This is a genomic window from Micromonospora sp. DT44 (assembly GCF_049841635.1).
Taxonomy (GTDB): Bacteria; Actinomycetota; Actinomycetes; order Mycobacteriales; family Micromonosporaceae; genus Micromonospora.
In genome coordinates this window covers 123378-174799 of the sequence record NZ_JBNCKS010000002.1, presented here as the reverse complement: position 1 = coordinate 174799, position 51422 = coordinate 123378, and the positions used below count along the sequence as shown (strand labels likewise).

The 51422-nt window shown below is 69.3% G+C and carries 55 protein-coding genes, 1 pseudogene and 1 riboswitch; of the genes and pseudogenes, 53 read left to right on the top strand and 3 right to left on the bottom strand.

What is annotated here, in order from left to right; genetic code table 11:
- Positions 1 to 101 precede the first annotated feature (101 nt).
- The 45 genes from ACLQ25_RS02150 (at position 102) to truA (ending at position 36385) form a co-directional block, all read left to right on the top strand.
- A complete protein-coding gene (locus tag ACLQ25_RS02150; RefSeq protein WP_425728528.1) occupies positions 102 to 941 on the top strand; it encodes an ABC transporter ATP-binding protein in 840 nt (279 codons plus the stop codon).
- On the top strand, positions 938 to 1627 hold the full coding sequence (locus ACLQ25_RS02145; protein ID WP_425728526.1) for a hypothetical protein: 690 nt from the start codon (positions 938 to 940) through the stop codon (positions 1625 to 1627). The genes ACLQ25_RS02150 and ACLQ25_RS02145 overlap by 4 nt, the downstream gene beginning before the upstream one ends.
- 338 nt (positions 1628 to 1965) lie before the next feature.
- Positions 1966 to 2514, top strand: a complete 549-nt coding sequence (rplJ, locus tag ACLQ25_RS02140; RefSeq protein ID WP_355050769.1) for a 50S ribosomal protein L10 — start codon at positions 1966 to 1968, stop codon at positions 2512 to 2514.
- A gap of 53 nt (positions 2515 to 2567) precedes the next feature.
- A complete protein-coding gene (gene rplL / locus ACLQ25_RS02135) occupies positions 2568 to 2954 on the top strand; it encodes a 50S ribosomal protein L7/L12 (RefSeq protein ID WP_425728524.1) in 387 nt (128 codons plus the stop codon).
- 570 nt (positions 2955 to 3524) lie between these two features.
- Positions 3525 to 6956 (top strand): DNA-directed RNA polymerase subunit beta, encoded by a 3432-nt coding sequence (locus ACLQ25_RS02130; RefSeq protein ID WP_425728522.1) that lies wholly within the window; start codon positions 3525 to 3527, stop codon positions 6954 to 6956.
- Between the two features lie 78 nt (positions 6957 to 7034).
- Positions 7035 to 10922, top strand: coding sequence for a DNA-directed RNA polymerase subunit beta' (locus tag ACLQ25_RS02125; protein WP_425728520.1), 3888 nt, complete (start codon positions 7035 to 7037; stop codon positions 10920 to 10922).
- Between the two features lie 93 nt (positions 10923 to 11015).
- Positions 11016 to 11384, top strand: coding sequence for a hypothetical protein (locus tag ACLQ25_RS02120; RefSeq protein WP_425728518.1), 369 nt, complete (start codon positions 11016 to 11018; stop codon positions 11382 to 11384).
- A gap of 728 nt (positions 11385 to 12112) precedes the next feature.
- Entirely contained in the window at positions 12113 to 12493 is a 381-nt protein-coding gene (locus ACLQ25_RS02115) for a hypothetical protein (RefSeq protein WP_357126604.1), read from the top strand.
- Positions 12494 to 12991: 498 nt separating this feature from the next.
- Positions 12992 to 13366, top strand: a complete 375-nt coding sequence (gene rpsL, locus ACLQ25_RS02110) for a 30S ribosomal protein S12 (protein WP_007465318.1) — start codon at positions 12992 to 12994, stop codon at positions 13364 to 13366.
- 1 nt (position 13367) lies between these two features.
- Positions 13368 to 13838: a 30S ribosomal protein S7 gene (gene rpsG / locus ACLQ25_RS02105; protein WP_007465317.1), complete on the top strand. Its 471-nt coding sequence runs from the start codon at positions 13368 to 13370 to the stop codon at positions 13836 to 13838.
- 77 nt (positions 13839 to 13915) lie between these two features.
- Positions 13916 to 16012 (top strand): elongation factor G, encoded by a 2097-nt coding sequence (fusA, locus tag ACLQ25_RS02100; RefSeq protein ID WP_425728516.1) that lies wholly within the window; start codon positions 13916 to 13918, stop codon positions 16010 to 16012.
- 213 nt (positions 16013 to 16225) lie between these two features.
- Complete coding sequence (gene tuf, locus ACLQ25_RS02095) at positions 16226 to 17419, top strand: elongation factor Tu (RefSeq protein WP_357763936.1); 1194 nt, start codon at positions 16226 to 16228, stop codon at positions 17417 to 17419.
- 350 nt (positions 17420 to 17769) lie between these two features.
- Positions 17770 to 18078 (top strand): 30S ribosomal protein S10, encoded by a 309-nt coding sequence (gene rpsJ, locus ACLQ25_RS02090; protein ID WP_007073037.1) that lies wholly within the window; start codon positions 17770 to 17772, stop codon positions 18076 to 18078.
- A gap of 11 nt (positions 18079 to 18089) precedes the next feature.
- Positions 18090 to 18755: a 50S ribosomal protein L3 gene (gene rplC, locus ACLQ25_RS02085; protein ID WP_425728513.1), complete on the top strand. Its 666-nt coding sequence runs from the start codon at positions 18090 to 18092 to the stop codon at positions 18753 to 18755.
- A complete protein-coding gene (gene rplD / locus ACLQ25_RS02080; RefSeq protein WP_110563096.1) occupies positions 18752 to 19402 on the top strand; it encodes a 50S ribosomal protein L4 in 651 nt (216 codons plus the stop codon). Before rplC ends, rplD begins: the two co-directional genes overlap by 4 nt.
- Positions 19399 to 19701 carry a 50S ribosomal protein L23 gene (gene rplW / locus ACLQ25_RS02075; RefSeq protein WP_088998352.1) on the top strand — a complete coding sequence of 101 codons (303 nt, stop codon included), beginning with the start codon at positions 19399 to 19401 and terminating at the stop codon, positions 19699 to 19701. The genes rplD and rplW overlap by 4 nt, the downstream gene beginning before the upstream one ends.
- A 12-nt stretch (positions 19702 to 19713) precedes the next feature.
- Positions 19714 to 20553 carry a 50S ribosomal protein L2 gene (rplB, locus tag ACLQ25_RS02070; protein ID WP_425728511.1) on the top strand — a complete coding sequence of 280 codons (840 nt, stop codon included), beginning with the start codon at positions 19714 to 19716 and terminating at the stop codon, positions 20551 to 20553.
- A gap of 12 nt (positions 20554 to 20565) precedes the next feature.
- Positions 20566 to 20847 (top strand): 30S ribosomal protein S19, encoded by a 282-nt coding sequence (rpsS, locus tag ACLQ25_RS02065; protein ID WP_007465299.1) that lies wholly within the window; start codon positions 20566 to 20568, stop codon positions 20845 to 20847.
- 42 nt (positions 20848 to 20889) lie between these two features.
- Positions 20890 to 21348: a 50S ribosomal protein L22 gene (gene rplV / locus ACLQ25_RS02060; RefSeq protein ID WP_089018943.1), complete on the top strand. Its 459-nt coding sequence runs from the start codon at positions 20890 to 20892 to the stop codon at positions 21346 to 21348.
- Positions 21348 to 22217, top strand: coding sequence for a 30S ribosomal protein S3 (gene rpsC / locus ACLQ25_RS02055; protein ID WP_091402401.1), 870 nt, complete (start codon positions 21348 to 21350; stop codon positions 22215 to 22217). The genes rplV and rpsC overlap by 1 nt, the downstream gene beginning before the upstream one ends.
- Positions 22218 to 22220: 3 nt before the next feature.
- Entirely contained in the window at positions 22221 to 22646 is a 426-nt protein-coding gene (rplP, locus tag ACLQ25_RS02050; protein WP_425728508.1) for a 50S ribosomal protein L16, read from the top strand.
- Complete coding sequence (gene rpmC / locus ACLQ25_RS02045; protein ID WP_007465283.1) at positions 22646 to 22882, top strand: 50S ribosomal protein L29; 237 nt, start codon at positions 22646 to 22648, stop codon at positions 22880 to 22882. The genes rplP and rpmC overlap by 1 nt, the downstream gene beginning before the upstream one ends.
- Positions 22879 to 23157, top strand: a complete 279-nt coding sequence (gene rpsQ / locus ACLQ25_RS02040) for a 30S ribosomal protein S17 (RefSeq protein WP_357008045.1) — start codon at positions 22879 to 22881, stop codon at positions 23155 to 23157. The genes rpmC and rpsQ overlap by 4 nt, the downstream gene beginning before the upstream one ends.
- Positions 23158 to 23251: 94 nt before the next feature.
- Positions 23252 to 23620 carry a 50S ribosomal protein L14 gene (gene rplN, locus ACLQ25_RS02035; RefSeq protein ID WP_023358185.1) on the top strand — a complete coding sequence of 123 codons (369 nt, stop codon included), beginning with the start codon at positions 23252 to 23254 and terminating at the stop codon, positions 23618 to 23620.
- Positions 23617 to 23937 carry a 50S ribosomal protein L24 gene (gene rplX / locus ACLQ25_RS02030; protein WP_007465276.1) on the top strand — a complete coding sequence of 107 codons (321 nt, stop codon included), beginning with the start codon at positions 23617 to 23619 and terminating at the stop codon, positions 23935 to 23937. Before rplN ends, rplX begins: the two co-directional genes overlap by 4 nt.
- Entirely contained in the window at positions 23937 to 24503 is a 567-nt protein-coding gene (rplE, locus tag ACLQ25_RS02025) for a 50S ribosomal protein L5 (RefSeq protein WP_110563094.1), read from the top strand. The genes rplX and rplE overlap by 1 nt, the downstream gene beginning before the upstream one ends.
- A 1-nt stretch (position 24504) precedes the next feature.
- Positions 24505 to 24690: a type Z 30S ribosomal protein S14 gene (locus tag ACLQ25_RS02020; RefSeq protein WP_007465272.1), complete on the top strand. Its 186-nt coding sequence runs from the start codon at positions 24505 to 24507 to the stop codon at positions 24688 to 24690.
- 116 nt (positions 24691 to 24806) lie between these two features.
- Entirely contained in the window at positions 24807 to 25214 is a 408-nt protein-coding gene (gene rpsH, locus ACLQ25_RS02015; protein WP_007465270.1) for a 30S ribosomal protein S8, read from the top strand.
- A gap of 16 nt (positions 25215 to 25230) precedes the next feature.
- Positions 25231 to 25773, top strand: a complete 543-nt coding sequence (gene rplF, locus ACLQ25_RS02010) for a 50S ribosomal protein L6 (protein ID WP_425728506.1) — start codon at positions 25231 to 25233, stop codon at positions 25771 to 25773.
- Complete coding sequence (rplR, locus tag ACLQ25_RS02005) at positions 25770 to 26159, top strand: 50S ribosomal protein L18 (RefSeq protein ID WP_110563093.1); 390 nt, start codon at positions 25770 to 25772, stop codon at positions 26157 to 26159. The genes rplF and rplR overlap by 4 nt, the downstream gene beginning before the upstream one ends.
- Positions 26160 to 26192: 33 nt before the next feature.
- On the top strand, positions 26193 to 26807 hold the full coding sequence (gene rpsE, locus ACLQ25_RS02000) for a 30S ribosomal protein S5 (RefSeq protein ID WP_007465263.1): 615 nt from the start codon (positions 26193 to 26195) through the stop codon (positions 26805 to 26807).
- Positions 26807 to 26989 carry a 50S ribosomal protein L30 gene (rpmD, locus tag ACLQ25_RS01995; RefSeq protein ID WP_007465262.1) on the top strand — a complete coding sequence of 61 codons (183 nt, stop codon included), beginning with the start codon at positions 26807 to 26809 and terminating at the stop codon, positions 26987 to 26989. The genes rpsE and rpmD overlap by 1 nt, the downstream gene beginning before the upstream one ends.
- Positions 26989 to 27432, top strand: a complete 444-nt coding sequence (gene rplO, locus ACLQ25_RS01990) for a 50S ribosomal protein L15 (protein ID WP_357126507.1) — start codon at positions 26989 to 26991, stop codon at positions 27430 to 27432. Before rpmD ends, rplO begins: the two co-directional genes overlap by 1 nt.
- Before the next feature lie 232 nt (positions 27433 to 27664).
- Complete coding sequence (gene secY, locus ACLQ25_RS01985; protein ID WP_396804632.1) at positions 27665 to 28993, top strand: preprotein translocase subunit SecY; 1329 nt, start codon at positions 27665 to 27667, stop codon at positions 28991 to 28993.
- Positions 28994 to 29647, top strand: a complete 654-nt coding sequence (locus ACLQ25_RS01980; protein WP_088950228.1) for an adenylate kinase — start codon at positions 28994 to 28996, stop codon at positions 29645 to 29647.
- A gap of 88 nt (positions 29648 to 29735) precedes the next feature.
- On the top strand, positions 29736 to 30587 hold the full coding sequence (gene map, locus ACLQ25_RS01975; protein WP_425728503.1) for a type I methionyl aminopeptidase: 852 nt from the start codon (positions 29736 to 29738) through the stop codon (positions 30585 to 30587).
- A 157-nt stretch (positions 30588 to 30744) separates the two neighbouring features.
- Positions 30745 to 31311, top strand: coding sequence for a DUF1707 SHOCT-like domain-containing protein (locus tag ACLQ25_RS01970; protein ID WP_425728501.1), 567 nt, complete (start codon positions 30745 to 30747; stop codon positions 31309 to 31311).
- Positions 31312 to 31627: 316 nt separating this feature from the next.
- Entirely contained in the window at positions 31628 to 31849 is a 222-nt protein-coding gene (gene infA, locus ACLQ25_RS01965) for a translation initiation factor IF-1 (RefSeq protein WP_007073013.1), read from the top strand.
- A gap of 91 nt (positions 31850 to 31940) precedes the next feature.
- Complete coding sequence (gene rpmJ, locus ACLQ25_RS01960) at positions 31941 to 32054, top strand: 50S ribosomal protein L36 (RefSeq protein WP_012184307.1); 114 nt, start codon at positions 31941 to 31943, stop codon at positions 32052 to 32054.
- A gap of 266 nt (positions 32055 to 32320) precedes the next feature.
- Positions 32321 to 32701 (top strand): 30S ribosomal protein S13, encoded by a 381-nt coding sequence (rpsM, locus tag ACLQ25_RS01955; protein WP_007465236.1) that lies wholly within the window; start codon positions 32321 to 32323, stop codon positions 32699 to 32701.
- Between the two features lie 17 nt (positions 32702 to 32718).
- Complete coding sequence (rpsK, locus tag ACLQ25_RS01950) at positions 32719 to 33126, top strand: 30S ribosomal protein S11 (protein ID WP_030329919.1); 408 nt, start codon at positions 32719 to 32721, stop codon at positions 33124 to 33126.
- Between the two features lie 13 nt (positions 33127 to 33139).
- Positions 33140 to 33766, top strand: coding sequence for a 30S ribosomal protein S4 (rpsD, locus tag ACLQ25_RS01945; RefSeq protein WP_007465229.1), 627 nt, complete (start codon positions 33140 to 33142; stop codon positions 33764 to 33766).
- Between the two features lie 99 nt (positions 33767 to 33865).
- The gene (locus ACLQ25_RS01940; RefSeq protein WP_007465227.1) at positions 33866 to 34888 is read left to right on the top strand and encodes a DNA-directed RNA polymerase subunit alpha; all 1023 of its coding nucleotides are present in this window, start codon (positions 33866 to 33868) and stop codon (positions 34886 to 34888) included.
- Between the two features lie 34 nt (positions 34889 to 34922).
- Positions 34923 to 35483: a 50S ribosomal protein L17 gene (gene rplQ / locus ACLQ25_RS01935; RefSeq protein WP_425728498.1), complete on the top strand. Its 561-nt coding sequence runs from the start codon at positions 34923 to 34925 to the stop codon at positions 35481 to 35483.
- Positions 35484 to 35554: 71 nt separating this feature from the next.
- Positions 35555 to 36385, top strand: coding sequence for a tRNA pseudouridine(38-40) synthase TruA (gene truA, locus ACLQ25_RS01930; protein ID WP_425728496.1), 831 nt, complete (start codon positions 35555 to 35557; stop codon positions 36383 to 36385).
- Between the two features lie 73 nt (positions 36386 to 36458).
- Here the strand turns inward: truA and ACLQ25_RS01925 are convergent, their stop codons facing one another.
- Positions 36459 to 37499, bottom strand: a complete 1041-nt coding sequence (locus ACLQ25_RS01925) for a hypothetical protein (RefSeq protein WP_425728494.1) — start codon at positions 37497 to 37499, stop codon at positions 36459 to 36461.
- Positions 37500 to 37602: 103 nt separating this feature from the next.
- On the opposite strand from ACLQ25_RS01925, the gene ACLQ25_RS01920 reads away from it, so the two are divergent.
- Genes ACLQ25_RS01920 through ACLQ25_RS01910 form a run of 3 tightly spaced genes read left to right on the top strand, consistent with a single transcriptional unit; the run spans position 37603 to position 40929 of the window.
- Complete coding sequence (locus tag ACLQ25_RS01920; protein ID WP_425728492.1) at positions 37603 to 38208, top strand: class I SAM-dependent methyltransferase; 606 nt, start codon at positions 37603 to 37605, stop codon at positions 38206 to 38208.
- A gap of 41 nt (positions 38209 to 38249) precedes the next feature.
- The gene (locus ACLQ25_RS01915; protein WP_425728490.1) at positions 38250 to 39929 is read left to right on the top strand and encodes an ABC-F family ATP-binding cassette domain-containing protein; all 1680 of its coding nucleotides are present in this window, start codon (positions 38250 to 38252) and stop codon (positions 39927 to 39929) included.
- 37 nt (positions 39930 to 39966) lie between these two features.
- Positions 39967 to 40929: an aldo/keto reductase gene (locus tag ACLQ25_RS01910; RefSeq protein ID WP_425728488.1), complete on the top strand. Its 963-nt coding sequence runs from the start codon at positions 39967 to 39969 to the stop codon at positions 40927 to 40929.
- Between the two features lie 191 nt (positions 40930 to 41120).
- On the opposite strand, the gene ACLQ25_RS01905 is transcribed toward ACLQ25_RS01910, so the two are convergent.
- Positions 41121 to 41672, bottom strand: a complete 552-nt coding sequence (locus ACLQ25_RS01905) for a hypothetical protein (protein ID WP_425728486.1) — start codon at positions 41670 to 41672, stop codon at positions 41121 to 41123.
- A gap of 69 nt (positions 41673 to 41741) precedes the next feature.
- Positions 41742 to 47585, bottom strand: coding sequence for a ThuA domain-containing protein (locus tag ACLQ25_RS01900; RefSeq protein WP_425728484.1), 5844 nt, complete (start codon positions 47583 to 47585; stop codon positions 41742 to 41744).
- Positions 47586 to 47876: 291 nt separating this feature from the next.
- Positions 47877 to 47986, top strand: a riboswitch (TPP riboswitch).
- Between ACLQ25_RS01900 and thiE the strand changes: the two genes are divergently transcribed.
- The 5 genes and pseudogenes from thiE to ACLQ25_RS01875 all read left to right on the top strand — a co-directional run.
- Positions 47981 to 48604, top strand: a complete 624-nt coding sequence (gene thiE / locus ACLQ25_RS01895; protein WP_425728482.1) for a thiamine phosphate synthase — start codon at positions 47981 to 47983, stop codon at positions 48602 to 48604. Its footprint overlaps the riboswitch before it by 6 nt.
- A complete protein-coding gene (gene thiO / locus ACLQ25_RS01890) occupies positions 48601 to 49707 on the top strand; it encodes a glycine oxidase ThiO (protein WP_425728480.1) in 1107 nt (368 codons plus the stop codon). The genes thiE and thiO overlap by 4 nt, the downstream gene beginning before the upstream one ends.
- The gene (gene thiS, locus ACLQ25_RS01885) at positions 49707 to 49907 is read left to right on the top strand and encodes a sulfur carrier protein ThiS (protein WP_425728478.1); all 201 of its coding nucleotides are present in this window, start codon (positions 49707 to 49709) and stop codon (positions 49905 to 49907) included. The genes thiO and thiS overlap by 1 nt, the downstream gene beginning before the upstream one ends.
- Positions 49904 to 50683 (top strand): thiazole synthase, encoded by a 780-nt coding sequence (locus ACLQ25_RS01880; protein WP_425728476.1) that lies wholly within the window; start codon positions 49904 to 49906, stop codon positions 50681 to 50683. Before thiS ends, ACLQ25_RS01880 begins: the two co-directional genes overlap by 4 nt.
- Positions 50680 to 51273: pseudogene (locus tag ACLQ25_RS01875) on the top strand (thiamine phosphate synthase); the annotation flags it as partial. The gene ACLQ25_RS01880 and the pseudogene ACLQ25_RS01875, both read left to right, overlap by 4 nt.
- Positions 51274 to 51422 lie beyond the last annotated feature (149 nt).

The window sequence follows — 51422 nt, the reverse complement described above, 5'->3', positions numbered from 1 at the left end:
GCGCCCTCGCCCCACGCGTGCCCCTCCCGTCCCCCCGGCCGGGGCCCCCCCCCTCCGGTGCGCGCGCCCCGGCGCGTTCCAGGTGTGGCAAGCTCGACCGCATGCGGCTGGAGAACGTCTGGTTGCGGTACCACCGGCGGAGTCCGTGGGTGCTGCGGAGCGTGGACGCGCAGATCGGCCCGGGCGAGGTGGTGGTCGTCCAGGGCCGCAACGGGGTGGGCAAGTCCACCCTGCTCCAGGTGGCCGCCGGGGTGTTGCGGCCGGGCCGGGGTCGGGTCGTCGACCGGCCGGCCCGGGTGGGTTGGGTGCCGGAGCGCTTCCCGGCCGACCAGCCCTTCACCGTGTCCCGCTATCTGACCGGCATGGCCCGCGCGGTCGGGCTGGGACGCTCGGCCGCCGACGAGGCGGTGACGACCTGGACGCGGCGGCTCGGGCTGGACGCGTTCCGCTCGGTGCGCCTCGCGGAGCTGTCCAAGGGCACCGCGCAGAAGGTGGGCCTCGCCCAGGCGATGCTGCGGGCGCCGGGCCTGCTGGTGCTCGACGAGCCGTGGGAGGGCCTGGACGCCGCGACCCGCGAGCTGGTCCCCGAGCTGATCGACGAGGTGCTGGCCGACGGTGGCACGGTCCTGGTCAGTGACCATCGGGGGGAGACGGTCCGGTTGCCGGCCGCGCGCCGCTGGTCGGTGGCCGCGGGCGTGCTGACCGAGGAGACCGCGCCCGCCGACGAGGAGGCCATCGCGGTGGTCGAGGTCGCGGTGCCGGCCGCGCGGGTCGCCGGCACCGTCGCCCGCCTGCGCGCCGAGGGCCATCAAATTCTTCGAGTACGCGCCGACGCCTCCACCACCCCACCCCAGGCGCATCCGCCCACCCCGTCGGCCACGTCGGCGCGGCTCGGGGCGGCCGACGCGATGGTCGAGCCCAGCACGGGGGACGGCCGATGAACGCGCTGGTGCGGATGCGGCTGGCGGGTTTCCTGCGTACCGGACGGGCGTTGGCGCCCCTGCTCGCCGGCCTCGTCGTCCTCGGCACGCTCTACGGCGGCGGCCGCTCGCAGCCGGCGGAGGCGTACGGCGTCTCGGCCGTGGTGCTCTTTCCGGTGCTCGCCTGGCAGACCAAGATCCTGCTGGACATCGAGCCGGACGTGCAGCGTCGGCTGGCCCAGGTGATCGTCGGGGTGGCCCGGGAGCGTCTCGCCGGGCTCCTGGCGGCCGGTGCGGCGGCGCTGGTCGCGGTGGCCGTCGCGCTTCTCTTTCCGTGGCTGGTGGGTGGGGTCACCGGCCCGGTCGAGCCGGGGGACCGGTCGGTGCCGGTCGGCATCGCGCTGGGGCTGTGGGCGCACCTGCTGGCCGTACCCGCTGCGGTTGCCCTCGGCGCGCTGGCCAGCCGGGCGTCGGTGGGCGGTGCCGCGTACGGCGTCGCGGTGCTGGCCCTCGGCGGTGTCGGCGCGGTGGCGCTCGGCCTGCGTGGTTCGGTGGCGCCCTGGCTGGTACCGCCGATCATGGCTACCGCCCGGACGACCGCGGGTGACGCCGCCGCGCTGACTCTGCTCGGGCTCACGGCCTGGGCCCTGGCATGGAGTGTGGCGGTCACCGCCGGCTACCTGTGGCGGCGGCGGGCCCAGGGCTGAGTCTGCCCGGCGGCGTGACCCGGCTCACCGGGGGCGATTTGGCGCTGGTCCCGCGGGCGCGTACTCTTCAAACGTCATCCGTGTTGTCATGGATGAGGAACCACCCAGAGACCGCTGGTCACCGTGCTTCGGCACGGTCGAAGGTCCCGCGACGACGGGCGACCCGCGTAGGGCGGCAAGCGTAACTCGGCAGTGAGCATGGTCCGCCGACCGTGACTTCCCGCCGGCCCTCGCCCCGTGCGCCCTGCGCCGGGGTTTTTCGTTGTCGTGCTGCCTTCGTCCCCGCTCCGGCTTCGGCCGTGCCGGGGACCAGCCTCGAGCAACGAGAGAGGAGGGACATGGCGGACAAGCCGATCCGAGCCGACAAGGCCACGGCCGTCGCTGAGCTGACCGAGAGCTTCCGCAGCGCGGGCGCTACCGTGCTGACCGAGTACCGCGGTCTGACGGTTTCCCAGCTCACCCAGCTGCGGCGATCGCTCGGTGCCGAGACCAGCTACACGGTCGCGAAGAACACGCTGGCGAAGCGTGCCGCGACGGACGCGGGCATCACCGGCCTCGACGAGCTGTTCACCGGTCCTACCGCGCTGACTTTCGTTTCGGGCGACGTCGTCGAGGCGGCGAAGGGGCTTCGCGACTTCGCGAAGGCCAACCCGAAGCTCGTCATCAAGGGCGGTGTCTTCGAGGGCAAGGCCATTTCCGCGGCCGAGGTCACGAAGCTCGCCGACCTGGAGTCCCGTGAGGTGCTGCTGGCCAAGCTGGCCGGCGCGATGAAGGGCAACCTGAGCAAGGCCGCGGCCCTGTTCCAGGCTCCGCTCTCCAAGGCCGCCCGCGCGGCGGCCGCCCTGGCGGACAAGAAGCGCGAGCAGGAGGGCGCCGAGGCGGCCTGAGGGCCGCGCGGCGCACCCACGTTCTTAGACAACCTTTAGAAAGGACGCCAGACATGGCGAAGCTCAGCACCGACGAGCTGCTCGACGCGTTCAAGGAGATGACGCTGATCGAGCTCTCCGAGTTCGTGAAGCAGTTCGAGACGACCTTCGAGGTCACCGCTGCCGCGCCGGTCGCGGTCGCGCAGGGCGGTGGCGGCGGCGCCGCCGCTGCCGAGGCCGAGCCGGAGCAGGACGAGTTCGACGTCGTCCTGGAGGCCGACGGTGGCAAGAAGATCCAGGTCATCAAGGTCGTGCGTGAGCTGACCGGCCTGGGCCTCAAGGAGGCCAAGGACGCGGTCGAGTCCGCGCCGAAGGCCATCCTGGAGAAGGTCAACAAGGAGACCGCCGAGAAGGCGAAGGCCAAGCTCGAGGGTGAGGGCGCCAAGGTCACCCTCAAGTGACCTGAGCTCCACCTGCGCGTACCCGGCTCGGTGAGCTGGGACACGATCGCGTCGCGGCGGGCGGTGATCCGACACGGATCACCGCCCGCCGTGTTTCGTGGACCGGGCGACAACCGTTCTGAGCTGGGCGCCGATGGTCGGCGGCGGACCATCCGCACGAACGACCGGATCCTCCTCAGGTGGGAAAGAACCGACGACCCGGATACCGGCCCTTGACGCGGCCCCGGCCTGACAGGCACGCTGACACCAGCAAGACACCGCGCTTGCGACGGCCACGATGTGGGTAATGACAGCGACGGCACCATTGGTCGCGGTCACCCGAGCGGCCCAGTGGGGAGTTGCGTTCTGAGCGGCCCGGCAGACCCCGGTGAACGGGGGCCGAGGAGCGTTCCGCAAACGACCTGCGGGGTGGGCTGGACAGCGGTTAGCCTCTCGGCTACACTGCTAGTTTGCGCTGCCTTCCGACTTGACCCCTGCTCGGAAATGTCCGTTTACGGATAATTCTGGTGGGGTCATTGGAGTGCACGCGTACCAGCCGTTCTGCAGCACCGGTCCTCGGAAGGACGCATCTTGGCAGCTTCCCGCCCTGCGAAGACCAGTCGTACGTCGAGCGCATTCGCTCCCCGCCGAGTTTCATTCGGCAGGATCACCGAACACCTCGAGGTCCCCAACCTCCTTGCCATCCAGAACGAGTCCTTCGACTGGCTCGTCGGCAACGAGGCTTGGCAGGGCCGGTCGGCGGACGACCCGCACGCACGCTCGGGTCTCGCGGAGATCCTTGAAGAGATCAGTCCCATTGAGGACTTCTCCGGCACCATGTCACTCTCCTTCTCGGCGCCGCGCTTCGACGAGGTCAAGGCCTCGATCGAGGAGTGCAAGGAGAAGGACCTGACCTACTGCGCTCCGCTCTTCGTGACCGCGGAGTTCACCAACAACACCACTGGCGAGATCAAGAGCCAGACGGTGTTCATGGGTGACTTCCCGATGATGACGCCCAAGGGCACCTTCGTCATCAACGGCACCGAGCGCGTCGTGGTCAGCCAGCTCGTCCGGTCTCCGGGCGTGTACTTCGACAAGCAGCCGGACAAGACCTCCGACCGCGACCTCTCCAGCGTCAAGGTCATCCCGAGTCGGGGTGCCTGGCTGGAGTTCGACATCGACAAGCGCGACACGGTCGGCGTACGTATCGACCGTAAGCGCCGGCAGGCCGTCACGGTCCTGCTCAAGGCCATCGGATGGTCGGCCGAGCGGATCCGTGAGAAGTTCGGCTGGTCCGAGCTGATGATGACCACGCTCGAGAAGGACCACATCGCCGGCGCCGACGAGGCCCTGCTAGACATCTACCGCAAGCTGCGCCCTGGCGAGCCGCCGACGCGCGAGAACGCCCAGACCCTGCTCGACAACCTCTTCTTCAACCCGAAGAGGTACGACGTGGCCAAGGTCGGGCGCTACAAGTTCAACAAGAAGCTCGAAGTGAACGTGCCGATCACCACCGGCACGCTGACCGAGGACGACATCGTCGCCACCGTGGAGTACCTCTGCCGGCTGCACGCCGGTGAGGACGGCTACGAGGCCGACGACATCGACCACTTCGGCAACCGGCGCCTGCGCACCGTGGGTGAGCTGATCCAGAACCAGGTTCGGGTCGGTCTCTCCCGCATGGAGCGGGTCGTCCGCGAGCGGATGACCACGCAGGACGTCGAGGCGATCACGCCGCAGACCCTGATCAACATCCGCCCGGTGGTGGCGGCGATCAAGGAGTTCTTCGGTACGTCGCAGCTGTCCCAGTTCATGGACCAGACCAACCCGCTGGCGGGCCTGACCCACCGGCGTCGGCTGAGCGCGCTCGGCCCGGGTGGTCTGTCCCGGGAGCGGGCCGGCTTCGAGGTCCGCGACGTGCACCCGTCCCACTACGGCCGGATGTGCCCGATCGAGACGCCGGAAGGCCCGAACATCGGCCTGATCGGCGCCCTGTCCACCTTCGCCCGGGTCAACCCGTTCGGCTTCATCGAGACGCCGTACCGGAAGGTCGTCGAGGGTCGGGTCACCGACCAGATCGACTACCTGACCGCGGACGAGGAGGACCGGTTCGTCAAGGCCCAGGCCAACGCGCGCCTGAAGGCGGACGGCACGTTCGCCGAGGAGCGGGTGCTCTGCCGTCGTAAGGGCGGCGAGACCGAGGACGTCGTCCCCGGTGCCGTCGACTACATGGACGTCTCGCCCCGGCAGATGACCTCGGTCGCGACCGCCATGATCCCGTTCCTCGAGCACGACGACGCCAACCGGGCACTGATGGGCGCGAACATGCAGCGCCAGGCGGTGCCGCTGGTCAAGGCCGAGGCGCCGCTCGTGGGTACGGGCATGGAGTACCGGGCCGCGGTCGACGCTGGCGACGTGGTTGTCGCCGAGGTCGGCGGTGTGATCGAGGACCTCTGCGCCGACTACGTCACCATCCACCAGGATGACGGCCACCGCCGGACGTACCTGCTGCACAAGTTCCGCCGCTCCAACGCCGGCTCCTGCGTCAACCAGAAGCCGGTCGTCTTCGAGGGCGACCGCGTCGAGGCCGGTCAGGTCATCGCCGACGGTCCCTGCACCGACGAGGGCGAGATGGCACTCGGACGCAACCTGCTGGTGGCGTTCATGTGCTGGGAGGGCCACAACTACGAGGACGCGATCATCCTGTCGCAGCGCCTCGTGCAGCAGGACGTGCTCACCTCGATCCACATCGAGGAGCACGAGGTCGACGCTCGGGACACCAAGCTCGGCCCGGAGGAGATCACCCGCGACATCCCGAACGTCAGCGAGGAAATGCTCGCCGACCTCGACGAGCGCGGCATCATCCGGATCGGCGCCGAGGTCGTCCCCGGCGACATCCTGGTCGGCAAGGTCACGCCCAAGGGTGAGACCGAGCTGACCCCGGAGGAGCGGCTGCTCCGCGCGATCTTCGGTGAGAAGGCGCGTGAGGTTCGGGACACCTCGCTGAAGGTGCCGCACGGCGAGACCGGCACGGTCATCGGTGTGCGCACGTTCTCCCGCGAGGACGGCGACGAGTTGCCGCCGGGCGTCAACGAGCTGGTCCGGGTCTACGTCGCCCAGAAGCGCAAGATCCAGGACGGTGACAAGCTCGCCGGCCGGCACGGCAACAAGGGCGTCATCTCGAAGATCCTCCCGGTCGAGGACATGCCGTTCCTCGAGGACGGCACCCCGGTCGACATCGTGCTCAACCCGCTCGGTGTGCCGAGCCGGATGAACATCGGCCAGGTTCTGGAGACCCACCTCGGGTGGGTGGCCAAGACCGGGTGGAAGGTCGAGGGCGACGACGCCGAGTGGAAGCGCCAGTTGCGCTCCATCGACGCGCACGAGTCCGAGGGTGACACCAACGTGGCCACCCCGGTCTTCGACGGTGCTCGCGAGGAGGAGATCTCCGGTCTGCTCGAGTCGACCCTGCCCAACCGGGACGGCAAGCAGCTGATCGGGCGCACCGGTAAGGCGCAGCTGTTCGACGGTCGTTCCGGTGAGCCTCTGCCGGACCCGATCGCGGTCGGCTACGTCTACATCCTGAAGCTCAACCACCTGGTCGACGACAAGATCCACGCTCGGTCGACCGGTCCGTACTCGATGATCACGCAGCAGCCGCTGGGTGGTAAGGCGCAGTTCGGTGGTCAGCGCTTCGGTGAGATGGAGTGCTGGGCGATGCAGGCGTACGGCGCCGCGTACGCCCTGCAGGAGCTACTCACGATCAAGTCCGACGACGTGCTCGGCCGCGTGAAGGTCTACGAGGCCATCGTCAAGGGCGAGAACATCCCGGAGCCGGGCATCCCGGAGTCGTTCAAGGTGCTGCTCAAGGAGCTGCAGTCGCTGTGCCTCAACGTTGAGGTGCTGTCCAGCGACGGTGTGGCCCTGGAGATGCGCGAGACCGACGACGAGGTGTTCCGGGCCGCGGAGGAGCTGGGCATCGACCTGTCCCGGCGCGAGCCGAGCTCGGTCGAAGAGGTGTAAGTGGTGCGGGTCGGGGGCCTTCGGGCTCCCGACCCCCGCCCGTGATCTAGCTGTAAAGACGACGACATAGGGGACATAGTGCTCGACGTCAACTTCTTCGACGAGCTGCGCATTGGTCTCGCCACCGCCGACGACATCCGTCAGTGGTCGCACGGCGAGGTCAAGAAGCCTGAGACCATCAACTACCGCACCCTGAAGCCGGAGAAGGACGGGCTCTTCTGCGAGAAGATCTTCGGTCCGCAACGGGACTGGGAGTGCTACTGCGGTAAGTACAAGCGCGTCCGGTTCAAGGGCATCATCTGCGAGCGCTGCGGCGTCGAGGTGACCCGCTCCAAGGTTCGTCGTGAGCGGATGGGGCACATCGAGCTCGCCGCTCCGGTGACCCACATCTGGTACTTCAAGGGCGTTCCGAGCCGGCTGGGCTACCTGCTGGACCTCGCCCCCAAGGACCTCGAAAAGATCATCTACTTCGCCTCGTACGTCGTGACGAGCGTGGACGCGGAGTCGCGTCACCGTGACCTCTCGACGATCGAGAACGAGATCCTGGCCGAGAAGCGGCAGTCCGAGAACAGCCGCGACTCGGAGATCGAGAAGCGGGCCGCCAAGCTCGAGGCCGACCTGGCCGAGCTGGAGGCCGAGGGTGCCAAGGCGGACGTCCGGCGCAAGGTCAAGGAGGGCGGAGAGCGCGAGATGCGCCAGATCCGCGACCGGGCCCAGCGCGAGATCGACCGCCTGGACGAGGTGCTGGACACCTTCCGCAAGCTGGAGCCGAAGCAGCTGGTCACCGACGAGCTGCTCTACCGCGAGCTGCGCGACCGGTTCGGTGAGTACTTCACCGGCTCGATGGGCGCGGAGGCCATCAAGGCGCTGGTCCAGAACATGGACCTCGACGCCGAGGCCGAGAGCCTGCGCGAGACCATCCGGTCCGGCAAGGGCCAGCGGAAGATCCGGGCGCTCAAGCGGCTCAAGGTCGTCGCGGCGTTCCTGAACACCCGCAACTCGCCGCTCGGCATGGTGCTGGACTGCGTCCCGGTCATCCCGCCGGACCTGCGCCCGATGGTGCAGCTCGACGGTGGTCGGTTCGCGACCTCGGACCTCAACGACCTGTACCGCCGCGTGATCAACCGGAACAACCGCCTCAAGCGGCTGATCGACCTCGGCGCGCCCGAGATCATCGTCAACAACGAGAAGCGGATGCTCCAGGAGGCCGTCGACGCGCTGTTCGACAACGGCCGTCGTGGCCGGCCGGTCACCGGTCCGGGTAACCGCCCGCTCAAGTCGCTGTCCGACATGCTCAAGGGCAAGCAGGGCCGGTTCCGCCAGAACCTGCTGGGCAAGCGCGTCGACTACTCCGGCCGTTCGGTCATCGTGGTCGGCCCGAAGCTCAAGCTGCACCAGTGCGGCCTGCCCAAGCAGATGGCCCTGGAGCTGTTCAAGCCGTTCGTCATGAAGCGGCTGGTCGACCTCAACCACGCACAGAACATCAAGTCCGCCAAGCGGATGGTCGAGCGTCAGCGCCCGGTCGTGTGGGACGTGCTGGAAGAGGTCATCGGCGAGCACCCGGTGTTGCTCAACCGGGCGCCGACCCTGCACCGTCTGGGCATCCAGGCGTTCGAGCCGCAGCTGGTAGAGGGCAAGGCCATCCAGATCCACCCGCTGGTCTGCACCGCGTTCAACGCCGACTTCGACGGTGACCAGATGGCGGTGCACGTGCCGCTGTCCGCCGAGGCTCAGGCCGAGGCGCGGATCCTGATGCTGTCGTCGAACAACATCCTCAAGCCGGCCGACGGCAAGCCGGTCACCATGCCCACGCAGGACATGGTCATCGGTCTGTACTACCTCACCCACCTCACCCCCGGTGAGAAGGGCGAGGGCCGAGTGTTCAGCTCGGACGCCGAGGCGCAGATGGCCTTCGACAACGGTGAGCTGGGCCTGCAGGCTCCGGTGAAGATCCGCCTGCGGAACGTGATCGGTGTCGACAACGGCGCCGGCGCCGAGGCGTGGACCGCCCCGGAGGGCTGGGTCGAGGGTGACCCGCTGACCGTGGAGACCACCCTGGGCCGGGTGCTGTTCAACGAGACGCTGCCGCAGGGCTACCGCTTCGTGAACTACGAGATCCGCAAGGGTCAGCTCTCCGCGATCGTCAACGACCTCGCCGAGCGCTTCCCCAAGGTGGCGCTGGCCGCCACCCTGGACGGGCTCAAGGAGGCCGGTTTCCACTGGGCCACCTGGTCCGGCGTGACGATCGGCATGGAGGACGTCATCGCTCCGCCGCGCAAGGCGGAGATCCTGGCGAAGTACGAGAAGGAAGCCGACCGGATCGACAAGCAGTACCAGCGTGGTCTGATGACCGCCGAGGAGCGTCGCGGCGAACTCATCGAGATCTGGACCAAGGCGACCAACGAGGTCGCCAAGGAGATGGACACCGCGCTGCCGCAGGAGAACCCCCTGTGGGTGATGATCAACTCGGGTGCCCGCGGTAACCTGCTCCAGCTCCGGCAGATCGCGGCGATCCGTGGTCTGGTGGCCAACCCCAAGGGCGAGATCATCCCGCGGCCGATCAAGGCCAGCTACCGGGAGGGTCTGTCCGTGCTGGAGTACTTCATCTCCACGCACGGTGCCCGTAAGGGCCTCGCGGACACCGCCCTGCGGACCGCCGACTCGGGTTACCTGACCCGTCGTCTGGTGGACGTCTCCCAGGACGTCATCATCCGCGAGGAGGACTGCGGCACCGACCGGGCGATCCCGATGCAGATCGGCGAGAAGCTCGACGGCAAGCTCGTGGTCCACACCCACGCCGAGACCAGCGTGCACGCCCGGACCCTGGCCGACGACATCAAGGGGCCGGACGGCACCGTGGTGGCCGAGCGCGGCCAGGACATCAACTCCATCGGGGTCGACAAGATCGTCGCCGCTGGTGTGGAGACGGTCCGGGTGCGCAGCGTGCTCACCTGCGAGTCGAAGCTGGGCGTCTGCGCGGCCTGCTACGGCCGATCGCTGCCGACCGGCAAGTCGGTCGACATCGGTGAGGCCGTCGGCATCATCGCCGCCCAGTCCATCGGTGAGCCGGGTACGCAGCTGACGATGCGTACCTTCCACACCGGTGGTGTCGCGGGTGAGGACATCACCCAGGGTCTGCCGCGTGTGCAGGAAATCTTCGAGGCCCGGGTCCCGAAGGGTAAGGCGCCCATCGCCGACACCCCCGGTCGGATCCGCATCGAGGACGGCGAGCGCTCGCGCAAGATCATCGTGGTGCCGGACGACGGCAGCGAAGAGATCGTCTACGACAAGATCTCGAAGCGCGTCAAGCTCCGGACCCACGACGGCGGCCACGTCGCGGTCGGCGAGAAGCTGACCGAGGGCACCATCGACCCGCACGAGCTTCTGCGGATCATGGGTCCGCGCGCGGTCCAGGTCCACCTGACCAGTGAGGTCCAGGAGGTCTACCGCTCGCAGGGTGTGCTCATCCACGACAAGCACATCGAGATCATCATCCGCCAGATGCTCAAGCGGGTGACGGTCATCGACTCCGGCTCGACCGAGTTCCTGCCGGGCGTGCTCGTCGACCGGGCGCTGTTCGAGTCGGAGAACCGCCGACTCGTGTCGGAGGGTGGCGAGCCCGCCGCCGGCCGTCCGGTGCTGATGGGTATCACCAAGGCCTCGCTGGCCACCGACTCCTGGCTCTCCGCAGCCTCCTTCCAGGAGACCACGCGGGTGCTGACCGACGCTGCGATCAACTCGCGCAGCGACTCGCTGGTCGGCCTCAAGGAGAACGTGATCATCGGTAAGCTCATCCCGGCCGGTACGGGCATCAGCAAGTACCGCAATGTCCGGGTCGAGCCGACCGAGGAGGCCAAGGCCAAGGTCTACTCGATGACCGGTTACCCGGAGACCGACTACGGTTTCGGGCCGGCCAGTGGGCAGGCTGTGCCGCTGGACGACTTCGACTTCGGGTCGTACCGCTAAGCACCAGACAACGACGAGACCCCCGGCATCCGCCGGGGGTCTCGTCGTTCCCGGACCGCCCTGCCAGCGGACCGGGTTGGGCATGATGGAGGCATGACGACCGCATCCGGGCAGGTGTCCGTCGCCTCTTCAGGCCTGCGCCACCCGCTCGACCCGGATCCGGCCCGTGCCACCAAGGCGCGGGCGGTCTTCGCGCTGGGTTTGCTCGGCATGCTGACCGGGCTGTTCATCGGCGGGGTGGTGCCCGCGACGGTGGCGCTCCAACTGGCCCGGCAGGCCCGCCGGGAGGCGTACGCCTCGGGGGGTTTCCTGACCGGAAGCGTCTGGCTGCGGCGGGGGGAGCTGATGGCCTGGACCGGCCTGGCGCTGGTCGCGGTCAGCGTGGTCGTCGTCGTGGTGATCGGCGTGGTCCGGCTGGCGGGTACGCCGTTCGGCCACGACTACCCCTCGAACATGGACTGAGGCATGCGGCGACCGCGCCCGGCGCGGACGGCGCCGCCTCCGGCGGTAGCCTGGCCGGTGTCCGCCGCGCGCGCTGGCGGCCCTGTCGACAGGAGGACTTCGTGACGGAACCGGCGCGGCCCCCGGCGGACGAACCGGCCGGGCATCCTGACGTGCCGGCTCCGGGCGCGACTTCTCCCACGCCGGCTCCGGATGCGACTCCCGGCTCGCCGGCTCCGGATGCGACTCCCGGCTCGCCGGCTCCCGGCGTGGCCTCCTCCGCGCCGGCTCCGGACGCGGATCCCTCGGCGTGGAGTGAGTGGGCGCAACCGGAAGCGGGCGGACAGCCGGCCCCAACGACCGGCGCCCCTGCTGCGGGTACGCCCTCGTCGTCGGGCTGGGGTCCGCCGCCCTCGCCCGCCTGGGGTCCGCCCACGTCCGAGTGGGGCGGGGTCTTCCCGCCCGGTTACCAGCAGCCCCACCCTGCCTCCGGTACGCCGGTGCCGTACGGCTGGGCCCAACCGCCGTCGAGACCTGCCGCTCCGCACGGGTGGGGCCAGCCGCCGGCCGGACCGGGCGCGCCGGCCGGTTGGGGCCCTCCACCGTCGGGACCGCCCGGCTGGTGGCAGCCCTCGTCCGGGCCGGGCGCCTGGGGGCAGCCGGCGCCGGGGCAGTTCCCCGCCTGGGGTACGACTGCCGCGCGGCCGGTGCCGCCGCCCACCGATGACCAGCGGAGGCCGCCGAAGCGGGTGGAGGCGGTGCCCGGCACCCCGTTCGGGGTGGTGCACCTGGACGTGCCGCCGGTGACCGCCGGGCTGGCGACCGGGTCGCTGGTGGCCGGCATCGCGTCGATCCTGGTCTCGCTGCTGGTGATCTGTGTCGGTGTGGCCTTCGGGGCCCGTGGGGGAGTGTGGGTCTCGGGCGCTTTCACGGTGCTGGGGGTGCTGGCGGGGTTGGCGGCGGTCGTCACCGGCCTACTGGGCCAGCGGCAGATCCGCCGGGCGGCCGCGCCGTCGGCGGTGCGGTTCACGGGTCGAGGGCTTGCGGTGGCCGGCGTCAGTTGCGGCGCGGCGGGTGCTCTGCTGAGCCTGTTGGGTTTGGGGCTGGGGTTGCTGATCAGTCTGACGTGACGGGGGCGCCGGGACGGATTCGTGGGCCAGGTGGTGCCTGGGGGCCTGCCGGGGGCGACGGGTGCTTCGGCAGGGAAGCCGGTACACTTGTATTCGTAGGTGCCCATCGCGGGGGCCGAGGCGGGACGCGATCCGGCCGGCGAGTGTGAGACGTTCGCCGACCCATTCCGTTTTGACCTGGGCGGCTGTGGTAGGTACTCTTTCCCCTTGCGCCCGGGCGTGCCCGGGCGACTCGTGCGTGCGCTGGTTCCGGAGTCCGGACGGCGGCACGACAAGCCAAAGATCCGGAGCGGGGCGATCCGCGGGCCGGGGACAGAAACCCGGTACGCCCGCGAAAGCGTCCGCACCGGGACCGTGAGTTGGGCGACACGCCCGACCGCGGGTGCCGGGGCTTCCGCAAGGTGGCCCTGGTCGGAATGTAGGAGAGCCGGTCATCAGGCTGGCTAACGAGCAGACGGCGCGGCCGCGGACAGCGGCCGAAGGGAGCGGAGAAACCCGGTGCCCACCATTCAGCAGCTGGTCCGAAAGGGCCGTCAGGCCAAGACGACCAAGACCAAGACTCCTGCGCTCAAGGGGTCTCCCCAGCGGCGCGGCGTGTGCACCCGCGTGTACACCACCACCCCCAAGAAGCCGAACTCGGCGCTGCGCAAGGTCGCTCGTGTCAAGCTCAGCAGCCAGATCGAGGTAACCGCGTACATCCCGGGTGTCGGCCACAACCTGCAGGAGCACTCGATCGTGCTCGTGCGTGGCGGTCGTGTGAAGGACCTCCCCGGCGTGCGTTACAAGATCGTCCGCGGCTCGCTGGACACCCAGGGTGTCCGCAACCGCAAGCAGGCGCGCAGCCGTTACGGCGCGAAGAAGGAGAAGAGCTGACATGCCGCGTAAAGGACCCGCTCCGCGGCGGCCACTGGTCGCTGACCCGGTGTACAACTCGCCGCTGGTCACCCAGCTGGTGAACAAGATCCTCCTTCGCGGCAAGCGTCAGCTCGCCGAGTCGATCGTGTACGCGGCCCTCGAGGGCTGCCGCGAAAAGTCCGGCACCGACCCGGTCGTCACCCTCAAGCGGGCGATGGACAACGTCAAGCCGACCCTCGAGGTGCGCAGCCGTCGTGTCGGTGGCGCCACCTACCAGGTGCCGGTCGAGGTGCGCCCCACCCGGGCGACCACCCTTGGCCTGCGCTGGCTGGTGACCTACTCCCGCGCCCGTCGCGAGAAGACCATGGTCGAGCGGCTGATGAACGAGCTGCTGGACGCGAGCAACGGCCTCGGTGCCGCCGTCAAGCGGCGCGAGGACACGCACAAGATGGCCGAGTCGAACAAGGCCTTCGCGCACTACCGCTGGTAACACCTGAGGTTCCGGCGCCCACTCGGGCGCCGGAACCGCCACCAGTTGAGTCGAGACGACGATAAGTAGGGATTGAAGTGGCCGCCGCAGACGCGCTCGCCAACGTACGCAACATCGGCATCATGGCGCACATCGATGCCGGTAAGACCACGACCACCGAGCGGATCCTGTTCTACACCGGCATCACGTACAAGATCGGTGAGGTCCACGAGGGCGCCGCCGTCATGGACTGGATGGAGCAGGAGCAGGAGCGTGGTATCACCATCACCTCCGCTGCCACCAAGTGTGAGTGGAAGGGCCACACGATCCAGATCATCGACACGCCTGGCCACGTCGACTTCACGGTCGAGGTCGAGCGGTCGCTGCGGGTCCTGGATGGTGCGGTCGCGGTCTACGACGGTGTCGCCGGCGTCGAGCCGCAGACGGAGAACGTCTGGCGGCAGGCCGACAAGTACAACGTCCCGCGGATGTGCTTCGTCAACAAGCTCGACCGGACCGGTGCCGACTTCTTCCGCTGCGTGCAGATGATGATCGACCGGCTCAACGCCACCCCGCTGGTGCTCCAGATCCCGATCGGGCTCGAGGGCGACCACATCGGTGTCGTCGACCTGATCGGCATGCGCGCTCTCACCTGGCGCGGGGAGACCCAGAAGGGTGAGGACTACGCGATCGAGGAGATCCCGGCCGAGCTGGCCGACTCCGCGGCCGAGTGGCGCGAGAAGCTGATGGAGACCCTCGCCGACGTCGACGACGCGGTGATGGAGAAGTATCTGGAAGGCGAGGAGATCTCCGTCGAGGAGATCAAGGCTGCCATCCGGCGTGCCACCATCGCCGGCAAGGCCAACCCGGTGCTGTGCGGCTCGGCGTTCAAGAACAAGGGCGTCCAGCCCATGCTCGACGCCGTGGTCGACTTCCTGCCGTCGCCGCTGGACGTCCCGGCGATCGAGGGCACGGCCACCGACGGCGAGACCCCGCTGCTGCGCAAGCCGTCGAACTCCGAGCCCTTCTCCGGCCTGGCGTTCAAGATCCAGACGGACAAGCACCTGGGCAAGCTCACCTACGTGCGGGTCTACTCCGGCACGCTCGATTCCGGTTCCCAGGTGGTCAACTCCACCAAGGACCGCAAGGAGCGCATCGGCAAGATCTACCAGATGCACGCCAACAAGCGGGAAGAGCGTCCGTCGGCGCAGGCCGGCGACATCATCGCCGTGCAGGGTCTCAAGCAGACCACCACCGGCGACACTCTCTCCGACCCGGCGAACCCGGTCATCCTGGAGTCGATGACCTTCCCGGAGCCGGTCATCTCGGTGGCGATCGAGCCGAAGACCAAGTCCGACCAGGAGAAGCTGGGCACGGCCATCCAGCGCCTGGCCGAGGAGGACCCGACCTTCCGCGTCCAGCTGGACGAGGAGACCGGTCAGACGGTCATCTCCGGCATGGGTGAGCTGCACCTGGACATCCTGGTCGACCGGATGCGCCGCGAGTTCAACGTCGAGGCCAACGTCGGCAAGCCGCAGGTGGCGTACCGCGAGACCATCCGCCGCAAGGTGGACAAGGTCGAGTACACCCACAAGAAGCAGACCGGTGGTTCCGGCCAGTACGCCCGCGTCATCGTGAGCGTCGAGCCGCTGCCGCTGGACAACGACTCGCCGACCTACGAGTTCGCCAACGCTGTCAGCGGCGGTCGCATCCCGCGGGAGTTCATCCCGTCGGTCGACGCCGGTGCGCAGGACGCCCTGCAGTACGGCATCCTCGCGGGCTTCCCGCTCGTCGGTGTGAAGCTGACGCTGCTGGACGGTCAGTACCATGAGGTCGACTCGTCGGAAATGGCATTCAAGATCGCCGGCTCGATGGTGATGAAGGACGCGGCCCGCAAGGCCGATCCCGCGTTGCTCGAGCCGATGATGGCCGTTGAGGTCACCACTCCTGAGGAGAACATGGGTGACGTCATCGGTGACCTCAACTCCCGCCGCGGCATCATCCAGGCGATGGAGGAGCGCAGCGGCGCCCGCATCGTGAGGGCTCTGGTGCCGTTGTCGGAGATGTTCGGCTACGTCGGCGACCTGCGGTCGAAGACCCAGGGCCGGGCTAGCTACAGCATGCAGTTCGACTCCTACGCGGAGGTTCCGCAGAGCGTCGCGAAGGAGATCATCGCGAAGGCAACGGGCGAGTAACTGCCCCGAGCAGGTGACTCGTGGTCGGTCGCGGGTGACTCAACCCGCCCGCGGCCACCACGATCGGATCGCGTGAGACCGGGCCTGTAGGCTTCATCGCCGCAGAACCCACAAAGGCTCTCCGGCCGTCAGGCCGGAAAGGCTGTCGACAGAGTCCTAAGCGCCGACCGGCGCGCCGGGCGTACGAACCAAGAAGTCCACAGGAGGACACCAGTGGCGAAGGCTAAGTTCGAGCGGACTAAGCCGCACGTCAACATCGGCACCATTGGTCACATCGACCACGGTAAGACGACGCTGACGGCGGCCATCACCAAGGTCCTGCACGACCAGTACCCGGACCTGAACCCCTACACGCCGTTCGACGAGATCGACAAGGCGCCGGAGGAGAAGGCCCGCGGTATCACGATCTCGATCGCGCACGTCGAGTACCAGACCGAGTCGCGGCACTACGCGCACGTCGACTGCCCTGGTCACGCCGACTACATCAAGAACATGATCACCGGTGCCGCGCAGATGGACGGCGCGATCCTGGTGGTCGCGGCGACCGACGGCCCGATGCCGCAGACCCGTGAGCACGTGCTGCTCGCGCGTCAGGTTGGCGTGCCGTACATCGTCGTGGCGCTCAACAAGAGCGACATGGTCGACGACGAGGAGCTCCTGGAGCTCGTCGAGCTCGAGGTCCGTGAGCTGCTCTCCTCGCAGGAGTACCCGGGTGACGACCTGCCGGTCGTTCGGGTTTCGGCGCTGAAGGCCCTCGAGGGTGACCCCGAGTGGACCGGCAAGCTGCTGGACCTGATGGCGGCTGTCGACACCTCGATCCCGCAGCCGGAGCGCGAGGTTGACAAGCCGTTCCTGATGCCGGTCGAGGACGTGTTCACGATCACCGGTCGTGGCACCGTCGTCACCGGTCGCGTGGAGCGCGGCGTTCTCCTGCCGAACGAGGATGTCGAGCTCGTCGGTATCAAGGAGAAGAGCTTCAAGACCAAGGTCACCGCGATCGAGATGTTCCGGAAGACCCTTGACGACGCCCGCGCAGGCGAGAACGTCGGACTGCTGCTGCGTGGTACCAAGCGCGACGAGGTCGAGCGCGGCATGGTCGTCGTGAAGCCGGGCTCGAACACCCCGCACACGGAGTTCGAGGCGACGGTCTACATCCTCTCCAAGGAGGAGGGCGGCCGGCACACCCCGTTCTTCCAGAACTACCGTCCGCAGTTCTACTTCCGGACCACGGACGTCACCGGTGTCGTCACCCTCCCCGAGGGCACCGAGATGGTCATGCCTGGTGACAACACTTCCATGTCGGTGAAGCTGATCCAGCCCATCGCCATGGAGGAGAACCTCAAGTTCGCGATCCGCGAGGGTGGCCGCACCGTCGGCGCCGGGTTCGTCACCAAGATCAACAAGTGAGCTAGGTAACCCCGATTAGACCCGCCGCCGGTCGTGCGGCATACTAGTCAGGTTGCGTAACGACAGTTCGTCGCCTGTGTTCGGCTTTCGCTGAACCTCCAGGTGGCGAGTCGGTCGAGCGTAGGGTGGTTGGCGGCCCAGTCGCCAACCACCCTCGCACGGCGTTCAGGTCGCGGTAATGCGATCGGCGCCTTGACCCACCGCGCGGTCAGTACCGCTCCGGAACCACGGGGCGGAGCCTGGTCCGAGGGCGCGACACGCCCGACCGCGGGGGTCGGCGAAGTGGGCCTGCACCAGCCGGTGCAGGCGCCCGCAACACAGCGGCATCGAGAGAAGGAACAGAAGCCACCATGGCGGGACAGAAGATCCGCATCCGGCTCAAGGCCTATGACCACGAGGTCGTCGACTCCTCGGCTCGGAAGATCGTCGAGACGGTGACGCGTACCGGGGCGCAGGTCGCGGGCCCGGTGCCGCTGCCCACGGAGATCAACCGTTTCTGCGTTATCCGCTCGCCGCACAAGTACAAGGACTCGCGCGAGCACTTCGAGATGCGCACGCACAAGCGGCTGATCGACATCATCGACCCGACCCCGAAGACGGTCGACTCGCTCATGCGCCTCGACCTGCCGGCTGGCGTCGACATCGAGATCAAGCTGTAGGGACCGGACAAATGGACAGGCAAGTCAAGGGGATCCTGGGCGCCAAGCTCGGCATGACCCAGGTCTGGGACAACAACAAGGTTGTTCCCGTGACCGTGGTCGAGGCCGGCCCGTGCGTCATCAGCCAGGTTCGTAGCGCCGAGAAGGACGGTTACTCCGCGGTCCAGCTCGCGTACGGCACGATCGACCCGCGCAAGGTCAAGAAGCCGGTCAGCGGGCACTACGCGAAGGCGGACGTGGCGCCGCGCCGGCACATCGTCGAGCTGCGCACCACTGACGCGTCGGAGTACTCGCTCGGCCAGGAGGTCACGGTCGAGGAGTTCCCGGTCGGCGTCACGATCGACGTCACCGGCAAGACCAAGGGCAAGGGCTACGCCGGCCCGATGAAGCGGCACGGCTTCCACGGTCTGGGCGGCAGCCACGGTGTCGAGCGCAAGCACCGCTCGCCCGGCTCCATCGGCGCCTGCGCCACTCCGGGTCGCGTCTTCAAGGGCACCCGGATGGCCGGCCGGATGGGTGGCGTGCGCTACACCGTGCAGAACCTCACCGTCCAGGCGGTCGACACCGAGAACAACCTGCTGCTCGTCCGTGGTGCCATTCCTGGCCCCAAGGGCGCGCTGGTTCTGGTCCGTACCGCGGCCAAGAGCAAGGTGAAGAAGGGCGGTGCGGCCAAGTGACCACCGTTGACGTGCGCACCGTCGAAGGCACCACCAGCAGCTCCGTGGAGTTGCCGGCGGACATCTTCGACGTGCAGGCCAACGTCGCGCTGATGCACCAGGTCGTGGTGGCCCAGCTCGCGGCGGCCCGACAGGGCACGCACAAGACCAAGACCCGGGCTGAGGTCGCCGGTGGCGGCAAGAAGCCTTACAAGCAGAAGGGCACCGGTCGCGCCCGGCAGGGCTCGATCCGCGCGCCGCAGTTCGCCGGCGGTGGCGTCGTGCACGGTCCCGTGCCGCGCGACTACAGCCAGCGGACCCCGAAGAAGATGAAGGCCGCCGCGCTGCGGGGTGCCCTCTCCGACCGGGCCCGCGCCGGGCAGGTGCACGTCGTCGAGGCGTTCGTCTCGGGCGAGAAGCCGTCCACCAAGGCGGCCCTTGCCACGCTGACCAAGCTCACCGAGGCCCGTCGGGTCCTGGTCGTGCTGAGCAGCACCGACGAACTGAACTGGGTGTCGCTGCGCAACGAGCCGCGGGTGCACCTGATCGAGTCCGGCCAGCTGAACACGTACGACGTGCTCGTGGCCGACGACGTGGTCTTCACCAAGGACGCCCTGGACGAGTTCCTGGGCGTGCCCGCCGAGACCACCGAGGAGGGTGGCAAGTGAGCACGATCGCCGACCCGCGCGACATCATCGTGGCGCCGGTCGTCTCGGAGAAGAGCTACAGCGAGCTGAACCGGAACTGGTACACCTTCCTGGTGCACCCGGACGCGAACAAGACCGAGATCAAGATCGCTATCCAGCAGATCTTCGACGTCCGCGTCCTGACGGTCAACACGCTCAACCGCCAGGGCAAGCGCAAGCGCACCAAGACCGGCTTCGGTCAGCGCAAGGCGACCAAGCGGGCGATCGTGAAGCTGGCTGACGGTGACCGTATCGAGGCCTTCGGCGGCCCGGTCAGCTGAGGGGTGTAGACAATGGCTATCCGTAAGTACAAGCCGACGACGCCGGGCCGTCGTGGCTCAAGCGTCGCCGACTTCGCCGAGATCACCCGGTCCACGCCGGAGAAGTCGCTGCTGGCTCCGCTGCCGAAGAAGGGCGGGCGTAACGCCCACGGCCGGATCACCACGCGGCACCACGGTGGCGGTCACAAGCGCCAGTACCGTCTGATCGACTTCAAGCGGGTCGACAAGGACGGCGTGCCGGCGAAGGTCGCCCACATCGAGTACGACCCGAACCGCACCGCGCGTATCGCGCTGCTGCACTACGCCGACGGCGAGAAGCGGTACATCATCGCGCCGAAGGACATGAAGCAGGGCGACCGCGTCGAGTCCGGTCCGGGCGCCGACATCAAGCCGGGCAACAACCTGCCGCTGCGCAACATCCCGGTGGGTACCACGATCCACAACGTGGAGCTGCGTCCGGGCGGCGGGGCCAAGCTGGCCCGTTCCGCCGGCGTCGGCATCCAGCTGCTCGGCCGTGAGGGCGCGTACGCGACCCTGCGTATGCCGTCCGGCGAGATCCGGCGTGTGGACGTGCGCTGCCGCGCCAGCATCGGCGAGATCGGCAACGCCGACCAGTCGAACATCAACTGGGGTAAGGCCGGCCGTATGCGGTGGAAGGGCAGGCGCCCGACCGTCCGTGGTGTCGCCATGAACCCGGTCGACCACCCGCACGGTGGTGGTGAGGGTAAGACCTCCGGTGGTCGCCACCCGGTCAACCCGCAGGGTAAGCCCGAGGGCCGCACCCGCCGTAAGGGCCAGGCGAGCGACAAGCTGATTGTCCGCCGCCGCTACGCCACGCGTAAGCGCGGCTGAGGGAGATAAGACATGCCTCGCAGCCTGAAGAAGGGCCCGTTCGTCGACGACCACCTGCTCAAGAAGGTGGAAGTTCAGAACGACAAGGGCTCCAAGAACGTGATCAAGACCTGGTCGCGGCGCTCGACGATCATCCCCGAGATGCTCGGGCACACGATCGCCGTGCACGACGGACGCAAGCACGTCCCGGTGTTCGTGACCGAGGCGATGGTCGGGCACAAGCTCGGCGAGTTCGCGCTGACCCGCACCTTCAAGGGTCACGAGAAGGACGACCGGAAGAGCCGTCGGCGCTGACGCCGCCAGGCATACGGATAGAGGGAACAAGGGGTTACAGCGATGCCAGGAAAGGGCGACGCTCCGGTGCTTCCGGGCGCGCGGGCGGTTGCGCGGCACGTGCGCATCTCGCCGATGAAGGCGCGCCGGGTGGTCAACCTCGTCCGCGGCCTGCCCGCGAAGGAGGCGCTCACGGTGCTGCAGTTCGCGCCGCAGGCTGCGAGCGAGCAGGTGTACAAGGTGCTCGCTAGCGCGATCGCCAACGCGGAGAACAACGAGCGGCTGGACCCCGACGCGTTGCTCGTCAGCGAGGCGTTCGTGGACGAGGGCCCGACGATGAAGCGGTTCCAGCCGCGGGCGCAGGGTCGGGCGTACCGGATCCGCAAGCGCACCTGTCACATCACCGTGGCGGTCGAGGCGGTCGCGCCGGCAGCGCCGAGGAAGGCCGCGGCAAAGAAGGCCGCCCCGGCCACGCAGGCCGCACCGGCCGAAGCGCAGAGCAAGACGGAGGACGCCGAGTAATGGGTCAGAAGGTTCACCCCACTGGGTTCCGGCTCGGCATCTCGACCGACTGGAAGTCCCGCTGGTTCGCGGACAAGCTCTACAAGGACTACATCGGCGAGGATGTCAAGATCCGCCGCATGATGTCCAAGGGCCTCGAGCGCGCCGGGATCTCCAAGGTCGACATCGAGCGCACCCGCGACCGAGTCCGCGTCGACATCCACACCGCCCGGCCGGGCATCGTCATCGGCCGTAAGGGTGCGGAGGCCGACCGGATCCGCGGCGAGCTGGAGAAGCTCACCGGCAAGCAGGTCCAGCTGAACATCATCGAGGTGAAGAACCCCGAGTCGGACGCTCAGCTCGTCGCGCAGGGCGTGGCCGAGCAGCTGTCCAGCCGGGTCAGCTTCCGTCGGGCGATGCGCAAGGCCATGCAGTCGGCGATGAAGAACCCGGTCTGCAAGGGCATCCGGGTTCAGGTTTCGGGTCGCCTCGGCGGCGCCGAGATGAGCCGGACCGAGTTCTACCGTGAGGGCCGGGTTCCGCTGCACACGCTGCGGGCCAACATCGAGTACGGCTTCTTCGAGGCCCGTACCACGTTCGGTCGGATCGGCGTGAAGGTCTGGATCTACAAGGGCGACGCCGTCCCGGGCCGGGAGGCTCCGGCCGAGGCCGGTCCGTCCCGCCCGCGTCGTGGTGAGCGCGGCGACCGTCCCGAGCGTCCGCGCCGTGGCCGGTCGGGTTCGTCCGGCACCACGGCTGGTGGCACCGAGGCCGGTCGGGCTGCTGCGACCACCATCGCGCAGCAGGCCGAGACGCCGAGCGGCGAGCCGGTCGACAGCGCTGCTGTCGCGGCCACTGCTGCTCCGGCAGAAACGCAGCAGGAGGGCTGACAGATGCTGATGCCGCGCAAGCCCCCGAAGGGCTTCCGCAAGCCGCACCACCCGGACCGCCACGGCGCGTCCAAGGGTGGTAACCGGGTGGTGTTCGGCGAGTTCGGGATCCAGGCTCTCGAGCCGGCGTACGTGACCAACCGGCAGATCGAGTCGGCGCGTATCGCGATGACTCGCCACATCAAGCGTGGCGGCAAGGTCTGGATCACGATCTTCCCGGACCAGGCCCTCACCAAGAAGCCTGCCGAGACCCGGATGGGTTCCGGCAAGGGCTCGCCCGAGTGGTGGGTCGCCAACGTCAAGCCGGGGCGGATTCTCTTCGAGATGTCCTTCCCCAACGAGCAGACCGCGCGAGAGGCCATGCGTCGCGCGATCCACAAGCTCCCGATGAAGTGCCGCATTGTTACGCGCGAAGTGGGTGAATCCTGATGGCAGCGGGCGTTAAGGCGACCGAGCTGCGTGAGCTCTCCGAAGAGGAGCTGGTCACGAAGCTGCGGGAGGCCAAGGCGGAGCTGTTCAACCTCCGCGTACAGGCCGCAACCGGGCAGCTGGACAACAACCGGCGGTTGCAGGTCATCCGTCGGGAGATCGCCCGGATCTACACGATCATGCGTGAGCGTGAGCTGGGGCTCTCGGCCGCGCCGACTGAGGTGACTGCATCATGACCGAAGAGACCGCCACCGCCGCCGCGCGGTCGCGCCGCAAGGTCCGCGAGGGCCTGGTGATCAGCGACAAGATGGACAAGACCGTCGTTGTCGAGGTCGAAGACCGGGTTCGGCACGCGCTGTACGGCAAGATCATGCGCCGTACCGCCAAGCTGAAGGTGCACGACGAGCAGAACGCCGCTGGCACCGGTGACCGGGTTCTCATCATGGAGACCCGGCCGCTGAGCGCCACCAAGCGTTGGCGGATCGTGGAGATCCTGGACAAGGCCAAGTAGCGAAGGCTCGAGCCCGGCGGTTGCGTCGGGCGTAGGTTCCGCCAGGCTCCGGCCGCTACGGCGGCCGGAGAACCGGCAGACATAGGAGATAGACGTGATTCAGCAGGAGTCGCGACTGCGCGTCGCCGACAACACGGGTGCTCGGGAGATCCTTTGCATCCGGGTTCTCGGTGGCTCCGGTCGGCGCTACGCGAGCATCGGCGACGTCATCGTGGCCACGGTCAAGGACGCGATCCCGGGTGCCGGCGTGAAGAAGGGCGATGTCGTCAAGGCGGTCATCGTTCGCACGGCCAAGGAGAGGCGTCGGCCGGACGGCTCGTACATCCGCTTCGACGAGAACGCCGCCGTCATCATCAAGGACGGCGGGGACCCGCGTGGAACCCGTATCTTCGGCCCGGTGGGTCGGGAGCTGCGGGACAAGCGGTTCATGAAGATCATTTCCCTCGCGCCGGAGGTGTTGTGACCGTGAAGGTCAAGAAGGGCGACACGGTCGTCGTCATCGCCGGCAAGGACAAGGGTGCCAAGGGCAAGGTCATTGCGGCCTACCCGCGGCAGGACAAGGTCCTGGTCGAGGGCGTGAACCGGGTCAAGAAGCACACCCGCATCAGCACCACCCAGCGTGGCGCCAAGACCGGCGGCATCGTCACTCAGGAGGCCCCGATCCACGTCTCGAACGTGCAGGTCCTGGACTCCGACGGCAAGCCGACCCGCGTCGGTTACCGGATCGACGACAACGGCCAGAAGGTCCGCATCGCGCGTAGCACCGGTAAGGACCTGTGATGACCACGGCTACCGAAAAGACCCTGCCGCGCCTCAAGGAGCGGTACCGCAACGAGATCGTGGCCCAGCTGCGTGAGCAGCGCAGCTACGGCAACCCCATGCAGGTGCCGCGGCTGGTCAAGATCGTCGTCAACATGGGTGTCGGCGAGGCTGCTCGCGACGCCAAGCTGATCGACGGCGCGGTCCGCGACCTCGCCACGATCACCGGCCAGAAGCCGCAGGTGCGGCGGGCGACCAAGTCCATCGCGCAGTTCAAGCTCCGCGAGGGCATGCCGATCGGCGCGAAGGTGACTCTTCGCGGCGACCGGATGTGGGAGTTCCTGGACCGGCTGCTCTCCATCTCGCTGCCGCGTATCCGCGACTTCCGCGGCCTCGACGGGCGCAAGCTGGACGGGCACGGCAACTACACGTTCGGTCTGACCGAGCAGTCTGTGTTCCACGAGATCGACCAGGACCGGATCGATCGCCAGCGGGGCATGGACATCACGGTGGTCACCACCGCCACGACCGACGACGAGGGCCGGGCGCTGCTCAAGCTCCTGGGCTTCCCGTTCAAGGAGAACTGAGATGGCCAAGAAGGCGCTGATCATCAAGGCGGCCGCGAAGCCGAAGTTCTCGGTTCGCGCGTACACCCGCTGCCAGCGGTGCGGGCGTCCGAAGGCGGTCTACCGCAAGTTCGGGCTCTGCCGGGTCTGCATCCGGGAGATGGCTCACCGTGGTGAGCTTCCGGGCGTGTCCAAGGCTTCCTGGTAAGGGCGACCGCGTCCCGGCCGTCGGCCGGGAACTCCTGCACCGATTAGGTATTGCTCTTCGCCGTAGGCCCGGGGCTGATGCCCCGGGAACCCCGGCGAGAAAGGCTGACGAAATCCATGACGATGACCGACCCGATCGCAGACATGCTCACGCGTCTGCGTAACGCCAACCAGGCGTACCACGATCAGGTGAAGATGCCCTACTCCAAGATCAAGGCGAACATCGCCGAGGTCCTGAAGGCCGAGGGTTACATCGCCACCTGGTCGGTCGAGGAGCCCGAGGAGGGCGCCGTCGGCAAGCGACTGGTCGTCGAGCTGAAGTACGGCCAGAACCGCGAGCGGAGCCTGGCCGGCATCAAGCGCGTGTCCAAGCCCGGTCTCCGGGTGTACGCCAAGTCGGACGGGCTCCCGCGGGTGCTCGGTGGGCTGGGCGTGGCGATCATTTCGACGTCCCAGGGACTGCTGACCGACCGGCAGGCCCGCAAGCGGAGTGTTGGCGGGGAAGTCCTCGCCTTCGTCTGGTAACGGGAGACTGGTAGAAATGTCGCGAATTGGACGTAAGTCGATCCCGGTGCCATCCGGCGTCGACATCACGATCGAAGGGCAGACCGTCAAGGTCAAGGGCCCGAAGGGCGAGCTCCAGCACACCATCGCGGAGCCGATCACGATCGAGCGCGCGGAGGACGGGCAGCTGAACGTCAGCCGCCCGAACGACGAGCGGAAGGCCAAGGAACTGCACGGCCTGAGCCGTACCCTGGTCGCCAACATGATCGTCGGCGTGACCGAGGGTTACCGTAAGAGCCTGGAGATCGCGGGCACCGGTTACCGGGTCACCGCCAAGGGTTCGGACCTCGAGTTCGCGCTCGGGTTCTCGCACCCGGTGGTCGTCCCCGCCCCGGCGGGCATCACCTTCACGGTGGAGCGGCCGACCCTGTTCCACGTGGCCGGCATCGACAAGCAGCAGGTCGGTGAGGTCGCCGCCAACATCCGGAAGATCCGTCCGCCGGAGCCCTACAAGGGCAAGGGCGTCAAGTACCAGGGCGAGGTCATCCGCCGCAAGGCTGGAAAGGCAGGTAAGAAGTGAGCGCCACGCTGCTCAAGCGCCGCCGCGGCGTCGCCGCCAAGCGCGCCGTTGGGCGTGCGCGTCGGCACTTCCGCGTCCGCAAGAACGTCAGCGGTACGGCCGAGCGTCCGCGCCTGGTCGTCACCCGTTCGCTGCGGCACATGGTCGCCCAGATCGTCGACGACACCAAGGGCCACACCCTGGCGTCGGCGTCGACCCTGGACGCCTCGCTGCGCGGCACGGAGGGCGACAAGAGCGCCCTCGCCGGCAAGGTGGGCGCCCTGCTCGCCGAGCGGGCCAAGGCCGCTGGCGTCTCCAAGGTCGTCTTCGACCGCGGTGGCAACCGGTACGCGGGGCGAGTCGCCGCGCTTGCCGACGCTGCCCGCGAAGCCGGGCTCGAGTTCTAACAACCCCGTCACGAGAGATAAGGAAGGCTGCTGATGCCAGGTCAACAGCGCCGTGGCGGCGGGTCCGGTGGCAACGAGGGTGGTCGCCGCGACAACCGCCGTGAGGGCGGCCGTGGAAACGCGCCCGTCGAGAAGACCCCGCACCTTGAGCGGGTCGTCGCGATCAACCGCGTCGCCAAGGTCGTGAAGGGTGGTCGTCGCTTCAGCTTCACCGCCCTGGTGATCGTGGGCGACGGCGACGGCACGGTCGGCGTGGGCTACGGAAAGGCCAAGGAGGTGCCCGCGGCGATCGCCAAGGGTGTCGAGGAGGCCAAGAAGCACTTCTTCAAGGTTCCGCGGATCGGTCAGTCGATCCCGCACCCGGTGACGGGTGAGGACGCCGCTGGTGTGGTGCTGCTCAAGCCGGCCTCGGCCGGTACGGGTGTCATCGCCGGTGGTCCGGTGCGTGCCGTGCTGGAGTGCGCCGGCATCCACGACGTGCTCTCCAAGAGCCTCGGTTCGTCCAACCCGATCAACATCGTGCACGCCACCGTGGCGGCCCTGAAGGGGCTTGAGTCCCCCGAGCAGGTCGCGGCGCGTCGTGGTCTGCCGGTGGAGGACGTCGCGCCGGCGGCCATGCTGGCTTCGCGTGCGGGGGTGGCGCGCTGATGGCACGCCTGAAGGTCACCCAGCTCCGGTCCGGTATCGGGACCAAGCACAACCAGCGTGAGTCGCTGCGTTCGCTCGGTCTCAAGCGGATCAACGACGTGGTGGTCAAGGAGGACCGGCCCGAGATCCGCGGCATGATCTTCACTGTGAGCCACCTCGTGAAGGTCGAGGAGGTCGAGTAATGACGATCAAGGTGCATCACCTGCGCCCGGCGCCCGGTTCCAAGACCGCGAAGACCCGTGTGGGTCGCGGTGAGGGTTCCAAGGGCAAGACCGCTGGTCGCGGTACCAAGGGCTCCAAGGCCCGCAAGAACATCTCGGCGGCGTTCGAGGGTGGGCAGATGCCCATCCACATGCGCCTGCCGAAGATGAAGGGCTTTAAGAACAGGTTCAAGGTGGTCTTCCAGGTGGTCAACCTGGACCGGCTCGCCGAGCTGTTCCCGAACGGCGGCCAGGTCGGCCCGATCGAGCTGGTCGAGGCCGGCGCGGTCCGCAAGGGTCAGCCGGTCAAGGTCCTCGGCACCGGGGATCTCGGCGGGGTGGCGCTCCAGGTGTCGGCGCACGCGTTCAGCGCGTCGGCCAAGGAGAAGATCGCCGCCGCCGGTGGCTCTGCCACCGAGCTGTAAGGCGTACGACCTCGGCGCCCGTCCAGTTGCGAGCAACTGGCGGGCGCCTAGGTCTGCCTGGGGCGTAAGCGCCCGGTAATATCGGAATCGGTTTATGTAGCCGGGCGCACCTGCCCGGAGTGGGACAGGGCTGTTAGAGTCCCATCCCAGCCATGGATTCCGGGCACTCGCCCGGGATGCACCCCGACCCGCCAGGGATCACCGGCGGCCCGCCTCGCGCAGGAGGAAGAAGTTGCTGTCCGCCTTTCTCAGTGCGTTCCGTACGCCTGACCTGCGCAAGAAGCTGCTGTTCACAGTAGGCATCATCGCGGTCTACCGGCTGGGTGCCACGCTGCCCAGCCCCGGCGTCTCGTACGGCAACGTGCAGAAGTGCCTCGACTCCATCTCGGGCGACACGACGGGCCCGTTGAATCTGCTCAACCTCTTCTCCGGCGGTGCGCTGCTCCAGCTCTCGGTCTTCGCGCTGGGCATCATGCCGTACATCACGGCGTCGATCATCCTGCAGCTGCTGACCGTCGTGATCCCGCGCCTTGAGCAGCTCCGCAAGGAGGGCCAGGCCGGCCAGGCGAAGATCACGCAGTACACCCGCTACCTGACCCTGGGTCTGGGTGTCCTGCAGGCGTCGGCGTTCGTTGCCCTGGCCCGCTCCGGGCAGCTGTTCCAGAACCGTTGCGATCAGTTCCCGATCATCCCCGAGGGCACCGGCATCCCGGACTGGCTGACGCTGGCCATCCTGGTGATCACCATGACCGCCGGCACCGGCATGGTCATGTGGCTCGGCGAGCTGATCACGGACCGCGGCGTCGGCAACGGCATGTCCGTCCTGATCTTCACCTCGATCGCGGCCCGCCTGCCCAGCGAGGGCTGGCAGATCAAGACCAGCAAGGGCTGGGACATGTTCGCCCTGGTCATCGCGCTGGTCCTGGTGGTCATCACCGCAGTCACGTTCATCGAGCAGGCGCAGCGCCGGATTCCGGTGCAGTACGCCAAGCGGATGATCGGCCGGCGCATGTACGGCGGCACCTCGACCTACATCCCGCTCAAGGTCAACCAGGCGGGTGTGATCCCGGTCATCTTCGGCTCGTCGCTGCTCTACCTGCCGCAGCTGGCTCTCCAGTTCTTCGACCAGAACGACCCGGGCAAGGTCCAGGCCTGGATCCAGAACAACCTGGTCGCCCCGGACAGCCCGATCTACATCACGGTCTACTTCCTGTTGATCATCTTCTTCACGTACTTCTACGTGTCGATCACGTTCAACCCGACCGAGGTCGCGGACAACATGAAGAAGTACGGCGGGTTCGTGCCGGGCATCCGCCCGGGCAAGCCGACCGCCGACTACCTGGACTTCATCCTCAGCCGGATCACCCTGCCGGGCGCGCTCTACCTGGGCGTGATCTCGATCCTGCCGAACTTCTTCTTCATCTGGCTGGACAACCAGCAGTACCAGAACTTCCCGTTCGGTGGCACCGCTGTGCTCATCATGGTCGGCGTCGGTCTGGAGACCGTGAAGCAGATCGAGAGCCAACTCATGCAGCGGAACTACGAAGGGTTCCTGCGGTAGATGAGACTCGTTCTGGTTGGCCCGCCGGGCGCGGGCAAAGGCACGCAGGCCGAGTTCATCGCCGCGCACCTCTCGGTGCCCAAGATCTCGACCGGGGACATCTTCCGGTCGAACGTCACCCAGGGGACGCCACTCGGCGTCGAGGCGAAGCGCTACATGGACGCGGGCGAGCTGGTTCCGGACGAGGTCACCATCAACATGGTCCGGGATCGGCTCGCCGAGCCCGACGCCAGCGAGGGCTTTCTCCTCGACGGCTTCCCGCGGACCACTCCGCAGGCAGCCGCTCTGGACAAGCTCCTCGCCGACCTGGGCACCGCTCTGGACCTGGTCCTGGAGCTGGTGGTCGACGACGACGAGGTGATCCGGCGGCTCTCCGGCCGGCGTACCTGCCGGGGTTGCGGCAAGATCTGGCACGTCGAGTTCGACGCCACCACCCGTCCGGGTATCTGTGACCGGTGCGGCGCCGAGCTGTTCCAGCGCGACGACGACAAGCCGGAGACCATCGCCACCCGCCTGCGGGAGTACAGCGAGAAGACCGCCCCCCTGGTCGACTACTACGGCGCCCAGGGCAAGCTGGTCGGGATCGACGCCACCGGCCCGGTGGAGGACGTCACGACCCGGGCCATCGACGCGCTGCGGTCGTACGGCGGCTGACGCCCGGCCGCACCGTGGCGGATAGAGTGCGAACAGCGGGGTACGCGAGACGTGCCCCGCTGTTTCGGCAACGAAAGGTAACCGCTCCATGCGTCGTCCCCAGCTGGACATCCAGCTGAAGACCCCTGACCAGATCGAGAAGATGCGCGCGGCCGGGCTCGTGGTCGCCGAGGCGCTACGCCGGATGCGTGAGGCTGTTGCGCCCGGTGTGAGCACCGCCGATCTGGACGCCATCGCCGAGTCGACAATCCGCGAGGCGGGCGCCGTCCCGTCGTTCAAGGGGTACCACGGCTTCCCGGCGTCGATCTGCTCCTCGGTGAACGAGCAGATCGTGCACGCCATCCCATCGCCGGACCAGGTGCTCGCCGAGGGTGATCTGATCTCGATCGACTGCGGTGCCGTGTTGAACGGGTGGCACGGCGACTCGGCGATCACCGTCGGGGTCGGCGAGGTCGATCCGGCGCTGTTGAAGATGGCTGAGGTGGCCGAGGACGCCATGTGGGCCGGTATCGCCGCCGCGGCCCGTGGTGCGGCCAGCGGCAAGGGCCGGCTCACCGACATCTCGCACGCCGTCGAGACTGCGGTCCGCAAGGGCGGCCGGTACGGCATCGTCGACGGCTACGGCGGGCACGGCATCGGCACCGAGATGCACCAGGATCCGCACGTGCTCAACCACGGCCGGCCGGGCAAGGGCCCGCGTCTGGTCCCGGGCATGGCGCTGGCGATCGAGCCGATGATCACCATGGCCTCGCCCCGTACGGTCGAACTGGCCGACGGCTGGACGGTCGTCACCCGGGACGGGTCGATCGCGGCGCACGTCGAGCACTCGATGGCGCTCCTGCCCGACGGCGTCTGGGTGCTCACCGCCTTCGACGGGGGCCGGGCCCGACTCGGCGACCTCGTGACGGCCAACCAGCCCGCCGCCTCCACCACCCCCTGACGGTCCCGCCGAGCCGGCCGGTCGGTTGATCGACTCGGGTTCCGGAAGGTCGCCCTGTCCCACGGCCATGGATACCCCGATTGCCCTGATGTCGAGTCGATCAAGGGCAGGGCTTCCGGGCGGGACGGATTGGCGGGGCGGTGGCATGCTTGCCGGCATGGACGGGCGCGACGGGATGCGAGCGGCAGACGCGGACCGGGAAGCGGTGGCCGAACGGCTGCGGGCCGCCCTCAACGAAGGTCGGTTGGACCTGCACGAGTACGACGAGCGGTTGCAGCGGGCCTACGCTGCGCGGACGTACGCCGAGCTGGACCCGTTGCTGTCGGACCTGCCGCCGATGTCGCCTCCGGCGCAGCCGGCCCTGCGGTCGCCTGACCCGGTGGCTCAACCGTCCAGCGGCCGACTCGCCTCGTTCGCGTTCGGCGACGCCAGTCGTTGGCTGGGCGAGGTGTGGTTCCCGTACCTGAAGGTGGTTGCCATCGTGGTGACCATCTGGGGCGTGACCTCGCTGCTGAGTCAGGATCTGCTCTACTTCTGGCCGGCCTGGGTGGCCGGGCCGTGGGGCGTGGTGCTGGTGCTTCGGACGGTGGGTGGGCTGGCCGCAGGAGAGCCCCGGCGGCAGGCGATCGAGCGGGAGCGTCGTCGCCAGCGCAAGCGCGCCAAGCGAGAGCGCAAACGCCAACTCGGCCCCACCGAACCAGACAAAACCCCACCCCCCACCTGACCGACCCCCCCACCACCCCACCACCCCCACCCAGATCCCCGTTGATCATGAAGTTGTTGCCCTCGGGGCCGGCGTGTCGTGGCGATAACTTCATGATCAACCGGAGGTTGCGGGTCGGGGTGGGTGGGTGGTTTGGCGGTGGGCGGCAGGCCGGCGTACACTTTCTGATCGGCGCACAGCGTCCACTCCGGCATGCCCGCCCTGCGCTTCGGCGGGTCCTGGAGCCGCGGCTGGCGCGGTCTTCTGATTCTGGTCAGATTTCCGTGTAAGACGTTGTGGGTCGCCCGGAGCAATCGACGTCAGGACAGCGGAGGACATGCCGAAAAAAGACGGAGCCATTGAGATCGAGGGTCGGGTCATCGAGCCCCTGCCGAACGCTATGTTCCGCGTGGAGCTCGCGAACGGCCACAAGGTGTTGGCTCACATCAGCGGCAAGATGCGGCAGCACTACATCCGCATCCTGCCGGAGGACCGGGTCGTCGTCGAACTCTCGCCGTACGACCTGACCCGCGGGCGCATCGTCTACCGCTACAAGTAGTCCTGACGGCGGCCGGGAAGTCCCGTGTCCGTCTTCGACGTCCGGTCTCGCGCATGGCGCGTTGCCGGGCCAGATGGGAAGTAAGGCAACCGTGAAGGTCAAGCCGAGCGTCAAGAGGATCTGCAACAAGTGCCGGGTTATCCGCCGGCACGGCCGGGTCATGGTCATCTGCACCGACCCGCGCCACAAGCAGCGCCAGGGCTGACTCAGCCCGTCCGGCCGAACACGGCCGGGTGGTGTTGGTCCGGGCAGTTCCTCAGCGACACACACATCACACATGCTCGTCCCAGCCGCGAGCGGTACGCGAGGCGTACTCCTTTCGTGGCTGACCCCCGGTCGGAGGCCGGGGCCCGCTTGGGCAGCGACCGATCCCGGTCGCCGGCGCTGATGGCGTCGGAAAGACGGGACGGCCGGTAGCGGGGTGGGACGGGTCCACACCTCCGCCACACATCACGAGGAGTACGCCCGCACATGGCACGTCTAGTCGGCGTGGATCTCCCCCGCGAGAAGCGGATGGAGATCGCGCTCACCTACATCTTCGGGGTCGGTCGCACCCGCGCCCTGGAGACACTCGCCGCCACCGGCATCTCGCCGGACAAGCGCGCTCGGGACCTCACGGACGAGGAGCTCGTGCAGCTCCGCGACCACATCGAGGGCAACTACAAGGTTGAAGGCGACCTGCGCCGCGAGGTCGCCGCTGACATCCGCCGCAAGGTTGAGATCGGCTGCTACGCCGGCATCCGGCACCGCCGGGGCCTGCCCGTGCGTGGCCAGCGGACCAAGACCAACGCGCGGACCCGCAAGGGCCCGAAGCGGACCGTCGCCGGCAAGAAGAAGCCCGGCAAGAAGTAATAGGAGCGCACAGACTTATGCCACCGAAGGCTCGTGCCGGAGCCGCTGTAAAGAAGGTCCGGCGCAAGGAACGCAAGAACGTCGCCCACGGGCAGGCGCACATCAAGAGCACCTTCAACAACACCATCGTGTCCATCACGGACCCGACCGGTGCGGTCATCTCCTGGGCCTCCGCGGGCCAGGTGGGCTTCAAGGGCTCCCGCAAGTCGACTCCGTTCGCCGCGCAGCTGGCCGCCGAGGCAGCCGCGCGTCGCGCCATGGAGCACGGCATGCGCAAGGTCGACGTGTTCGTCAAGGGCCCCGGCTCCGGCCGGGAGACCGCGATCCGTTCGCTGCAGGCCGTCGGGCTGGAGGTCGGCCAGATCGCCGACGTCACCCCGCAGCCGCACAACGGGTGCCGTCCGCCTAAGCGTCGTCGGGTCTGAGAGGTAGAGAGAGATGGCTCGTTACACCGGTGCTGACTGCCGCCGTTGCCGGCGGGAGAAGATGAAGCTGTTCCTCAAGGGCAGCAAGTGCGATGGCCCGAAGTGCCCGTTCGAGTCCCGGCCGTTCCCGCCCGGGCAGCACGGCCGCGGCCGCACCAAGGAGACGGAGTACCTGCTCCAGCTCCGCGAGAAGCAGAAGGCCCGCCGCGTGTACGGCGTGCTGGAGAAGCAGTTCCGTGGCTACTACGAGGAAGCCGTCGGCAAGCAGGCCAAGACCGGTGAGGTCCTCCTGCAGATCCTCGAGTCGCGGCTGGACAACGTCGTTTACCGGGCCGGCTACGCCCACTCGCGGGACATGGCCCGCCAGCTGGTCAAGCACGGTCACTTCACGGTGAACGGCAAGAAGGTCGACATCCCGTCGTACCGCGTCAAGGAGCACGACATCATCGAGGTCCGGGGCAAGAGCAAGGAGCTCACCCCCTTCGTGGTGGCGCAGGCTCAGGCCGGTTCGAAGACGGTTCCGGCGTGGCTTGAGGCCATTCCGAGCCAGATGAAGGTGCTCGTGCACTCCCTCCCGGCCCGGCAGGTCATTGACACGCAGGTCCAGGAGCAGCTGATCGTCGAGCTCTACTCCAAGTAGTCGGGCTCGTTGCGGTGGCCCGTCCTCCAAGGGCGGGCCACCGGAACAGTTTGTGTCGTGGACGTCAAATAGCGGGCGTCCCGGAAGAGAAGAGAAAAGATGCTCATCAGCCAGCGACCCTCCCTGTCCGAGGAGTCGATCAACGAGACCCGGTCGCGGTTCGCCATCGAGCCGCTGGAGCCGGGCTTCGGCTACACCCTGGGCAACTCGCTGCGGCGCACGCTGCTGTCGTCGATCCCGGGTGCGGCGGTCACCTCGATCAAGATCGACGGCGTGCTGCACGAGTTCACCACGATCCCCGGTGTCAAGGAGGACGTGGTCGAGCTCGTCATGAACATCAAGGAGCTGTGCGTCAGCTCCGAGCACGACGAGCCGGTCAGCATGTACCTGCGTAAGCAGGGCCCGGGCGACGTGACGGCGGGCGACATCCAGCCCCCGGCCGGCGTCTCGGTGCACAACCCGGACCTCAAGCTCGCGACCCTGAACGGCAAGGGCCGGCTCGACATGGAGCTGACCGTCGAGCGGGGCCGGGGCTACGTGACGGCCGCCCAGAACAAGCAGTCCGGCGCCGAGATCGGCCGGATCCCGGTCGACTCGATCTACTCGCCGGTGCTGAAGGTGACCTACCGCGTCGAGGCGACCCGCGTCGAGCAGCGCACCGACTTCGACCGGCTCATCATCGACGTCGAGACCAAGCCGTCGATGGGCCCGCGCACCGCGCTGGCCTCCGCCGGTTCGACGCTGGTGGAGCTGTTCGGTCTGGCTCGTGAGCTGGACGAGACGGCTGAGGGCATCGACATCGGGCCGTCCCCGCAGGACGCCCAGCTGGCGGCGGACCTCGCTCTGCCGATCGAGGAGCTGGACCTGACCGTCCGCTCCTACAACTGCCTCAAGCGCGAGGGCATCAACTCCGTTGGTGAGCTCATCGGGCGTACCGAGGCCGACCTCCTCGACATCCGCAACTTCGGTCAGAAGTCGATCGACGAGGTCAAGATGAAGCTCGCCGGGATGGGTCTCGGGCTGAAGGACTCGGCTCCGAACTTCGACCCGGCGCACGTCGTGGACACCTTCGGCGAGGCCGACTACGACACCGACGACTACCGCGAGACCGAGCAGCTCTAGTCCGCGCTGCCGCCACAACTGAGGAGCACCAAAAATGCCCACGCCCACCAAGGGCCCCCGCCTCGGCGGCAGCCCCTCGCACGAGCGGCTGATGCTCGCCAACCTGGCGACCGCGCTGTTCCAGCACGGCAAGATCCAGACCACCGAGACGAAGGCCCGGCGGCTGCGTCCGCTGGCCGAGCAGCTCATCACCAAGGCCAAGCGCGGTGACCTCGCCTCGCGGCGTCGGGTGCTGGGTGTCGTCAAGGACAAGGACGTCGTCTACGCCCTGTTCGACCAGATCGCGCCCCGGTACTCCAACCGCCCCGGCGGTTACACCCGGATCGTGAAGACCGGTCCGCGCAAGGGTGACAACGCGCCGATGGCGATCATCGAGCTGGTGGAGGAGCTTCAGGTCGCCGAGCCGAAGGCGAACAAGAAGACCGCCGCCCGCAAGGCCGCGCAGCAGGACAAGGTCGAGGCGCTCGCCCCGGCCGAGGACGCTCCGAAGTCGGCCGACGTCGACCAGGACTCCGAGGCGCCGGTGTCTGCCTCCGGCGACACCGCCGAGGCGCGCGAGGACAGCGACCTCGCCACCGAGGAGAACAAGGCCTGACCTCGGGCATCAGTGCGGGCCCGGCACCCCTTTCGGGGTGTCGGGCCCGACCCGTAACAGGAGGTACGAGGGTGGACGAGCGGATCCGGCTGCGGCTGGACGTCTCGTACGACGGCGCGGATTTCTCCGGCTGGGCGCCCCAGCCGACGCGGCGGACCGTCGCCGGGGTGCTCGTCGAGACCCTGGACCTGGTCCTGGGCGCGGGTACGGCGACCGGCCTGACCGTCGCGGGCCGGACCGACGCGGGGGTGCACGCCTCCGGGCAGGTCTGTCACCTGGACCTGCCCGTCGAGGTGTGGCGGGAGCACGAGGGGCGGCTGCTGCGCCGGCTGGCCCGGCTGCTCCCCACCGACGTGCGGGTACGGGCGATGACCGAGGTGCCCACCGACTTCGACGCCCGCTTCTCGGCCACCTACCGGCGCTACGAGTACCGGGTGACCGACGCACCGTACGGCGCGGAGCCGCTCCGTCGGCACGAGGTGTTGGCCTGGCCGCGGGCGCTGGACCTGGCGGCCCTGAACGCCGCGGCCGATCCCCTGGTGGGAGAGCACGACTTCGCCGCGTACTGCCGACGCAAGGAGAACGCGACGACGCTGCGCGAGGTGACCCGGTTGGACTGGCGGCGGGACCCGGACGGCATCCTGGTCGCCACCGTGCAGGCGGACGCGTTCTGTCAGGCGATGGTGCGCAGCCTTGTGGGGGCGATGCTCGCGGCTGGCGACGGCCGCCGGCCGGTGCGGTGGCCGGGCAGCCTGCTGACCCGGCAGGAGCGGTCCAGCGAGGTTACGGTGGCGCCGGCGCACGGGCTGACCCTGGTCGCGGTCGGCTACCCGGACGATCCGGCGGACTACGCGCGCCGTGCCGACCTGACGCGCCGGCTGCGCGTGCCGGTCGAGGGCTGACGGGCGGACCCCGGTACGGACGACGACGGGTGTGCCACCTGTTCGGCGCACACCCGTCGGACGCGGTCGCGGGTCAGCCGCCGTCCCCGCCGCCGCTCTGGTTGCCGCTGCCCTCGGTGGACGCCGCCGTCGGCTGCCCGGCCGTGCCGAGGTCGGCCCGCCGTTGGAGGACGCCCTTGCTGAGGTGCGCCTCGATCATGTCGAACAGGACTTCCCGGATCTTGGTGTCGCCGGACTTGACCGCGGTCCCGTCGGCACGGACCACCAGCGCGTACGCCAGGTAGTGGCCGCGGACCTGCCAGCCCACCCGGGCCGGGGCGCTGGTCAGCGCATCGGTGTCGTCGCCGGCGGTGAGGCCCCGGAACCGGCCCTGCCGTTCGTCGAGGATCTGCCGGATCCGGTCCCGGGCCCGCTCGGCGTTGGCCCTGTCGGTCAGGTTGAACAGGCCGGCGGTGACCAGGTGCTCGCCGCCGGGGCTCCGCAGGGTGGCCCGGACGACCTGGTTGCAGCCGAGCCGGACCAGCAGGTCCGCGACCTCGTCCGTGGCGGCGACGGCGCAACTGCCGCTGGACTGGGTCGTGAGCACCTGGTACGCGGGCTGGCCTTCGGCGAGCTTCAGCTCCTTGTCGGGGAAGACTTCCTTCGCGGTGAGCGGCGCCTGGTCGGTGTCCCGCGAGTCGAGGTCCTGCTGCTGCGCGGTGGCGGACGGCGCGGCGTTCGGTTGGAACGTCGGGGTGGACTGTGGCGTCGGATCGCGATCCACCAACAGTGCGGCGGCGCCCATGCCGCAGAGCGCGAGCAGCACGAGAACGGCTGCGCCACCGATCACCACCTGCCAGAGTCGACCACCGCCGCGCCGTTTGGACGCCTCTTTCGGCTGGGCCGAGGTGTAGACCCGGCTGCGGGGAGCAGCCACCGGCGCGGTGACGCGGGGAGCCGGCGGCGGCTGGTTCGACGGCAGCACCAACTGGTTGGGTCGAGGCAGCGACGGCGCGGGGAAACGCGACGGTGAAGGGCCGGCCGGTGGAGGGGGACCGGCGCCGAGCACGTCCAGGTCGGACCCGGGCTCCGGGTCCTCGAATGCGTCCTCTTCGGACTCGTACCGATACACCATGTCGCCCAGAGTAGGAGTTATTGTCCCTTTAGGGGGTAATATCTGGGAAATGTGGGTGTGGGCAGTGTCGTGAGCCGCCCGAGCCGATGCGAGAATTGCCGACGTGACCGGCGACCACTACTTCACCGCGCAGCCCGCCAGCGACGCACCGGCGCGCGAGGTCGAATTCTCCGTCGCCGACCGCGACTACCGACTCGCCTCGGCCGGCGGTGTCTTCTCCGCCAGCCGTCTCGATCCCGGCACCGCCGTACTCCTGCGCAAGGCCGACCTGCCCGCCGCCGACACCACAGGTGACCTGCTCGACCTCGGCTGCGGGTTCGGGCCCATCGCATGCGTCCTGGCCGACCTCGCGCCGACCAGCACCGTCTGGGCCGTCGACGTCAACTCCCGCGCCCGCGACCTCACCGCCGCCAACGCCGCGAGGATCGGCGCCGCCGACCGGGTCCGGGTGAGCGCGCCGGACGACGTACCGGCGGAGGTGACCTTCGCCCAGCTCTGGTCCAACCCGCCCATCCGCGTCGGCAAGGACGAGCTGCACGAGCTGCTGCGGCGCTGGCTGCCCCGGCTCGCCCCGGACGGCGTCGGCTGGTTGGTCGTCGCCCGGCACCTGGGTGGCGACTCGCTGCACCGCTGGCTCGTCGAACAGGGCTGGCAGGTCGAGCGGCACGCCAGCCAGAAGGGCTTCCGGGTGCTGCGGGTCACCCGGTAATTGGATGTCCCTACCGGTCCCGGTTGGGGCAGGATCCCGGCGTGGGATACGTGGACGTCGCAGCGGTCGGGCACACCCTGCCCGACGGTCGGGAACTCTTCGCCGACGTGTCGTTCCGGGTCGGTGAGGGCGCCAAGGTCGCCCTGGTCGGGCCGAACGGCGCCGGCAAGACGACCCTGCTGAGGATGGTCGCCGGTGACCTTCCGGTACGCGCGGGCAGCATCGCGCGGGCCGGCGGGCTGGGCGTGATGAGGCAGTTCATCGGCATGATCGGCGACGAGACGACGCTCGCCGACCTGGCCCTGTCGCTGGCCCCACCGGCGCTTCGCGACGCCGGCCGGCGGCTCGGCGAGACCGAGGCGGCCATGCGGGCGGCCGAGACCCACGGCAAGCTCAGCAACGCCGCGGGCAAGGCCCAGCTGGCGTACGCGGACGCGCTCGGCGCCTGGGGCGAGACCGGCGGGTACGACGCCGAGGTGCTCTTCGACACCGTCGCGACCATCGTGCTCGGTAAGCCGTGGGACGCCGTACGGGACCGTCCGGTACGTACGCTCTCGGGCGGGCAGCAGAAGCGGTTCGCCCTGGAGTTGCTGCTGCGCGGCCCGGACGAGGTGCTGCTGCTCGACGAGCCGGACAACTTCCTCGACGTGCCCGGCAAGCGCTGGCTGGAGGCGCGGCTGCGGGAGTCGACGAAGTCGGTGCTCTACGTCTCGCACGACCGTGAGCTGTTGGCGCAGAGCGCCGACCGCGTGGTCGCCGTCGAGGGCGGCAGCGCCTGGGTGCACCCGGGCGGCTTCGCCAGCTGGTACGAGGCCCGGGTGGCTCGGCACGCCCGCCTCGACGAGCTGCGTCGGCGCTGGGACGAGGAGCACCAGAAGCTGCGCGAGCTGATGCTGATGTACAAGCAGAAGGCCGCGTACAACGACGGGTTGGCCTCGCGGTACCAGGCCGCGCAGACCCGGCTGCGCAAGTTCGAGGAGGCCGGGCCTCCGCCCGTACCCCCCAAGGACCAGGACATCCGGATGCGGCTGACCGGCGGGCGGACCGGCAAGCGCGCGGTCGTCTGCGACCAGCTCGAGCTGGACGGCCTGACCTTCCCCTTCGACCTGGAGATCTGGTACGGCGACCGGGTGGCGGTCCTCGGCGCCAACGGCACCGGCAAGTCGCACTTCCTGCGGCTGCTGGCGCGCGGCGGCACCGATCCGGACCCGGCGAACGGGCCGGTCGACGGCGCGGGCGCGCTCGCGCCGGTGGTGCACGACGGCGTGGCCCGGCTCGGCGCGCGGGTCCGTCCCGGGCACTTCTCCCAGACGCACGACCGACCGGAACTGATGGGGAAGACGCTTGTCGAGATCCTGTGGCGGGGCGACGAGCACCGCCAGGGGCTGGATCGGCACGCGGCGATGGGGGTGCTCAGTCGGTACGAGCTGGCCGGGCAGGGTGACCAGCGCTTCGGCACCCTCTCCGGAGGGCAGCAGGCCCGCTTCCTGGTGCTCCTGCTGGAGCTGTCCGGGGCGACCCTGTTGCTGCTCGACGAACCCACCGACAACCTCGACCTGGACAGCGCGGAAGCCCTCGAAGCGGGTCTGAACGCGTTCGAGGGAACGGTGGTGGCCGTCACGCACGACCGGTGGTTCACCCGATCCTTCGACCGGTTTGTGCTGTTCCGGGGCGACAGCGAGGTTGTGGAGACCCCGAAGCCGGTCTGGGACGTCGGCTGATCGGTCGCCGGGCGGGGGCGCGTCCGGCCGGCATAGGGTGGATCTCGTGAATGAGATGACCTATCGCCGGCTGGGCGACTCCGGACTCGTGGTTTCCGTCGTCGGAATCGGCTGCAACAACTTCGGCCGCAAGCTGGACCTCGACGGCACGCGAGCGGTGGTGGATGCCGCACTGGACGCCGGGATCAACCTGTTCGACACCGCCGACATCTACGGCGAGCCGCAGGGTGGCTCGGAGGAGCTGCTCGGGCAGGCGCTCAAGGGTCGCCGCGACGACGTGGTGGTGGCCACCAAGTTCGGTATGGACATGCACGGCCTCAACGGTCCGGACTTCGGGGCCCGTGGCGCGCGCCGGTACATCGCCCGTGCGGTCGAGGCGTCGCTGCGCCGGCTCGGCACCGACCACATCGACCTGTACCAGATGCACGAGCCCGATGAGGGTACGCCGATCGACGAGACCCTCGCCGCGCTGGACGACCTGGTCCGTGACGGCAAGGTGCGCTACCTGGGCAACTCCAACTTCGCCGGCTGGCAGATCGCCGACGCGGACTGGGTCGCGTCGTCCAACGGCCGGGCCCGCTTCATCAGCGCGCAGAACCACTACAGCCTGCTGGAGCGCTCGGTGGAGACCGAGGTGATCCCGGCGTGTGAGCGGTTCGGCCTCGGCATGCTGCCGTTCTTCCCGCTCGCCAACGGCCTGCTCACCGGCAAGTACAAGCGCAGCGAGCAGCCTCCGGCCGGCAGCCGGCTCTCCGGCGGCGGCCGGTACGCCGACCGGCTCGCGGCGGCCGACTGGGACACCATCGAGGCCATCGAGGCGTACGCGAACGAGCGGGGTCTGACCATGCTCCAGGTGGCGATCGGTGGCCTGGCCGCCCAGCCCGCGGTGACCTCGGTGATCGCCGGCGCCACCAGCGCCGAGCAGGTGCACGCCAACGCCGCCGCCGGCACCTGGGAGCCGAGTGACGAGGACCTGGCGGCCCTGCGCGACATCCTCTGAGCCCGGTGCCGTGCGGGTTCCGTTGCTCGACGGCGCGCCGCGCTTGATCCACTCGCGGTCGGTGAAGTAGGGGTGATCTGTTGCACGGGACGCCCCGACGTCAGGGAAGCCGAGTGGATCACGAGCCGGTCAGACGACGACGGGCCGGGCCGCACACAGCGGCCCGGCCCGGTTGGTGAAACGCCTGTCGGTCAGGTGGTGGTGCGGCGGCGGCCGAACAGCATGGCCACCCCCATCGCCAGGGCGACGACGGCCAGGCCGCCCGCCGCGTACGGCCACCAGTCCGCGCCGCCCGCGCCGTCAGCCGTCCTGGTCACCGCGACCGGCTTCGGCGGGGGCGGAGACTGCGCGGCACGGGCCTGCACCGTTGCGGTGGCCTCACCCGGCAGCGGGGCGGGGGAGTTCACCTTGACCTTCCATGTGCCGGCGGTGAGCACCGGACCGCTGCTGTAGAAGCCCTGCCCCTCGGGCTGCGGCTCCAACTGCACCGGCCCGACCTTCTGCCCGTCCGGGCCGGTGGCGGTGAGGACCAGTCGCACCACCCGGTCCAGCCGACGCCCGTCGGGGTAGGTGGCCTGGATGGTGACCCCCTCGGCGCCGTCGCCGGCCACCACGAGTTTGAGCTTGTCGGCCTGCGCTGCGCGGGCGGGCTGAGCAGCCTGAGCGGCCGCCGGGGCAGCGGCGAACCCCGTCAGGGCCAGTCCGACGAGGACGGCGGCGACCGCCGTGCGGATACGCGTCACGGACGTCTCCTCCCTAATGAGGGAGGCCCCTCCCCGACGCTCCGGCGTCGGGGAGGGGCCTCGATCGGATCAGAGCTGGCGACCGGGTGCCAGCCGGGTGGCGTCGCCACCGAGCCGTCCCGTGCCCTTGACCGGCTCGCCGTCATTGGCCTTGACGCCGGCCTTGCTGGCCGCACCGCCGAGCCGCACGATCATCGCGTCGGCGTCCCGGGTGAGGGTGTCCCGGATCTCGGCCTCGGCCACCAGGGTGGCGTCGGTGGCGAGGTCCCGGAACTGGGTCAGCTGCTTGATCGCCTTGTTGTCGTTGCCGGCCGCCTCGGCCTGGCGGGCCGCGTCGAGCTTGGCGGTCAACTGCTTGTGCGCCTTGGCCGACAACCGCCCCGTCGCCTTGAACCGGTCCAGCAGGAACTGCATGTCCCGGAACGAGGTGGTGACGAAGAACCGGACGTTCGAGGTCGTCTTGTTGCCGGCCTTGTCGGTCGCGGTGACGGTCAGCTCGTGCAGGCCGAGCGACAGCTCGTACATGGCCTGCAGGGTGCCGCTGGCGTACGTGTTGCCGTCGAGCTGGCCGACCACGGACGCGATGCCCGAGGTCGGGTCCACGGCCTGCCAGGACACGCGGACGTCCTGGCTGTCGCCGTAGAGCTGGCCGTCAGCGATACCGGAGACCAGCAGCGTCGGCTTGGTGCCGTCGATCTTCAGGATCGCCGACTTGAGCGTCTCGACGTTGCCCGCCTTGTCGGTGGAGCGGTACAGCAGCTCGTGCTGCCCGTCACCGGTCACCTCGACCGGCGTCGTGTACGGCGTCCACGCGCCACCGTCCAGCGACCACTCGACCGTCTTGACTCCGGAACCGGCGTCGGTCGAGGCCAGCACCACCGGGATCGTCCCGTTGTGCCAGCCCGCGTCGTTCGCCGGGGCGAACGTCGCCGTGGTCACCGGCGCGGTGGCGTCGATCTTGACCGTGACGGTCTTCGTCGACTCCACGTTGCCGGCCTTGTCGGTCGAGCGGAACCGCAGCTCGTGCTCGCCGTCACCGCTGATCGCCACCGGCGCGCTGTACGCCGTCCACGCCGTGGCCCCGTCCAGCTGGTACTCCGTGCTGGCGAGCCCACTGCCGCCGGCCTCGTCGGCGGCGGTCAGGGTGACCGTCACCGGGCCGGTGTACCACCCGTCGGTGGGGGTGCCGGACACCGCCGCGGTGGTGACCGGCGCCTTGTCGTCGGCCACCTTCGTGCTCAACCGGAAGTAGTCGAACGCGGCCGTCTTCGACGCCGTCTGGTTGGCGCCGAGGGTGAAGAGACCCACCTTCGGGGTGGCGCCCACCGCGCTGTTGGTCAGTGCCTCCAGCGTGGTCCAGGTCGTCCCATCGGCCGAGTACGACGCCGTGAAGGTGTCGCCCACCCGGGCCAGGCGCAGGTACCACACCGCCGAGGTGAGGCTCGTCGCCTCCGGCTGCGGGTTCTGCACCGTCCCGGCGATCTCGCTGCGGAACTCGATCCGCCGCGTCACCGCCGAGCCGGCCGTGTTGTCCGCGATGAAGTCGAACTTGACGTAGTTGTCGTCGTCGGCCTGCACGAGCAGACCGGCCTGCTGGTACTGCTCGTTCAGCAGACTGCCGTCGACCTTGGTCTCCAGGGTCCAGTCACCCGAGGGCGCGGTCTGGAGGATGAAGTTCTTCGGCCCGGTGTTGTCGGTGCCGTAGATGTCACCGTTCGGCACGTCGATCCGCAGCGCGCCGTCGGTCACCCGGTAGCCGTTCGGGTCCTCCCGAACGATGGCGTCCCACCGGCACTTGTCCAGCGTGCTGCCGGTGAACTCGTCCGACGGCTCGACCGGGCCGGCCGGAGCGTCCGGCGTGACCACGAACGAATCGAACGCGGCGTCCACCACGGGCGCCTCGGTGCCGCCGTTGAGGGCGAACACCCCGATCCGCGGGTTGGTGATGCCGGCGAGCGCGGCCGGACGGCCGACGGCGGTGAAGGTCTGCCCGTCGCCCGAGGCGGCCGCGGTCAGGTTCGTACCGTCGCTGGTGATCCGCAGGTAAACGGTGTCACCCGCCGGTGCGTTGGTGGCGTCGGCAGCGTCGTTGCGCGGCGTGGCCGCCGTCTCCCGGATGAATTCCACCCGCCGGCTGCCGTTGTAGAGCAGGTCCACCTTGGCGTAGTTGTCGTCGTCGCCGTACACCAGCAGGCCGGCCTGCTGGTAGTTGGCCGTCACCGGGAGGGTGACCTTGGTGGTCATCTCCCAGGCGCCGGTCGGCGCCGGCTGGAGCACCAGGTTGGTGGCGTCGTTGCGGGCGCCGTAGAGGTCACCCACCGCGGTGGGCAGCTTCAGCGCGCCGCCGCTGAGCGAGTAGAGCTGGTTTTCCCGGACCACGGTGGTCCACCGGCTCTTGTCCAGCGTGTTGCCGTTGAAGTCGTCCGAACGCGCCCCGAGGCAGGACGTGTCCGGAGCGTTGACCCGCACCGGCACCGTGGCGTACGACCTGGCGCCCTTGCTGTCGGTCACCGTGAGGGTGGCCGTGAAGGCGCCGATGCTGGTGTACGTGTGGCTGGCGTCCAGGGTGGACGCCGTACCGCCGTCACCGAAGTCCCAGGCGTACGTCAACGGGGTGTCACCCTCGGCGTCGGTGGCCGTGCCGTCGAAGGCGACGGTGACCGGCGCGGTGCCCGTGGTCGGGGTCGCGGTGGCGGTGACCACCGGCGGCCCGTTCTCGGTGACGCCGCGACCGACGAAGTCCATCCAGTTGACGTTGAACAGCGAACCCGTTCCGCCGCTCGGGTCGCGGGCCACGAAGTACAGTCCGCCGCTCGCGGCACCGGTCACCGGCGCGCTCACGTCCGTGTACGTCTGCCACCCGCCGGTCGCCGGAACCGTGGCCGTGGCCACGACCGGTCCGTCGACCGCACCGGCGTGGACCTCGATCCGACCGCCAGCGGCGGCCGAGGCGGCCCGGAACCGGATCTCGGTGATGTTGGTGAGGTTCGCCGGAACGACCGACCACCAGTCGCCGTCCTCGATGAACGCGATGCTCTGACCGCCACCGGCGGTGTCGGTCGCGGCCTCACGCTGCACGCCGGCGTCGCCGCCGCCCGTGCTCACCGGGGTACGCCCGGTAGCCGTGAAGTACTCGGCCTGCTTCTGCTTGGGCTGCAGGATCTCGATCTGCCGGCCGGTGAGCGCGCCGGAACCGCCCGCGCCACCCTTGTCGGTGTAGGTGGCCTCGAAGACCGCGAACACGTTCGCCTCGGCGCCGTGCCCGGAGGCGAGCGACGTCTGGACGGTGCCGGTGCAGCCGGTGTGCTGCTCCAGCGGGTGGGCGTGCTCGTCGTGACCGAGCAGCACCTGGAGGTTCACCTTGGTGCAGTCGATCTGGCCGTCCTCGGGGTCGGTCACCTTGACCGTGTAGCGGACCTGGTCACCCCAGTTGAAGAAGCCACCGTCCGGCGGGAACTCGATGGTCACCGTCGGCGCCGTGTTGCCCACGGTGACCGGTACGTTGGCCACCGCAGTACGGCCCTTCGGGTTGGTCACGGTGAGCTGGGCGGTGTAGTTGCCCGCCGTGGCGTACGTGTGCGTCGGGTTGGCCTCGGTGGAGGTCTGCCCGTCGCCGAACGCCCAGGCGTAGGTGAGCGTGCCACCGTCCGGGTCCCGGGAGCCGGCGCTGGAGAACTCCACCGTCAACGGGGCCGGACCCGAGGTCGGGTTGGCGGCCGCCGCCGCGATCGGCGCACGGTCACCGGCGGTGTAGTCGATCCGGTAGACCCCGGAGTTGTCGTTGTTGCCGCCGAAGCCGCTGCCCCACTCGATCAGGTACAGCGCGCCGTCCGGACCGAACTCGAAGTCCATCGGCCGGATCATCGACATGCCGGGGAGCAACTGGTTGATGTCCACCAACGACTTGCCGTCGGCGGTCATCTGCATCGTGTACATCTTGTTCTGGTTCCACTCGCCCAGCAGCGCCTTGCCGTCGAAGTAGGCCGGCCACTTGCGGGTCGAGTTGAGGTTGGCGTCGTACCGGTAGGCCGGGCCGCCCATCGGGGCGCCACCGCCACCGATCTCCGGGTACCGCGCGTCACCGGCGTAGCCGTAGTCGACGGTGGCCGGGACGACCGGCGGGAGGTTGGTCAGGCCCGTGTTGTTGGGCGAGTTGTTGACCGGAGCGGCGCAGTCGAACTTCGGGCCGCTCGGGCCGGACGGGAACGTGTAGTCGTTGTACGCCTCGTTCGTGCCCGTGCAGTACGGCCAGCCGTAGTTGCCGGGGGTCACGACGTTCCACTCGACCAGACCGCGCGGGCCCCGGTCCGGGTTGTTCGCGTTGGCGTCCGGCCCGTAGTCACCGACGTACAGCGTGTCGGTCTTCGGGTCGGTGCCGATCCGGAACGGGTTGCGGAAGCCCATCGCGTAGATCTCGGGACGGGTCTTCTCGGTGCCCGCCGCGAAGAGGTTGCCGGACGGAACCGTGTACGTCCCGTTGTCCTCCGGGTGGATCCGGAGCACCTTGCCGCGCAGGTCGTTCGTGTTGGCCGACGTGCGCTGCGAGTCGTAGTCCTGGCGTCCCGGACGCTCGTCGAGCGGCGCGTACGCGTTCGACTCGAACGGGTTGGTGTTGTCACCGGTGGCCAGGTAGAGGTTGCCGGCGCTGTCGAAGGTCATGCTGCCGCCCGCGTGGCAGCAGGTGTTGCGCTGGGTGTCGACCCGCAGCACCTGCTTCTCGCTCGCCAGGTCGATGGTGTCCCCGGTCACGGTGAACCGGGACAGCAGGTTCCGCGTGACGTTGTCGTTCGGGGCGTAGTACAGGTACACCCACTTGTTGGTGGCGAAGTCCGGGTCGAGCCGGATGCCGATCAGGCCGTCCTCGTTGCCGGTGAAGACGTCCAGGTCGACGGCGGTGACGGTGTTGCCGGTGTCCGGCTTGATGATCTGCACCCGACCGTCGCGCTCGATGTAGAAGACCCGCCCGTCGGGGGCGATGTCCAGCTCCATCGGGTTGCTGGTGTTGCTGTCCAGCGTGACCTTCTCGAAGTTGGAGGTCTTCGACGCGCCGCAGTCGGCGTCGACCACGCCGGCCGCCGTCTGGATGCCGCCGAGCAGGTGATTGAGGAACTCGGGCTCGGCGTACGACTCACGGGTGTGCCCGCCGCCGGTGTACCAGGAGCGGCCACCGTCGAAGTCCTGGCACCACGCCGTCGGGTGGTCGGCGCCCATCGCGCCGGCGCCCGGGGTGTAGCTCTTCTCGTCCAGGCTGGCCAGGACGTGCACGTCCGACCGGGGGTTGGTCTGGAAGTTGTACCACTCGTCGAACCGGGACCAGCGTTCCGGCAGTCCGGCGGTGGACGGGTGGGCCGAGTCCTCCACCTTGACGGTGGCCTGCTGGTTCTGCGGGTGGTTGGCGAAGTACGCGCCGACCAGGTCGCCGTACCAGGCCCAGCTGTACTCGGTGTCCGAGGCGGCGTGGACGCCGACGTAACCGCCGCCGGCCTTCACGTACCGCTCGAAGGCCGCCTGCTGGTCGGCGTTGAGAACGTCGCCGGTGGTGGAGAGCCAGATCACGGCCTTGTACTTGGCGAGGTTGGCGTCGCTGAACGCGGCACCGTCCTCGGTGGTGTCCACCGTGAAGCCGTTGGTGGCGCCGAGCTGCTGGATGGCCGCGATGCCGGTGGGGATGGCGTCGTGCCGGAAGCCGGCGGTCTTCGAGAAGATCAGGACGGAGTAGGGGTCGGCCGCTGCGGCCTTCGGCGCCTTCGGCACCGCCTGGGAGAGCGGAGCCGCGACAGGCACGTCTCGCGCGGGGATCTGCGCTCCGGTCGGAGCCGCCTGCGCCGGGGACCCGATGAGGGCCGTCGACGTCAGCGCGAGGGACAACAGGGTAGCGGTGAGTGGTAAACGGGCACGACGAGAACGGGACACGCCGCCTCCAATGTCGCGGTGGACAGGGATCGCGGGGCCGGCTCGCCGAAGACCGTCCCAGATGGAGCCGGTGGGGACGCCGTGCCAGGGCGTCCACGCCGGCATTTTGTCGAATCGCTGAACAAATTAGTTCTGCTGCATCGATGTCCGGCAAGATGCCGGCGGGTAACGGTTCTGCAACGGCAGGCGACATTCCGAACAGGACAGGAGAAAGCACCCCGATCGATGCGCCCCCACGGGACCGATGACCCACCCTTGGCAGAGGAGGCCGATCTGTCGTACGGTGACACGCAAGTAACCCACGGGAGCCCGGTGTACCGGGCTGAGAGGGGGGCTGACAGCCCCCGACCGTCGAACCTGATCCGGATAATGCCGGCGCAGGGAGGAGCGTTGCCGTGCCGTCCCTTGGGCGACTGCATCTGATCACCGACACCCGACCCGGGCGCGATCCCCTCACCGTGGTCCGGGCCGCCCTCGCGGCGGCCCACGCCGACCTCGTCGTGCAGGTCCGGGTCCAGGACTCCGCCACCGACCGCGAGGCGTACGACCTGGCCGCCCGGGTGCTCGCGCTGTGCACGCCGTACGGGGCGACGTGCCTGGTCAACGACCGACTGCACGTGGCGCTGGCGGTCGGCGCCGCCGGTGGACACGTCGGCGCCGACGACCTGCCGGTCGCCGCGGCCCGGCACGTGCTCGGCCCCACCGGCGTGCTCGGCGTCACCGCCCGCGAGCCGCGCGGCGCGGTCGAGGCGGTCGTCGCCGGGGCCACCTACCTCGGCGTCGGCCCGTGCCACGCCACCAGCACCAAGGCCGGCCTGCCCGACCCCATCGGGTCCGTCGGGGTACGCGACGTCGTCGACGCCGTCGACGTGCCGGTCATCGCGATCGGGGGAGTGACCGCCGACCGGGTGCCGGCGCTGCGCGCCGCCGGGGCGTACGGGGTGGCCGTCGTCGGGGCGGTCTCCTCGGCCGCCGATCCCGGGCGGGCGACCACCGACCTGCTGCGGGCGCTGGCGTGACCCGCGCCGACGTGGCGGTGGTGGGCGCGGGCCCGATCGGGCTGGCGATCGCGTGGCGCTGTGCCACCCGTGGACTGCGCGTCGAGGTGCACGACCCGACGCCCGGGTCGGGGGCGTCGGCCGTCGCCGCCGGGATGCTCTCCCCGGTCGCCGAGGCGTACTTCGGGGAACGGCGACTGACCGAGCTGCTGGTGGCCTCCGCCGCGCGTTGGCCCGCGTTCGCCGCCGAGCTGACCGAGGCCAGCGACGCCACGATCGGCTACCGGACCGAGGGCACCCTGATGGTCGGGCTCACCGGCGACGACCTGGCCGAGGCCCGCCGGCTGTGGGCGTACCAACAGGGTCTGGATCTGCCGGTGACGCCGCTGCGCCCCAGTGAGCTGCGCGACCGCGAGCCGGCGCTCGCGCCCCGGGTGCGCGGCGGCGCGCTCGCGCCCACCGACCACCAGGTCGATCCCCGGCTGCTGGTGCCGGCGCTGCGCACGGCCGCGCGGCGGGCCGGCGCGGCGTTCGTGCCGCGACCGGTCCGGCGGTTGTCCGATGTGGAGGCCGGAGTCACCGTGGTCGCGGCCGGTTGCGGCGCCGCCGCCCTCACCGGCCTGCCCGTGCGGCCGGTGAAGGGCCAGATCCTCCGGCTGCGCGCGCCCGGCGGCGTCGCGCCGGGCTTCCGGCACGTGATCCGGGGGTACGCCGACGGCGAGCACGTCTACCTGGTGCCCCGCGCCGACGGCGAGGTGGTGCTCGGCGCGACGGTCGAGGAGCGGTCCGACAACACCGTCACCGCCGGCGCGGTGCAGCGGCTGCTGCGCGCCGGTGTCGACCTGCTGCCCGAGCTGACCGAGTACGACCTGGTAGAGGCCGTCGCCGGTCTACGCCCCGGTACCCCGGACAACGCGCCGATCCTCGGGCCGCTGCCCGGCCGGCCGGACGTGCTGGCCGCCGCCGGGCACCACCGGCACGGCATCGTCCTGACCCCGGTCACCGCCGAGGCGATCACCGAACTGGTGCTCACCGGAACGCCCGACCCGCTGCTCACCGGCTTCGGCGCCGACCGGTTCGCCGGCCGGTTCGCCGGCCCGAGAAGCAGTTGCGAGGAGGAGTGATGGAGCTGACGGTGAACGGGGCCGGGCGCAGCGTCCCCGGCGGCGCGTCGGTGGCCGACCTGGTCCAGGACGTCGCGCCGCACCAGCGTGGCGTCGCGGTCGCGGTCAACGGCGAGGTGGTGCCCCGGGCCGGCTGGCCGGGCACGGAGCTGCGCGACGGCGACCAGGTCGAGGTGCTCACCGCCGCGCAGGGCGGGTGAGCGGCGTGCCGTTCGAACTGGGTGGGGAGACGTTCGACTCGCGGTTGATCCTCGGCACCGGCGGGGCCGCGAACCTGCATGTGCTGGAACAGGCGATCCGCGCGTCCGGCACGGAACTGGTCACGCTGGCGCTGCGCCGGGTGGACACCGCGCCGGGCACCGGAGGCGGGCTGCTGGACCTGTTGGACCGGTGCGGCGTACGGCTGTTGCCGAACACCGCCGGCTGCCACACCGCGACCGAGGCGGTGAAGGTGGCCCGGCTGGCGCGCGACGCGTTCGACACCGACTGGGTGAAGTTGGAGGTGATCGGCGACGAGCGGACGCTGCTGCCCGACGGGGTGGAGCTGCTCCGCGCCGCCGAGGAACTCGTCGCCGACGGTTTCACGGTGCTGCCGTACACCAGTGACGACCCGGTGCTCGCCCGCCGCCTCGCCGACGTGGGCTGCGCCGCGGTGATGCCCGCCGGGGCGCCGATCGGCTCGGGACTCGGCATCGGCAACCCCCACCACATCCGGCTGATCCGGCAGAGCGTGGACGTGCCGGTGATCCTCGACGCCGGCATCGGCACCGCCTCCGACGCGGCGCTCGCCATGGAGCTGGGCTGCGACGCCGTCCTGCTGGCCAGCGCGGTCACCCGGGCCGCCGACCCGGTGGCGATGGCCACGGCGATGCGGTACGCCGTCGAGGCCGGCCGCCTCGCGGCGGGCGCGGGCCGGATCGCCCGGCGCTTCCATGCCCTCGCGTCCACCCCCGACGAGGGAAGACCGGACCTGTGACGGGGCCGCCACCGTCGGGCGTCGTCCTGTTGACCGATCGGCTGGTCGCCAGGAGCGGTCTCGAACGGGTCGTGGCGGGGGCGGTCGCCGGGGGAGTGCGCTGGGTCGTGCTGCGGGAGAAGGACCTGCCCCGCGCCGAGCGCGCCGCCCTCGCCGTCGAGCTACGCGCGATCCTCGCCGACGCCGGCGGGACCCTCATCGTGGCCGGCCCCGACCCGCTGGGCGGCGACGCCGTCCACCTGCCGTCCGCCGGCCCGTACCCGCCGCCACGCCACCGTCTGGTCGGCCGCTCCTGCCACAACGAAACCGAACTGAACCGCCTCACCACCGAGCACTACGCCACCCTCTCCCCAATCTGGCCCACCAGAACCAAACCCGGCTACGGCCCACCCCTACAAGCAACGGGCCTGCAAAACCTGATCGAGATCAGCCCAATACCCGTCCTGGCCCTAGGGGGAGTCGAGACACCAGAACAGGTAACCGCCTGCGTGCAGGCAGGAGCCGCAGGAGTAGCCGTCCTAGGCGCCCTCATGCGAGCCGAAAACCCATCCGCAGTCGCCCAACTGATGACCAGCGCTTTTCAAGAGGCGGTCACCCAGAAGGTCCGAGCAAGCCGGCACGGGCGCACGGAGGTCCCCGGGTCAGGGCTGCGGGCGGCCCGGGCCCCCCCCGGGGAAAACCCGACCCCCCCGGGGGGGGCCCGGGGGGCCCCGCCCCCCAACCCCCACCCAAAAGGCAC

Bases quoted from the DNA above. Each gene is read 5' to 3' on its own strand.
- ACLQ25_RS02150 (WP_425728528.1), top strand. From the start codon at position 102: ATGCGGCTGGAGAACGTCTGGTTGCGGTACCACCGGCGGAGTCCGTGG.
- ACLQ25_RS02145 (WP_425728526.1), top strand. From the start codon at position 938: ATGAACGCGCTGGTGCGGATGCGGCTGGCGGGTTTCCTGCGTACCGGA.
- rplJ (WP_355050769.1), top strand. From the start codon at position 1,966: ATGGCGGACAAGCCGATCCGAGCCGACAAGGCCACGGCCGTCGCTGAG.
- rplL (WP_425728524.1), top strand. From the start codon at position 2,568: ATGGCGAAGCTCAGCACCGACGAGCTGCTCGACGCGTTCAAGGAGATG.
- ACLQ25_RS02120 (WP_425728518.1), top strand. From the start codon at position 11,016: ATGACGACCGCATCCGGGCAGGTGTCCGTCGCCTCTTCAGGCCTGCGC.
- rpsG (WP_007465317.1), top strand. From the start codon at position 13,368: ATGCCGCGTAAAGGACCCGCTCCGCGGCGGCCACTGGTCGCTGACCCG.
- rpsJ (WP_007073037.1), top strand. From the start codon at position 17,770: ATGGCGGGACAGAAGATCCGCATCCGGCTCAAGGCCTATGACCACGAG.
- rplC (WP_425728513.1), top strand. From the start codon at position 18,090: ATGGACAGGCAAGTCAAGGGGATCCTGGGCGCCAAGCTCGGCATGACC.
- rplB (WP_425728511.1), top strand. From the start codon at position 19,714: ATGGCTATCCGTAAGTACAAGCCGACGACGCCGGGCCGTCGTGGCTCA.
- rpsS (WP_007465299.1), top strand. From the start codon at position 20,566: ATGCCTCGCAGCCTGAAGAAGGGCCCGTTCGTCGACGACCACCTGCTC.
- rplV (WP_089018943.1), top strand. From the start codon at position 20,890: ATGCCAGGAAAGGGCGACGCTCCGGTGCTTCCGGGCGCGCGGGCGGTT.
- rpsC (WP_091402401.1), top strand. From the start codon at position 21,348: ATGGGTCAGAAGGTTCACCCCACTGGGTTCCGGCTCGGCATCTCGACC.
- rplP (WP_425728508.1), top strand. From the start codon at position 22,221: ATGCTGATGCCGCGCAAGCCCCCGAAGGGCTTCCGCAAGCCGCACCAC.
- rpmC (WP_007465283.1), top strand. From the start codon at position 22,646: ATGGCAGCGGGCGTTAAGGCGACCGAGCTGCGTGAGCTCTCCGAAGAG.
- rpsQ (WP_357008045.1), top strand. From the start codon at position 22,879: ATGACCGAAGAGACCGCCACCGCCGCCGCGCGGTCGCGCCGCAAGGTC.
- rplE (WP_110563094.1), top strand. From the start codon at position 23,937: ATGACCACGGCTACCGAAAAGACCCTGCCGCGCCTCAAGGAGCGGTAC.
- ACLQ25_RS02020 (WP_007465272.1), top strand. From the start codon at position 24,505: ATGGCCAAGAAGGCGCTGATCATCAAGGCGGCCGCGAAGCCGAAGTTC.
- rpsH (WP_007465270.1), top strand. From the start codon at position 24,807: ATGACGATGACCGACCCGATCGCAGACATGCTCACGCGTCTGCGTAAC.
- rplF (WP_425728506.1), top strand. From the start codon at position 25,231: ATGTCGCGAATTGGACGTAAGTCGATCCCGGTGCCATCCGGCGTCGAC.
- rpsE (WP_007465263.1), top strand. From the start codon at position 26,193: ATGCCAGGTCAACAGCGCCGTGGCGGCGGGTCCGGTGGCAACGAGGGT.
- rpmD (WP_007465262.1), top strand. From the start codon at position 26,807: ATGGCACGCCTGAAGGTCACCCAGCTCCGGTCCGGTATCGGGACCAAG.
- rplO (WP_357126507.1), top strand. From the start codon at position 26,989: ATGACGATCAAGGTGCATCACCTGCGCCCGGCGCCCGGTTCCAAGACC.
- ACLQ25_RS01980 (WP_088950228.1), top strand. From the start codon at position 28,994: ATGAGACTCGTTCTGGTTGGCCCGCCGGGCGCGGGCAAAGGCACGCAG.
- map (WP_425728503.1), top strand. From the start codon at position 29,736: ATGCGTCGTCCCCAGCTGGACATCCAGCTGAAGACCCCTGACCAGATC.
- ACLQ25_RS01970 (WP_425728501.1), top strand. From the start codon at position 30,745: ATGGACGGGCGCGACGGGATGCGAGCGGCAGACGCGGACCGGGAAGCG.
- infA (WP_007073013.1), top strand. From the start codon at position 31,628: ATGCCGAAAAAAGACGGAGCCATTGAGATCGAGGGTCGGGTCATCGAG.
- rpsM (WP_007465236.1), top strand. From the start codon at position 32,321: ATGGCACGTCTAGTCGGCGTGGATCTCCCCCGCGAGAAGCGGATGGAG.
- rpsK (WP_030329919.1), top strand. From the start codon at position 32,719: ATGCCACCGAAGGCTCGTGCCGGAGCCGCTGTAAAGAAGGTCCGGCGC.
- rpsD (WP_007465229.1), top strand. From the start codon at position 33,140: ATGGCTCGTTACACCGGTGCTGACTGCCGCCGTTGCCGGCGGGAGAAG.
- ACLQ25_RS01940 (WP_007465227.1), top strand. From the start codon at position 33,866: ATGCTCATCAGCCAGCGACCCTCCCTGTCCGAGGAGTCGATCAACGAG.
- rplQ (WP_425728498.1), top strand. From the start codon at position 34,923: ATGCCCACGCCCACCAAGGGCCCCCGCCTCGGCGGCAGCCCCTCGCAC.
- ACLQ25_RS01925 (WP_425728494.1), bottom strand. From the start codon at position 37,499: ATGGTGTATCGGTACGAGTCCGAAGAGGACGCATTCGAGGACCCGGAG.
- thiS (WP_425728478.1), top strand. From the start codon at position 49,707: ATGGAGCTGACGGTGAACGGGGCCGGGCGCAGCGTCCCCGGCGGCGCG.